The 53,882-nt window shown below is 73.1% G+C and carries 60 protein-coding genes, 1 tRNA gene and 1 riboswitch (2 of these 62 cut by a window edge); of the genes, 35 read left to right on the forward strand and 26 right to left on the reverse strand.

What is annotated here, in order from left to right:
• The 3 genes in view from FK530_RS05540 to FK530_RS05550 are tightly spaced (at most 35 nt apart) and all read right to left on the reverse strand, a layout consistent with a single transcriptional unit that may run on beyond the window.
• Nucleotides 1-400, reverse strand: partial view of a YqeB family protein gene (locus FK530_RS05540; protein WP_146485979.1) — the 5' portion only. It extends 284 nt beyond the left edge of the window; only the first 400 of its 684 coding nucleotides appear in the window; its start codon is at nucleotides 398-400; its stop codon lies beyond the left edge, outside the window.
• On the reverse strand, nucleotides 397-978 hold the full coding sequence (locus tag FK530_RS05545; RefSeq protein WP_146485981.1) for a TetR/AcrR family transcriptional regulator: 582 nt from the start codon (nucleotides 976-978) through the stop codon (nucleotides 397-399). The genes FK530_RS05540 and FK530_RS05545 overlap by 4 nt, the downstream gene beginning before the upstream one ends.
• Before the next feature lie 35 nt (nucleotides 979-1,013).
• Nucleotides 1,014-1,433 carry a DUF6069 family protein gene (locus tag FK530_RS05550; RefSeq protein WP_146485983.1) on the reverse strand — a complete coding sequence of 140 codons (420 nt, stop codon included), beginning with the start codon at nucleotides 1,431-1,433 and terminating at the stop codon, nucleotides 1,014-1,016.
• A gap of 285 nt (nucleotides 1,434-1,718) precedes the next feature.
• Here FK530_RS05550 and FK530_RS05555 point away from each other — a divergent pair, with 285 nt between their 5' ends.
• On the forward strand, nucleotides 1,719-2,006 hold the full coding sequence (locus tag FK530_RS05555; protein ID WP_410468458.1) for a YciI family protein: 288 nt from the start codon (nucleotides 1,719-1,721) through the stop codon (nucleotides 2,004-2,006).
• Nucleotides 2,003-3,214, forward strand: a complete 1,212-nt coding sequence (locus FK530_RS05560; protein ID WP_146485986.1) for an RNA polymerase sigma factor — start codon at nucleotides 2,003-2,005, stop codon at nucleotides 3,212-3,214. The genes FK530_RS05555 and FK530_RS05560 overlap by 4 nt, the downstream gene beginning before the upstream one ends.
• Before the next feature lies 1 nt (nucleotide 3,215).
• Here the strand turns inward: FK530_RS05560 and FK530_RS05565 are convergent, their stop codons facing one another.
• Nucleotides 3,216-5,393 (reverse strand): helicase-associated domain-containing protein, encoded by a 2,178-nt coding sequence (locus tag FK530_RS05565; RefSeq protein WP_166443254.1) that lies wholly within the window; start codon nucleotides 5,391-5,393, stop codon nucleotides 3,216-3,218.
• A gap of 39 nt (nucleotides 5,394-5,432) precedes the next feature.
• Here FK530_RS05565 and FK530_RS05570 point away from each other — a divergent pair, with 39 nt between their 5' ends.
• From FK530_RS05570 to FK530_RS05585, 4 genes are read left to right on the forward strand one after another with little or no spacing between them, the layout of a single operon-like run.
• Nucleotides 5,433-5,627, forward strand: a complete 195-nt coding sequence (locus FK530_RS05570; RefSeq protein WP_166443255.1) for a hypothetical protein — start codon at nucleotides 5,433-5,435, stop codon at nucleotides 5,625-5,627.
• 47 nt (nucleotides 5,628-5,674) lie between these two features.
• On the forward strand, nucleotides 5,675-6,154 hold the full coding sequence (moaC, locus tag FK530_RS05575; RefSeq protein ID WP_146485990.1) for a cyclic pyranopterin monophosphate synthase MoaC: 480 nt from the start codon (nucleotides 5,675-5,677) through the stop codon (nucleotides 6,152-6,154).
• Nucleotides 6,147-6,647: a MogA/MoaB family molybdenum cofactor biosynthesis protein gene (locus tag FK530_RS05580; protein WP_146485991.1), complete on the forward strand. Its 501-nt coding sequence runs from the start codon at nucleotides 6,147-6,149 to the stop codon at nucleotides 6,645-6,647. The genes moaC and FK530_RS05580 overlap by 8 nt, the downstream gene beginning before the upstream one ends.
• Nucleotides 6,640-7,065 (forward strand): molybdenum cofactor biosynthesis protein MoaE, encoded by a 426-nt coding sequence (locus FK530_RS05585; protein ID WP_146485993.1) that lies wholly within the window; start codon nucleotides 6,640-6,642, stop codon nucleotides 7,063-7,065. The genes FK530_RS05580 and FK530_RS05585 overlap by 8 nt, the downstream gene beginning before the upstream one ends.
• A 163-nt stretch (nucleotides 7,066-7,228) precedes the next feature.
• On the opposite strand, the gene FK530_RS05590 is transcribed toward FK530_RS05585, so the two are convergent.
• The 5 genes from FK530_RS05590 to FK530_RS05610 all read right to left on the reverse strand — a co-directional run bounded on the left by FK530_RS05590 (nucleotide 7,229) and on the right by FK530_RS05610 (nucleotide 10,744).
• The gene (locus FK530_RS05590; protein WP_146485995.1) at nucleotides 7,229-8,107 is read right to left on the reverse strand and encodes a hypothetical protein; all 879 of its coding nucleotides are present in this window, start codon (nucleotides 8,105-8,107) and stop codon (nucleotides 7,229-7,231) included.
• Nucleotides 8,108-8,310: 203 nt separating this feature from the next.
• Entirely contained in the window at nucleotides 8,311-8,982 is a 672-nt protein-coding gene (locus FK530_RS05595; protein ID WP_146485997.1) for a transglycosylase family protein, read from the reverse strand.
• Between the two features lie 10 nt (nucleotides 8,983-8,992).
• Nucleotides 8,993-9,154, reverse strand: a riboswitch (cyclic di-AMP (ydaO/yuaA leader).
• Nucleotides 9,155-9,294: 140 nt separating this feature from the next.
• Nucleotides 9,295-9,540, reverse strand: coding sequence for a MoaD/ThiS family protein (locus FK530_RS05600; protein WP_223120778.1), 246 nt, complete (start codon nucleotides 9,538-9,540; stop codon nucleotides 9,295-9,297).
• Entirely contained in the window at nucleotides 9,537-10,526 is a 990-nt protein-coding gene (moaA, locus tag FK530_RS05605) for a GTP 3',8-cyclase MoaA (protein WP_146486000.1), read from the reverse strand. Before moaA ends, FK530_RS05600 begins: the two co-directional genes overlap by 4 nt.
• Nucleotides 10,523-10,744, reverse strand: coding sequence for a hypothetical protein (locus FK530_RS05610; RefSeq protein ID WP_146486002.1), 222 nt, complete (start codon nucleotides 10,742-10,744; stop codon nucleotides 10,523-10,525). The genes moaA and FK530_RS05610 overlap by 4 nt, the downstream gene beginning before the upstream one ends.
• A 79-nt stretch (nucleotides 10,745-10,823) precedes the next feature.
• Between FK530_RS05610 and FK530_RS26855 the strand changes: the two genes are divergently transcribed.
• Nucleotides 10,824-11,249 carry a cold-shock protein gene (locus FK530_RS26855; protein ID WP_146486003.1) on the forward strand — a complete coding sequence of 142 codons (426 nt, stop codon included), beginning with the start codon at nucleotides 10,824-10,826 and terminating at the stop codon, nucleotides 11,247-11,249.
• Nucleotides 11,250-11,264: 15 nt separating this feature from the next.
• Here the strand turns inward: FK530_RS26855 and FK530_RS05620 are convergent, their stop codons facing one another.
• Entirely contained in the window at nucleotides 11,265-11,867 is a 603-nt protein-coding gene (locus tag FK530_RS05620) for a TetR/AcrR family transcriptional regulator (RefSeq protein ID WP_166443256.1), read from the reverse strand.
• A 35-nt stretch (nucleotides 11,868-11,902) separates the two neighbouring features.
• Here FK530_RS05620 and FK530_RS05625 point away from each other — a divergent pair, with 35 nt between their 5' ends.
• On the forward strand, nucleotides 11,903-13,285 hold the full coding sequence (locus FK530_RS05625) for a DHA2 family efflux MFS transporter permease subunit (protein WP_146486005.1): 1,383 nt from the start codon (nucleotides 11,903-11,905) through the stop codon (nucleotides 13,283-13,285).
• 17 nt (nucleotides 13,286-13,302) lie between these two features.
• Here FK530_RS05625 and FK530_RS05630 read toward each other — a convergent pair whose 3' ends face one another.
• Nucleotides 13,303-13,833 carry a DUF2771 family protein gene (locus tag FK530_RS05630; protein ID WP_146486006.1) on the reverse strand — a complete coding sequence of 177 codons (531 nt, stop codon included), beginning with the start codon at nucleotides 13,831-13,833 and terminating at the stop codon, nucleotides 13,303-13,305.
• Between the two features lie 16 nt (nucleotides 13,834-13,849).
• On the reverse strand, nucleotides 13,850-15,556 hold the full coding sequence (locus tag FK530_RS05635; RefSeq protein ID WP_146486008.1) for an MFS transporter: 1,707 nt from the start codon (nucleotides 15,554-15,556) through the stop codon (nucleotides 13,850-13,852).
• 86 nt (nucleotides 15,557-15,642) lie between these two features.
• On the opposite strand from FK530_RS05635, the gene FK530_RS05640 reads away from it, so the two are divergent.
• Genes FK530_RS05640 through FK530_RS05650 form a run of 3 tightly spaced genes read left to right on the forward strand, consistent with a single transcriptional unit; the run spans nucleotide 15,643 to nucleotide 19,500 of the window.
• Nucleotides 15,643-16,371 carry a DUF3027 domain-containing protein gene (locus tag FK530_RS05640; RefSeq protein ID WP_146486010.1) on the forward strand — a complete coding sequence of 243 codons (729 nt, stop codon included), beginning with the start codon at nucleotides 15,643-15,645 and terminating at the stop codon, nucleotides 16,369-16,371.
• A gap of 1 nt (nucleotide 16,372) precedes the next feature.
• Nucleotides 16,373-18,910 carry a sacsin N-terminal ATP-binding-like domain-containing protein gene (locus FK530_RS05645; RefSeq protein ID WP_146486011.1) on the forward strand — a complete coding sequence of 846 codons (2,538 nt, stop codon included), beginning with the start codon at nucleotides 16,373-16,375 and terminating at the stop codon, nucleotides 18,908-18,910.
• The gene (locus tag FK530_RS05650; RefSeq protein WP_146486013.1) at nucleotides 18,904-19,500 is read left to right on the forward strand and encodes a phosphatase PAP2 family protein; all 597 of its coding nucleotides are present in this window, start codon (nucleotides 18,904-18,906) and stop codon (nucleotides 19,498-19,500) included. The genes FK530_RS05645 and FK530_RS05650 overlap by 7 nt, the downstream gene beginning before the upstream one ends.
• Here the strand turns inward: FK530_RS05650 and FK530_RS05655 are convergent.
• Complete coding sequence (locus tag FK530_RS05655; RefSeq protein WP_231706508.1) at nucleotides 19,439-19,708, reverse strand: DUF2530 domain-containing protein; 270 nt, start codon at nucleotides 19,706-19,708, stop codon at nucleotides 19,439-19,441. The two genes, FK530_RS05650 and FK530_RS05655, sit on opposite strands and share 62 nt — an antisense overlap.
• A gap of 40 nt (nucleotides 19,709-19,748) precedes the next feature.
• Between FK530_RS05655 and FK530_RS05660 the strand changes: the two genes are divergently transcribed.
• On the forward strand, nucleotides 19,749-20,204 hold the full coding sequence (locus tag FK530_RS05660; RefSeq protein WP_146486022.1) for a MarR family winged helix-turn-helix transcriptional regulator: 456 nt from the start codon (nucleotides 19,749-19,751) through the stop codon (nucleotides 20,202-20,204).
• 101 nt (nucleotides 20,205-20,305) lie between these two features.
• On the opposite strand, the gene FK530_RS05665 is transcribed toward FK530_RS05660, so the two are convergent.
• The gene (locus FK530_RS05665; RefSeq protein WP_146486024.1) at nucleotides 20,306-21,457 is read right to left on the reverse strand and encodes a GNAT family N-acetyltransferase; all 1,152 of its coding nucleotides are present in this window, start codon (nucleotides 21,455-21,457) and stop codon (nucleotides 20,306-20,308) included.
• 24 nt (nucleotides 21,458-21,481) lie between these two features.
• On the opposite strand from FK530_RS05665, the gene FK530_RS05670 reads away from it, so the two are divergent.
• The 3 genes from FK530_RS05670 to FK530_RS05680 are packed head-to-tail and all read left to right on the forward strand — an operon-like array spanning nucleotide 21,482 to nucleotide 23,889.
• The gene (locus tag FK530_RS05670; RefSeq protein WP_231706509.1) at nucleotides 21,482-22,288 is read left to right on the forward strand and encodes a TrmH family RNA methyltransferase; all 807 of its coding nucleotides are present in this window, start codon (nucleotides 21,482-21,484) and stop codon (nucleotides 22,286-22,288) included.
• Nucleotides 22,285-22,566 (forward strand): DUF2537 domain-containing protein, encoded by a 282-nt coding sequence (locus FK530_RS05675; RefSeq protein WP_146486026.1) that lies wholly within the window; start codon nucleotides 22,285-22,287, stop codon nucleotides 22,564-22,566. The genes FK530_RS05670 and FK530_RS05675 overlap by 4 nt, the downstream gene beginning before the upstream one ends.
• A 36-nt stretch (nucleotides 22,567-22,602) precedes the next feature.
• Complete coding sequence (locus FK530_RS05680; protein ID WP_146486028.1) at nucleotides 22,603-23,889, forward strand: MFS transporter; 1,287 nt, start codon at nucleotides 22,603-22,605, stop codon at nucleotides 23,887-23,889.
• 539 nt (nucleotides 23,890-24,428) lie between these two features.
• Here FK530_RS05680 and FK530_RS05685 read toward each other — a convergent pair.
• From FK530_RS05685 to FK530_RS05700, 4 genes are read right to left on the reverse strand one after another with little or no spacing between them, the layout of a single operon-like run.
• On the reverse strand, nucleotides 24,429-25,181 hold the full coding sequence (locus FK530_RS05685; protein ID WP_146486030.1) for a DUF6928 family protein: 753 nt from the start codon (nucleotides 25,179-25,181) through the stop codon (nucleotides 24,429-24,431).
• A gap of 3 nt (nucleotides 25,182-25,184) precedes the next feature.
• Entirely contained in the window at nucleotides 25,185-25,964 is a 780-nt protein-coding gene (sepH, locus tag FK530_RS05690) for a septation protein SepH (protein WP_146486032.1), read from the reverse strand.
• A 25-nt stretch (nucleotides 25,965-25,989) separates the two neighbouring features.
• A complete protein-coding gene (serC, locus tag FK530_RS05695) occupies nucleotides 25,990-27,114 on the reverse strand; it encodes a phosphoserine transaminase (protein ID WP_146486034.1) in 1,125 nt (374 codons plus the stop codon).
• A 3-nt stretch (nucleotides 27,115-27,117) separates the two neighbouring features.
• Nucleotides 27,118-28,221 (reverse strand): citrate synthase 2, encoded by a 1,104-nt coding sequence (locus FK530_RS05700; protein ID WP_146486036.1) that lies wholly within the window; start codon nucleotides 28,219-28,221, stop codon nucleotides 27,118-27,120.
• Nucleotides 28,222-28,284: 63 nt separating this feature from the next.
• On the opposite strand from FK530_RS05700, the gene pdxH reads away from it, so the two are divergent.
• Nucleotides 28,285-28,905, forward strand: a complete 621-nt coding sequence (pdxH, locus tag FK530_RS05705; protein WP_146486314.1) for a pyridoxamine 5'-phosphate oxidase — start codon at nucleotides 28,285-28,287, stop codon at nucleotides 28,903-28,905.
• Here the strand turns inward: pdxH and FK530_RS05710 are convergent.
• Nucleotides 28,902-30,314: an amidohydrolase gene (locus FK530_RS05710; protein WP_146486038.1), complete on the reverse strand. Its 1,413-nt coding sequence runs from the start codon at nucleotides 30,312-30,314 to the stop codon at nucleotides 28,902-28,904. The genes pdxH and FK530_RS05710 overlap by 4 nt on opposite strands.
• 65 nt (nucleotides 30,315-30,379) lie before the next feature.
• Here FK530_RS05710 and FK530_RS05715 point away from each other — a divergent pair, with 65 nt between their 5' ends.
• The gene (locus FK530_RS05715; RefSeq protein WP_146486040.1) at nucleotides 30,380-31,606 is read left to right on the forward strand and encodes an MFS transporter; all 1,227 of its coding nucleotides are present in this window, start codon (nucleotides 30,380-30,382) and stop codon (nucleotides 31,604-31,606) included.
• Nucleotides 31,607-31,626: 20 nt separating this feature from the next.
• The gene (locus FK530_RS05720; RefSeq protein ID WP_146486042.1) at nucleotides 31,627-32,283 is read left to right on the forward strand and encodes a DsbA family protein; all 657 of its coding nucleotides are present in this window, start codon (nucleotides 31,627-31,629) and stop codon (nucleotides 32,281-32,283) included.
• Between the two features lie 35 nt (nucleotides 32,284-32,318).
• Here the strand turns inward: FK530_RS05720 and FK530_RS05725 are convergent, their stop codons facing one another.
• Nucleotides 32,319-33,233, reverse strand: a complete 915-nt coding sequence (locus FK530_RS05725; RefSeq protein WP_146486044.1) for an SDR family NAD(P)-dependent oxidoreductase — start codon at nucleotides 33,231-33,233, stop codon at nucleotides 32,319-32,321.
• Between the two features lie 111 nt (nucleotides 33,234-33,344).
• On the opposite strand from FK530_RS05725, the gene FK530_RS05730 reads away from it, so the two are divergent.
• The 5 genes from FK530_RS05730 (at nucleotide 33,345) to FK530_RS05750 (ending at nucleotide 38,573) form a co-directional block, all read left to right on the forward strand.
• A complete protein-coding gene (locus tag FK530_RS05730) occupies nucleotides 33,345-34,007 on the forward strand; it encodes a TetR/AcrR family transcriptional regulator (RefSeq protein WP_146486046.1) in 663 nt (220 codons plus the stop codon).
• Between the two features lie 78 nt (nucleotides 34,008-34,085).
• The gene (locus FK530_RS05735; RefSeq protein ID WP_146486048.1) at nucleotides 34,086-34,973 is read left to right on the forward strand and encodes an aldose 1-epimerase family protein; all 888 of its coding nucleotides are present in this window, start codon (nucleotides 34,086-34,088) and stop codon (nucleotides 34,971-34,973) included.
• 87 nt (nucleotides 34,974-35,060) lie between these two features.
• Nucleotides 35,061-36,353 carry a citrate synthase gene (locus FK530_RS05740; protein ID WP_068524148.1) on the forward strand — a complete coding sequence of 431 codons (1,293 nt, stop codon included), beginning with the start codon at nucleotides 35,061-35,063 and terminating at the stop codon, nucleotides 36,351-36,353.
• Nucleotides 36,354-36,404: 51 nt separating this feature from the next.
• Nucleotides 36,405-36,764 (forward strand): FKBP-type peptidyl-prolyl cis-trans isomerase, encoded by a 360-nt coding sequence (locus FK530_RS05745; protein WP_146486049.1) that lies wholly within the window; start codon nucleotides 36,405-36,407, stop codon nucleotides 36,762-36,764.
• Nucleotides 36,765-36,953: 189 nt separating this feature from the next.
• Nucleotides 36,954-38,573: a hypothetical protein gene (locus FK530_RS05750; protein ID WP_146486051.1), complete on the forward strand. Its 1,620-nt coding sequence runs from the start codon at nucleotides 36,954-36,956 to the stop codon at nucleotides 38,571-38,573.
• 8 nt (nucleotides 38,574-38,581) lie between these two features.
• On the opposite strand, the gene FK530_RS05755 is transcribed toward FK530_RS05750, so the two are convergent.
• Entirely contained in the window at nucleotides 38,582-39,382 is an 801-nt protein-coding gene (locus tag FK530_RS05755; protein WP_146486053.1) for a HugZ family pyridoxamine 5'-phosphate oxidase, read from the reverse strand.
• 139 nt (nucleotides 39,383-39,521) lie between these two features.
• Here FK530_RS05755 and FK530_RS05760 point away from each other — a divergent pair, with 139 nt between their 5' ends.
• On the forward strand, nucleotides 39,522-40,718 hold the full coding sequence (locus tag FK530_RS05760; RefSeq protein ID WP_146486315.1) for an Nramp family divalent metal transporter: 1,197 nt from the start codon (nucleotides 39,522-39,524) through the stop codon (nucleotides 40,716-40,718).
• 127 nt (nucleotides 40,719-40,845) lie between these two features.
• The gene (locus FK530_RS05765) at nucleotides 40,846-41,370 is read left to right on the forward strand and encodes a DUF4333 domain-containing protein (protein WP_158645030.1); all 525 of its coding nucleotides are present in this window, start codon (nucleotides 40,846-40,848) and stop codon (nucleotides 41,368-41,370) included.
• On the opposite strand, the gene FK530_RS05770 is transcribed toward FK530_RS05765, so the two are convergent.
• Nucleotides 41,371-42,879, reverse strand: a complete 1,509-nt coding sequence (locus FK530_RS05770) for a carboxyl transferase domain-containing protein (RefSeq protein WP_146486057.1) — start codon at nucleotides 42,877-42,879, stop codon at nucleotides 41,371-41,373. It abuts the gene before it with no gap.
• A gap of 66 nt (nucleotides 42,880-42,945) precedes the next feature.
• On the opposite strand from FK530_RS05770, the gene FK530_RS05775 reads away from it, so the two are divergent.
• A complete protein-coding gene (locus FK530_RS05775; RefSeq protein WP_269434147.1) occupies nucleotides 42,946-43,755 on the forward strand; it encodes an aldo/keto reductase in 810 nt (269 codons plus the stop codon).
• Nucleotides 43,756-44,012: 257 nt separating this feature from the next.
• On the opposite strand, the gene FK530_RS05780 is transcribed toward FK530_RS05775, so the two are convergent.
• A complete protein-coding gene (locus FK530_RS05780) occupies nucleotides 44,013-45,104 on the reverse strand; it encodes an NAD(P)-binding domain-containing protein (RefSeq protein ID WP_146486061.1) in 1,092 nt (363 codons plus the stop codon).
• A 23-nt stretch (nucleotides 45,105-45,127) separates the two neighbouring features.
• On the opposite strand from FK530_RS05780, the gene FK530_RS05785 reads away from it, so the two are divergent.
• The 4 genes from FK530_RS05785 to FK530_RS26860 are packed head-to-tail and all read left to right on the forward strand — an operon-like array spanning nucleotide 45,128 to nucleotide 48,801.
• A complete protein-coding gene (locus FK530_RS05785) occupies nucleotides 45,128-45,862 on the forward strand; it encodes an enoyl-CoA hydratase (protein ID WP_146486063.1) in 735 nt (244 codons plus the stop codon).
• Nucleotides 45,863-45,869: 7 nt separating this feature from the next.
• Nucleotides 45,870-46,964, forward strand: coding sequence for an MBL fold metallo-hydrolase (locus tag FK530_RS05790; RefSeq protein WP_231706528.1), 1,095 nt, complete (start codon nucleotides 45,870-45,872; stop codon nucleotides 46,962-46,964).
• Between the two features lie 10 nt (nucleotides 46,965-46,974).
• Complete coding sequence (locus tag FK530_RS05795) at nucleotides 46,975-47,190, forward strand: antitoxin (RefSeq protein ID WP_146486065.1); 216 nt, start codon at nucleotides 46,975-46,977, stop codon at nucleotides 47,188-47,190.
• A 30-nt stretch (nucleotides 47,191-47,220) separates the two neighbouring features.
• Nucleotides 47,221-48,801 (forward strand): VWA domain-containing protein, encoded by a 1,581-nt coding sequence (locus FK530_RS26860; protein WP_146486067.1) that lies wholly within the window; start codon nucleotides 47,221-47,223, stop codon nucleotides 48,799-48,801.
• A gap of 15 nt (nucleotides 48,802-48,816) precedes the next feature.
• Here FK530_RS26860 and FK530_RS05805 read toward each other — a convergent pair.
• Nucleotides 48,817-48,890, reverse strand: a tRNA-Arg gene (locus FK530_RS05805).
• A gap of 82 nt (nucleotides 48,891-48,972) precedes the next feature.
• Here FK530_RS05805 and FK530_RS05810 point away from each other — a divergent pair.
• Both FK530_RS05810 and FK530_RS05815 read left to right on the forward strand, forming a co-directional pair.
• Nucleotides 48,973-50,115 carry a metallophosphoesterase gene (locus FK530_RS05810; protein WP_146486068.1) on the forward strand — a complete coding sequence of 381 codons (1,143 nt, stop codon included), beginning with the start codon at nucleotides 48,973-48,975 and terminating at the stop codon, nucleotides 50,113-50,115.
• Nucleotides 50,116-50,133: 18 nt separating this feature from the next.
• The gene (locus tag FK530_RS05815; RefSeq protein ID WP_231706510.1) at nucleotides 50,134-50,568 is read left to right on the forward strand and encodes a DUF2510 domain-containing protein; all 435 of its coding nucleotides are present in this window, start codon (nucleotides 50,134-50,136) and stop codon (nucleotides 50,566-50,568) included.
• On the opposite strand, the gene rnhA is transcribed toward FK530_RS05815, so the two are convergent.
• Nucleotides 50,565-51,008, reverse strand: a complete 444-nt coding sequence (rnhA, locus tag FK530_RS05820) for a ribonuclease HI (protein ID WP_146486069.1) — start codon at nucleotides 51,006-51,008, stop codon at nucleotides 50,565-50,567. The genes FK530_RS05815 and rnhA overlap by 4 nt on opposite strands.
• A gap of 87 nt (nucleotides 51,009-51,095) precedes the next feature.
• On the opposite strand from rnhA, the gene FK530_RS05825 reads away from it, so the two are divergent.
• Nucleotides 51,096-51,695, forward strand: a complete 600-nt coding sequence (locus tag FK530_RS05825; RefSeq protein ID WP_146486070.1) for a pyridoxamine 5'-phosphate oxidase family protein — start codon at nucleotides 51,096-51,098, stop codon at nucleotides 51,693-51,695.
• Nucleotides 51,696-51,704: 9 nt separating this feature from the next.
• Here the strand turns inward: FK530_RS05825 and FK530_RS05830 are convergent, their stop codons facing one another.
• Entirely contained in the window at nucleotides 51,705-52,739 is a 1,035-nt protein-coding gene (locus FK530_RS05830) for a hypothetical protein (protein ID WP_146486071.1), read from the reverse strand.
• 153 nt (nucleotides 52,740-52,892) lie between these two features.
• Between FK530_RS05830 and FK530_RS05835 the strand changes: the two genes are divergently transcribed.
• Together FK530_RS05835 and cobF are read left to right on the forward strand one after the other, a co-directional pair.
• The gene (locus FK530_RS05835; protein WP_146486072.1) at nucleotides 52,893-53,516 is read left to right on the forward strand and encodes a TetR/AcrR family transcriptional regulator; all 624 of its coding nucleotides are present in this window, start codon (nucleotides 52,893-52,895) and stop codon (nucleotides 53,514-53,516) included.
• Nucleotides 53,513-53,882, forward strand: the 5' end (the start) of a protein-coding gene (gene cobF / locus FK530_RS05840; protein ID WP_146486073.1) for a precorrin-6A synthase (deacetylating). Its footprint extends 389 nt past the window's final position; only the first 370 of its 759 coding nucleotides appear in the window; the start codon lies at nucleotides 53,513-53,515; the stop codon falls past the right edge of the window. The genes FK530_RS05835 and cobF overlap by 4 nt, the downstream gene beginning before the upstream one ends.

Raw genomic sequence — 53,882 nt, forward strand, 5'->3', positions numbered from 1 at the left:
CGTCGGTGCCGGCGGCGGCGAGGAGGCGGCCCCGTCGGTCCAGGAACGTCAGCTCGCCGCCCCGACCGAGGAAGGCCTCGCCGATCTCGTCGCGCGCCATCCACCGGCGGTGCCCGCCCGCGGCGAGCTCCACGTGATCGTCGGCGACCGTCAGGGCCGCGACCTCGTGCTGCCACGCCGCGACCAGGATGATGCCGCCGATCAGGCCGGCCACGGTGAGCACCCCGGCGGCGACGCCGACCGGCAGCTGCGCGGCGATGCGCAAGGGGCCGGGCGAGCTGTCGAGGGTGCGCTCGAGCCACGCGACGAGGCCGCGCACGAGGAGGCCGAGGACGGCCCCGAGTGCGGTGGTGGTGGTGACCGTCGCGAGCTGCAGGCCGCGACGCAGTCCGATGGTCACTTCTCCTCCGGACGCAGGTAGGCGAGGGCGGCGCGGCGCACGTCGGGCCGGACGTCGCCGTCCGCGAGGTGCGCGCCGTCGGTGAGGGAGACGAGGAAGGCCGCGGCGTGGGCGGGGTCGAGGGCGGGGTCGAAGTCGCCGTCGGACTGGCCTCGGTCGATGATCTCGGCGAGCGCGGAACGGACCAGCCCGTCGGCGGTGGCGACGATTTCGGCGAGCGCCGGGTCGGCGGGCACCCGGCGGATGAGCTCGGCGGCGATGCCGGGCGCGACCGGGTCGACCGCGGACTCGGCGAGCGCGTCCACCACGAGCGCGACGGCCGCGCGGGGATCGGGCTCGGCGAGCGCCCGCCGGCGTAGCTCGGTGTTGCGCTCGACGTCGGCGTCGAACAGGGCGCGGAAGAGGCCGGCCTTGTCGGTGAAGTAGTAGAAGACGGTGCCGGAGCTCACGCCGGCGCGGGCGGCGATGTCCGCGGCGCGGGCGCGCTCGAAACCGGCGGAGGAGAACTCCGCGGCCGCCGCGGCGAGGATCGCGGCGCGGCGGCGGGCGGTGAGGTCGGGGTCGACGGTGCGGGCCATGCCCCGAGCGTATCTATAACTGATCGATCAGTCAATTAATTACCGGTCAGGCGACGGGCAAGGACGGGCACGACGATCGCCGCCGCGACGACGTGCGTGAGGATCAGGACGGCGGCGGAGGCGCCGTCGAACCCGAAGGTCAGGTCGGGCACGAAGGACAGGACCAGGAGCGCCGCGCACGTGCGGACGAAGGTGGACCGCGGGCGGCGGGCACGGCGCGCCATCGCCGCCGCGATCCCCACTGCGATCAGCGAGAAGGTCATCGTGAGCTGGGCGAAGCCGAGCAGGGGGATTCCGGCACCGTCGGGACCCGCGAAGGGGACCCCCGCGGCGGAGGCGACCGCGGCGACGGCCGTGGTGGCGACCGACGCCGCGACGGCGGCGGCGAGCCCGTGCTTCCACACGGCCGGGCGGTCGGTGCGGGCGGGGGCGGTGGTCGTGGCGGTGGCGGTCATGGCGAGCTCCTCATCGGCGGTGACGCGCTCGGGGCGAGCGGGTCCTACCCACTCCACGAACGGCCGCCGCCGGTTTCGACATCGGCGCCGCAGGAGTTTCCGCGGGGCGCTGCGAAAGATCTCCCGGAGTGGTGTCGTATCCGTGTCGCCACGTTCGTAGTGAGGGTGAAGGGCGGCCACCCCGGCCCCCTCGATCGAGAGGAAACGACCATGACGCACTACCTGCTCTCCGTGCACGGCCCCGTCGAGCGCGACGAGTTCGGCGACTACGGCACCAAGGAAGCGATGGAGGCGGCGTTCGAGGCCACCGGCGTCTTCAACGACCGGCTCAAGGCCGAGGGCTACTGGGTCTTCGCCGGCGGGCTCGCCGAGGGGACCACCGCCACCGTCGTCGACGGGCGCGGCGACAAGCCGATCATCACCGACGGCCCGTACCTGGAGTCCAAGGAGCTGATCGGCGGCTTCTGGGTGATCGACGCCCCCGACCTGGACGTGGCGCTGAAGCTCGCGGCCGACGGCTCGAAGGCGTGCGGCGGCGCCGTCGAGGTCCGCGCCTTCGACGGGCTGGCGTGACCGACCCCCGAGCCGCGCTCGACCGGGTCTTCCGCGAGGAGTACGGCCGGGTCGTCGCCTCGCTCGTCCGCCGCTTCGGCGACATCACGATCGCCGAGGACGCGGCGGGCGAGGCGATCCTCGCCGCCGCCGAGAAGTGGCCCGCATCCGGCATCCCGCCGAACCCCGGCGCCTGGCTCACCACCACTGCGGCTCATCGCGCGATCGACCGGATCCGGCGCGAGAACCAGCGCGACGCCAAGCACAGGGCGGCCGAGATGATCCACGACGACTCCGATCCCGAGCCCACCGGCGCCGTCGAGGACGACCGGCTGCGGCTGATCTTCACCTGCTGCCACCCGGCGCTCGCGCCCGAGGCGCGGGTCGCGCTCACGCTGCGCCTGCTGGGTGGGCTGACGGTGCCCGAGATCGCCCGCGCCTTCCTCGTCGCCGAGACCACGATGGGGCAGCGCATCACCCGCGCCAAGAAGAAGATCGCCGCCGCGCGCATCCCGTACCGGGTGCCCGATGCCGCGGACCTGCCCGACCGCGTCGACGCGGTGCTGACGGTGCTCTTCCTCGTCTTCAACGAGGGCTACCTGGCCAGCGGCGACGGTGCGCCGATCCGCTCGGAGCTGACGGGGGAGGCGATCCGGCTGACGCGCCTCGTCCGCGCGCTACTGCCCGACGATCCCGAGATCACCGGCCTGCTCGCCCTGATGCTGCTCACCGACGCCCGTAGCGCGGCGCGGGTGCGGGGCGGCCAGCTGGTGCCGCTCGACGAGCAGGACCGCGCCGGCTGGGATCGCGCGGCGATCGCCGAGGGGCACCGTCTGGTCCGGGAGTGCCTCGCGGTGAACCGGCCCGGCCGGTACCAGATCCTGGCCGCGATCGGCGCCGTGCACACCGACGCGCCGAGCGCCGAGACCGTCGACTACGCGCAGGTGGTGGCGCTCTACGACCAGCTACTGATGATCGACGAGTCCCCGATCGTGCGACTCAACCGGGCGATCGCCGTCGCCGAGCTCGACGGGCCCGCGGTGGCACTGGCGCTGATCGACCCGCTGCCGCTGGACGGCTACCACCCCTGGCACGCCGTCCGGGCGCACCTGCTCCGGCGCCTCGGCCGCACCGACGAGGCGAAGACCGAGTACGACGCCGCCCTCGCCGCGACGGACAACTCCGCCGAGCGCGCCTACCTCACCCGCAAGCGCGGCGAGCTGGTCTGAACTATTCCACCGGCTCCGCGGTGGTCACGCGGTGCAGGGCGAACCGACGGGTGGCGTCACCGTCGAGGGCGGCGAGCTGCCCGTGCCGCACCGACTCGGGCACCACGACGTGCCGCGTGAAGACCCCGTTCGCGTCCACGTAGCCCAACCGGACGGGGCGGCCCTCGCCGGCGGCGGACTGCAGCAGCGCCATCAGCTCCGGGCCGGACGCGCGCGGTCCCTCGTCCGACGGGGCGTCCTGCCGGCGGATCTGCACGGCCGCGTCGGCGAGCTGCTCGAGCGTCGGCTGCGCCGCCGGAGGACGGGAACGCGGCGACGGCAGCCGGATCGCGGCCGGGCGCAGGTCGACGACGACGCCTCGCGAGTCCTCGGCGGCGGCGGTGAAGCCCGCGGCGTTCAGCCCCGCCACCAGGTCGGACAGCGGAACCTGGGCGATGAGCACCGTCGGGGCGACGACCCGCAGCGCGAGCGACTCGGCGGCGGGGGAGGCGAGGACCGCGGCGACGAGGGCCGGATCGTCGGAGCGGAGGAAGGATCCGGCGACGCCGGCGCGCAGCGCCCCGTGCCGGCGCGCGACGTCGTCGACCAGGTAGGTCAGGCCCTGCGGCACCGGCGTCACCGAATGTGCGACGAAGAAGGCGTGCACCTCCGCGGACGTGCGGCCGGCGTCCAGCGCGCGGCGCACCGAGGCATCGGTCACGCGGTAGACGGCGGCGCCGCCCGCGGACTCGAGGTCGGCCACCAGGCCGACCGCCGCCGCGAAGTCGTGCGTCGTGGGGCCGGGGATGGTCAGCGTGAGGTCGGCCTGGAGGAGGAATTCCTCGACGGGCTTCGGCAGCGCGGCGGCCATCGCCTGCGCGGGATCGGTGGTGAGGGCGGCGCGTCCCGCCGAGGTCAGTGCGCCACCCGCGACGAGGCCGACGACCTGCGCCTGTTCCACGACGTCGGTGATCGCGTCCAGCGTGAGCCGCCGGTACCAGGACGGATGCGCGAACCGGGCCGCCGCGTGCAGTTCCGGCAACGCCGGGGCCGCACCCGGAGGCGCGAGGGCGAGGGCCTCCAGGACGGCCGCCCGGTCCTGCGGGGCGACGGTGCTGCGCGCCGCGCGATGCAGCGGGCCGACGATGCCCTCCTCACCCCGGGTGCCGATCAGCGCGGGCCGGCGCCGCAGCTCCAGCCAGGTGCGCGCCAGCAGCGCCCAGCGGTCGGCGGGCGCGGACCGCTGCCACTCGTCGACGGCCACCGTCGGCGCGAAGACGGAGTCCTCCTCGCCCTCGAGCTCGCCCTCCGCGAGCAGGCCCGCCGCGGCGAGCAGCTCGAGCAGCAGCGCGGCGCGCTCCTCGGTCAGCGCTGCCGCCTTGGCGACGCGGCGCAGCTCGCGGACGCCGATACCGCCCGCCTTGACCCGCTGCGCCGGGACGGCGCCGAGCACGTCGAGCACGTCGTCGGCGTGGCGCAGCAGCTCCAGCGCCGCGACCGCACCGGCCCCGTCGGCGCCGGGCACGGGCGGACCGTCGAGCACGGGTGGCTTGAGAGAACCGCCGAGCGGGAGCTCGCCGCGCAGGCGGGCGCGCACCTCCCAGGGCAGCTCGACGGTCTGGTGGTCGACGCGTGCGAGCAGGCCGGAGGCGAGCATGCGCTGCACCGGATGATCCGGGGAGGTGCCGGGACCCGCGGCGGCCGTGCGGCCCAGCGGCGAGCCCTCCGCGAGGCGGTCCAGCAGGGCGTGTTCGTCGGGACCGGCGGCGGCGAGCGCGGCGTCGATCGCGTCGAGATCGGGCGGGGCGGTCAGCTGATTCGCGCGCCACGGCAGGGCCTCGCGGGCCGCGGCGGGGGCGTGCAGGACGTCGTCGCCCCAGACGAGCGCGAGGGAGCGGAGCTTCTCGGCGGACGCGAGTACCTGCTTCTTCAACGCGCGACCGCGGAGGCGCCGGGCGAGGGCGTCGGGCTCCAGTGGCTCGGCGAGGAGCAACTCGAGGACGGCCAGGTCGGGCAGGGTGAGGCGCTCGGCGACGCGGCCCAGCGACGACGGGCTGTTGAGACGGCTGACAAGGACGCCGAAGCCGGCGGGGACGGGGGTCGCGACATCGCGCCGGGCGTCGAGCAGAGCCGCGATCTCGGCGTCGCTGCGGCTGCGCAGCCACGCCGCGGGCCCCGTCGACGACGTATTACTGCTCACCGATACAGCGTAGACACCGGGGCATGTCAGAATAGCGGCGTGTCTGAGACCTCGAATGCGAAGAAGCCCGGCTACGTCGACAACGGCTGGCCGCAGGGCGCGGACGGCCACGCCGACCACGCGGTGAACGAGCTCGCGGCCCCGGTGGTCGGTGCGCTGTCGCCGTTCGGCGAGCTGGAGTTCCCGCAGGAGCACATCCCGTACGTGCATCCGTCGACCCGGGTCAACCGCTGACTCCGAGTCCGACACCCCGCGACCACGACGCGGCCACCCGGGGCGACGTGCAGGAGAACGGTCTCTCGCACGTCGACGCGACGGGTGCGGCCCGCATGGTCGACGTGTCCGACAAGGCCGTCACCGCGCGCACCGCGGTCGCGGCCGGGACCTTCCGTACCACCGAGACCGTCGTCGCGGCCATCGCCGACGGCACGGTCCCGAAGGGCGATGTGCTCGCCACCGCCCGCATCGCGGGCATCATGGCGGTCAAGCGCACGGCCGACCTGATCCCGCTGTGCCACCCGCTGCCGATCTCCGGCGTCACCGTCGACCTGGAACCGGCGGGCGCGGAGATCGCCGTCACCGCCACGGTGCGCTGCACCGGCAGGACGGGCGTCGAGATGGAGGCGCTCACCGCCGTCACCGTGGCCGGGCTGACCCTGCACGACATGGTCAAGGCCCTCGACCCCGCCGCCGTCATGACGGACGTCCGCGTGCTGACCAAGGACGGCGGCAAGACCGGCCATTGGGAGAGAGATGACTGAACCGCTCCGCCCGTCCCGCGACCGCTGCGCCACCGTCGTCGTGGCCTCCACCCGCGCCTCGCTCGGTGAGCGCGAGGACACCACCGGCCCCGCCATCGCCGCCTGGCTCGGCGAGCGGGGCTTCGAGGTCTACGGGCCCGTCGTGGTGCCCGACGGCGAGGAGGTGGGCGCCGCCATCCGCTCCGCCGTCCGCCGCGGTGACGCCGTCGTGCTCACCACCGGCGGCACGGGCCTCACCCCGTCGGACCGCACCCCGGAGGAGACCCGCGGGGCGCTCACCTTCGAGATCCCCGGCCTGGCGAACGCCATCCGCGCCGCCGGGCTCCCGGACATCCCGACGACCGTGCTCAGCCGCGGCCTCGCGGGCGTCGCCGGTACGTCGCTGGTCGTGAACCTGCCGGGCTCGTCGGGCGGGGTCCGCGACGGTCTGGCCGTGCTGGACGGGGTGCTGGAACACGCCCTGGATCAGATCCGCGGCGGCGACCATGGCTGACGTCGTCCTCGCGCGCGTCACCGAGGATCCGATCGACCTCGCGTCGCACGAGGCCGCGGTGGCACGCCCCGAGGCGGGCGCCGTGGTGGGCTTCGTCGGAGCCGTGCGCGATCACGACGGCGGCCGCGGAGTGACCCACCTGGAGTACTCCGCGCACCCCACGGCCGGCCGCGTCATCGCGGAGGTCGTGCGGGCCGAGGCGGACGCCGCTGTGGGCGTCCGGGCGGTCGCGGTCTCGCACCGTGTGGGCCCGCTGGCGATCGGCGACGCGGCGCTCGTCGTGGCGGTCTCCGCCGACCATCGCGCGGCGGCCTTCACGACCTGCGCGCGCATCGTCGACGCGGTGAAGGAAGCGCTCCCGGTCTGGAAGCACCAGCTGTTCCTGGACGGAACAGACGAGTGGGTCGGCAGCGCGTAGCCGCCGACCCACTCGAAGCCGGTTCTCCTGCTCGGTGACCGGATCCGCGCACGCGGTGCCCTTCGTGGGGGCACCGACGCGCGCGGAGTGAACGAGGGACACCGGGGGTGTCCGGGCGCGACGGCACGTCGAGCGGGCCGTCGGGCGAGAGAGGGATCGCGGGCTACCGAACGACCCCGGGGATGACGGGGATCAGGGGCCGGACCGCGCCGGGGACGCCGACGCCGGGCACACCGACCGACGCGGTCAGGCCTTGCGCGCCGATACCGCCCGTGCCGACCCCGGCGGCGCCACCGACGCCGCGGGCACCCACGCCCGTGCCGATGCCGTTCGTGCCGGCGCCCGCCGCGCTGCCGACGCCGCGCGCTCCCGCACCGTTCGTGGTGACGCCCGCCGTGCTGCCGATGCCGTTCGCGGTGGAGATGGGGAGGCCCGTGCCGCCGACGCCGGCCGGGATGGCTGCGGCTCCGATGCCGGCGGGGATGGCCGCGCCGCCGATGCCGGCGGGAACGGCAGCGGTGCCGACGCCGGCGGGGATGCCGCTGATACCGGCCGGGACGCCGCCGATGCGGCCGGACGGGGAGCCCGCGGTGCCGGCCGGAACGCCGCCGATGCCCGCGGGGATGGCCGCGCCGATGCCGGCGGGAACGCCGCTCACGCCGGCCGGAGCGCCGCCGGTCCGGCCGGACGGGGAGCCCGTGACGCCGGTGCCCGCGGGCGCGGCCGCGCCGCCGATGCCGGCGGGAACGCCGCTGACGCCGGCCGGGACGCCGCCGATGCGGCCGCCGGGGGCGCCGGTGCCGATCCCGCCCAGGCCGGGCACGACCACCGGGACGACGCCGGGCACGACCGCGGTGGGCCGAGCGCCGCCGGGCGTGGCGGTCGCGGGCTTCGCGGGGGCGCCGGGGGTGGGGCCGGGCGTGGCGCAGGGGCAGCCGGGCGCCGCCGACGCGGGAGCGACGACGACGAGGCCCGCGGCGGCGATCAGGGCGCTGACCGCGGCGATTCTGCCGGCGGTGCGCGAGGTGCGGTGAGCGTTCATCGGTGCTCTCTTTCCTGCTGAGCTGTGCGTGCGCGAGTAACGTCCCCGAACTTAGCAGACTGTGTGCAGCTGCAAAACGTTACCGTCCCGTGACCGGGCGGGTGTCGCGCATTCCGTCCCGCTGTCCGACCCGGGAACAGCGAAAAGGGGCCGTCGGCGTGATGCCGACGACCCCTCTCGGGACGTGCGTGGTGCGGTCGGGCTCAGTAGCCCTTGGCCGCGGCCTGCTGCAGCATGGCGAGCACGGCGGGATCGACCTGCTGGCCGCCGCCCTGGGCCTGCGAGATGACCTGGTTGATGTACTGCGAGTTGACCGACTGGCCGGCCTGCGCGGCGGGCTTGGCGGGCTTCGCCGCCGGCTTCGCGGCGGGCTTGGCGACCGGCTTGGCAGCGGGCTTCGCCACCGGCTGGGCGACGGGCTTCGCGGCCGGCTTGGCAGCGGGCTTGCTCACGGGCTTCGTGACCGGCTTGGTCGCACCGGTGTCGGTGGGGGAGACGGTGCGCGGGGTCGGGGAGCCGAGGCCGACGCCGCAGGACGGCCACGCGCCCTTGCCCTGGCCTGCGAGGACCTTCTCGGCGATCGCGATCTGCTGCGCGCGGCTGGCCTGGTTCGCGGTGGGGGCGTACTGCGTGCCACCGTACGACGCCCAGGTCGACGGGCTGAACTGCAGGCCGCCGTGGTAGCCGTTGCCCGTGTTGATGGCCCAGTTGCCGCCGGACTCGCACGCGGCGACCTGGTCCCACTGGGAGTCGGGGGCGGCGTTCGCGGCGGGGGCGGCGAGCGCGAGGCCCGCGCCGCCCAGCATCGCGCCGGCAGCGGCGACCTTCGCGGCGCTCAGGCTGGTGGTGGACTGCTTGCGGTGACGACCGGTCATCGTGTGAAGTCTTTCCTCTCTACGCGCGTGCGAAGTTAGCTGTCGGGTTCGAGCGAGAGGCTGCTCGGCCGGTTGCCCGGCTTGACCCCTAGGGCGTACGCCCTGCGGCCTCGCGGCCGCGGATGGTTCCTCCGCCTTCGTCCAGGTGTAGATCGTGGTGCGCTTCCCGGATCGAACGCTGGACGAAGCTCTGCGCTGCGTACGATCGGGTGGCTGCTGCTGCGGCCCTCAGCGACGGTAACAGAACCCGCCCCGTGGCCCAACCGTTACCGGACCGTGATTTTGCGGAGTGTGACTGACATCACGCGAGCGTCACCCGCCGGCGAAGGGTGGCAGCACGTCGAGCATCGCGCCCGTCGCGGGGGCGTCGACGTCGCGCACCGCCACCTCGTCGAGCAGGAAGCTGCAGCGCGTGAGCACCCGGTCGAGCCCGGGGTGGCGCGCCGCGAGCAGCGCGGCGACGTCGGCGACCGTGGCGTCCTCGGGCACGGGCACGGTCTCCTCGGAGACCCCCGCGGCCGCGCGGGCGGCGGCGAAGTACCGGATCAGCACCGTCAGCCCCCGATCGCGCTCATAGGGCGCGCCGGCTGCAGGAAGGTCGGGTCGTCGATGCCGTGGCCGGCCTGCTTGCCGAGCATGGCGGTGAGCCACGCGTCGGCGATCTCCGCGTCGCTCGCGCCGCCGCGCAACAGAGGCTTGAGATCGGTTTCGTCGGCCGCGAACAGGCACGTGCGGATCTGGCCGTCGGCGGTGAGGCGCACGCGGTCGCAGTCGCCGCAGAAGGGGCGCGTGACCGACGCGATCACGCCCACCGTCGCCGGGCCCCCGTCGACCAGGAAGCGCTCCGCGGGGGCGCTGCCGCGCGGCTCGCCGTCGGGCGTGATGGTGAACTCGCGACGCAGCTCGGCCAGGATCTGCTCGGCGGTGATCATGGTCCCGCGGTCCCAGGTGTGGTCCGCGTCGAGCGGCATGTGCTCGATGATCCGCAGCTCGTACCCGGCCTCGAGGCACAGCCGCAGCAGCGGGCGCGCGTCGTCGAGCCGCCCCGGCCCCAGGACGGCGTTCACCTTCACCGGGGTCAGCCCGGCGTCGGCGGCGGCCCGCAGGCCGGCCAGCGCGTCGTCGAGGCGGTCGCGCCGGGTGACCTTCGCGTACTCCTGCCGGTCGACGGTGTCGAGCGAGACGTTCACGCGATCCAGGCCGGCGCCCGCGAGCTTCGCCGCGTGCCGCGCCAGCGACAGTCCGTTGGTGGTCAGCGAGATCTCAGGGCGCGGCTCCAGGGCGGCGGCGTGCGCGACGATCCGGTCGAGGTCGGCGCGCAGCAGCGGTTCGCCGCCGGTGAATCGGATCTCCGTGATTCCGAGGTCGCGCACCCCGATGGCGATGAGCCGGTCGATCTCGGGCCCCGTCAGCACGTGCTCGTTCGCCAGCCACGGCAGCCCCTCGGCGGGCATGCAGTAGGTGCACCGCAGGTTGCACCGGTCGGTGAGGGAGACTCGCAGGTCGCGTGCGACGCGCCCGTAGCGGTCGACGAGCGGCCTCATGGCCGTGGCTCGCCGTCTCCGGCCCGACCGCCGAGGATCACCGCGACCACGCCCACGAGGAAGCCGACGGGCGCGAGCGGAGTCAGCGCGTACACCCAGGTGGGGGCCGTGGTGCCGTCGGTGAGGAGCGGCGTGAGGAACAGGGCGGCGATCGCGATCAGCCCGATCGCGAACAGTGCGATCGAGGTGGAGACGGCGACGGAAACGAACTTGCCCATTCCTCTAGACTAGTCCCAGTGCGTCTCGCCGTTCGCGGGGCGCGTTTTGTTGTTCTTAGTGCAGAGCGGGTGACGAGAAGTGCCTACCGGCAAGGTCAAGTGGTACGACACGGACAAGGGCTTCGGCTTCCTCTCCCAGGAGGGCGGCGAGGACGTCTACGTCCGGTCGTCGGCGCTGCCCGACGGTACCGACGGGTTGCGGCAGGGTCAGCGGGTCGAGTTCAGCATGGCCGCCGGGCGTCGCGGTCCGCAGGCGCTGACGGTGACCGTGCTCGAGCCGGCCCCGAGCGTCGCCCGCGGTGCCGCCGCCGGCGCGCAGCGCGGCCGCCGGCCGGCCGCGAACCGTCGGCCCGCCGAGGACCTGAACGTGCTGATCGAGGACATGATCCAGCTGCTCGACGTGGGTGTGCAGCCCGAACTGCGCAAGGGGCGCTACCCGGATCGCAAGGCCTCCGAGCAGATCGCCAAGGTGCTCCGCGAGATCGCCCGCGAGCTGGACTCGTAGGCGCTCCGCCTCCGGTCAGCGCTCGCGCGCGACCAGGAGGGGCAGGAAGCAGTCGTCGACGATCTCGGCGATGTCCTCGGGCGGCACGGGCTGCAGGGTCATCGCCATCTGGTGGCGCACCAGGTCCGCCGGGAGCCGCACGATGCGGTCGGTGACCCGTGCGGGGTCGATCTCGCCGCGGTCGACGGCCCGGGCGACGGCCTCGTGCATCGATCCCGCTCGCGGCCCGACCATGAGCTCGCGCACGTCCGCGGGGGAGTCGCCGGATTCGGCGAAGAACCCGCCGAGCCGCGTCTGCAGCAGGATCATCAGCTCGACGCGGTGCTCCGACATGGCGGTGAGCAGCGCGATCGCGTCGCCGCGCAGGGAGCCCGTCGCGGGCTGCTCCGCCACGGGCGAGCCGCCCCGGTGTGCGAACGCGGCCCGCAGCAGTTCCACTCGCCCGGGCCAGCGGCGGTACAGCACCGACCGGGACGTTCCGGCGCGTGCGGCCACCGCCTCGAGTGTGAAGTCGCCGTAGCCCGCGTCGGCGAGCTGGTCCCACGCCGCTTCCAGGATCGCCTCCTCGAGCGCCGCGCCGCGGCGGCGGGTGCGCGGGGCATCGGAAATTGAGTCCACTTGCGTATCTTATCAACGTGCCGCACATTAGATACATGACTGTATCTAATGTGCGGGAGCGGGCGCGCCCGATGCGCGCTCTCATCGCGACCCTCGTCCTCGGCGCGTTCGCGCCGATCCTCGACACCACGATGCTGACCATCGCAGTGCACACGCTGGTCGTCGACCTGCACACCGACGTCGCGACCATCCAGTGGGTGAGCACGGCGTACCTGCTCGCGCTCGTCGTGACGATCCCGCTCTGCGGCTGGCTCGACGCGCGCCTCGGCGGTCGGCGTCTGTGGTTGGCGGCGCTGATCGTCTTCGCTGCCGGGTCCGCATTGTGCGCACTGAGCTGGAGCCCGGCCAGCCTCATCGCCTTCCGCACCGTGCAGGGCGCCGCGGCCGGCGTGCTGATGACGAACATGCAGACCATCGCGGTGCGCGCGGCCGGGGCCGGCTCCATCGCGCGGGTGACCGCCGCGCTGGGTGTGCCGATCGCCCTCGGCCCACTGATCGGCCCCGTCCTGGGCGGCGCCCTCCTGCACTGGGCGGATTGGCGATGGATGTTCGCGATCAACGTGCCGCTGTGCGCCCTCGCCGCCGCCGCGGCGATCCGGGTCCTGCCCGACGACGCGCCGGCGCGGGGCAGCGCTGCGCCGCCGCTGGACCGCACGGGTCTCGCGCTGCTCGTGCCCGGGATCGTGCTCGCCTTCTACGGCCTCGCGGAGCTGGCCGAGGACGGTGGGCCGGTCCTCGTTCTGCTCGTCGCGGCGGGCGCGGCCCTCATCGCGGCGTTCGGGGTCCGCGCGCTGCGCATCGGCGATCGTGCCCTCGTGCGCGTGCGGCTCCTGCGCATCCCGACGGTCGCGGCGTCCACGCTCGCGGGCCTGGTCGCGGGCGGCGCGCTCATGGGGACGATGTTCCTCCTGCCGCTCTACTGGCAGACGGTCCGCGGGGACGGCGCGCTCGCCACCGCGCTGCTCCTCGCGCCGCAGGCCGTAGGGGCGTTCGCGCCGCGGTTCTTCGTCGGCGGCCTGGTGGACCGTTTCGGTCCGCGGCTCGTGGCCGGGACCGCGTTCGCGCTGATGGCGGTCGCGACGGTGCCCTTCGCCTTCGTCACGGCCGGCACCAATGCCGTCGTCCTCGCGCTCGTCCTGTTCGTGCGCGGCCTCGGGCTCGGTGCGGTGCTCGTGCCGATCGTCTCGTCGGCGTACACGGGACTGTCCCGCGATCAGCTCCCGCACGCGTCGATGTTCACCCGGGGTGCGCAACAGCTCGGCGGCGCGATCTGCGTCGCGGTGGTCGCGCTCGTCCTGCAGGCCGGGCTCGCGCACGCGCCCGCGGAGATCGCGCTGCACCCGGCTTTCGGGGTGATGGCCGCCGTCACGGCCCTCGGCGCCCTGTCCGCGCTCCGGCTACCGGGACGGACCGGGTGACCGCTATTCGGCCCTGGTCATGGCTTCTGGACCAGCGCGAAGTCCTTGGGCGTCGTGTCGATTCCCCAGACCGCCTGGGCGATGAGATTGCCCGAAGCGTCCTGGTACTGCGACGGCACGTTGATCTCGACGGCGGCGACCCACAGGTCCTCGGTCGACTTGAGAACCAGCGTCGCGGACGCGGGATCGACGTGGGTGATCGTGTCGAGCTTCGCCTGTCCGCGCTTCGCGTCGTAGCGCTGGACGGTGAGGAACCAGGGGCGCTCGGTGATGTAGTCGGGCAGCGAGATGACGATCGCCTCGCCCGCCTCGACGGGAAGCTTGACCGGGCGCTGCGCGGTGTCGCACTGCGCTGCCTGGACGTTGGTGCAGAACTGCATCGGCGCGACGTTCAGCATCGTCTTCCCGACGGTGGCCTGCAGCGCCGGCCGGGGCTTCGGCTCGTCACGGTTCTTCAGGGCGGCGACGAGGGTGAACGCGAACAGGACGGCCACGGCGACGACGACGGCCGCTCCGGCGAGGAGCAGCTTCGGGCTGGGCTTGATCATCGAAGGACCCCGTTCATCATGAGTGCGCGTTCATCGTGGGTGGGACGTGTTCCGGGCGCTTGCCGCCGAAGTTCGGGATGAGCGAGCCGCCGCGGTAGGTGAGGACGGTCTGCACGGTGCCGACGACCATGATCGCGGCGACGGTCGCGAAGCCGATCCACAGGGTGGGCGGCAGCAGCACGCCGAGGGCGGCACCGCCGACCCAGCCGAGCTGCAGCGCGGTCTCCGACCGGCCGAACGCCGAGGCGCGGGACTCGTCGGGGAGGTCGTCCTGGATCGAGGCGTCGAGCGAGACCTTGCCCAGCGCGGAGACCCCCGACGCGATGAAGGTCACGGCCGCGACGACGACCAGGTTGCCGAAGACGGCCGCGATGATCGCGCCGACGGTGGCCGCGACCGTCGCCTGCACGACGATCCGGGCGGGCCGCGGCAGCTGCAGGCGCGCGCCGATGCCGTTGCCGATGAAGTTGCCGATGCCCGCGGCGGCGCCGACCGCGCCGATCATCATGAGGGACTCGGTGGCGGAGCCGCCCGTCGCCTGCTGCGCCTTGCTGTAGAACGCCACGTACAGCGTGAGGAAGCCGGTGAGCACGCGGATCGTGGTGTTGCCCCACAGCCCGGTCACCACGCTGCGGCCGAGCGGCACCCGCAGGTTCTTGAACGCCGCCCCGAATCCCGTCCGTCCCCCGGCGCCCGACACGGACGCCGCGTACTCCGCGTTCCGGGCCATCGCACCGGTGTAGGAGAGCGTCGTCGGGACCTCGCCCGCGGTGCTCTCCACCCGCTTCGGGATACGCATGCACAGCACCGCGCCGAGCACCGCGAACACCATGAGGGCGTACATGCCGCCCGGGATGTGCAGCATCCGGCTGAGCCCGAACTCGGCGCCCGAGGCGATCGCGCCGCCCAGGCCGGACCCCACGACCAGGCCGAACAGGGTGAGCCGGGAGTTCACCCGCGCCAGGTCGATCGACGGTGGCAACACCCGCGGCACCACCGCGGATTTGAGCACCGAGAAGGATTTGCTCATCACCATCATGGCGAGCGCGCAGGGATAGAGCACCCACGGATCGAAGTTCACCGTGTTCGCTATCGGGTCGTACTCGCAGTTCGTGATGAGCAGCACCGCGAGCACGACCCGGATCCCGAAGGACGCCGCCAGCGCCACCCGGCGCCCGTGCTGGATGCGATCCAGCAGCGGCCCCATGAACGGGGCGATGATCGCGAAGGGCGCGATGTTCACCAGCAGGTACAGCGCGACCTTCGACTTCGACTCGGCCTGCGCCGCGGCGAAGAACAGGGTGTTCGCCAGCGCGACCATCATCGCGGCGTCGACCGCGTTGTTGAGGATCACCGGGTAGGTGAGCGCGGTGAGGCCGGACTTGTCGGCACCGTCGGCCGTCGTGGCCTGCCGCCACTTCGCGATCCCCGCCTCGGTGATCTCGCGACTGCGCATCGCCGCCACCCGGGTGACGGTGATCTTGCGCGGCATCCGCCGCTGCTCCTCCTCGGCCGCGCGCCGGTCGGCGGCGGACGGGGTGTCCTCGAGCGGGGGCAGATGGTGGTTCGTCGTGTACTGCGGCCGCGCGGCACCGTCCCCGCCGCCGGTCGCCCCCTGCCGCACGGACTGCCCGCTGTGGGCGTGCGGCGTCGGCCCCGGACGGCGCCGGGGCTCGTCGGGGGGATACTGCTGCTGCCCCGGATGACCGCTCACGCCGACCATTGTTCCGCATCCGCGGCGATGCCGTCTGCGGGGGCGTGTGCCGCCCGCCTGCACCTGCGCGCCCGCCATCCGGCACAATCGGACGGGTGAGTTCCGCATTGCAGTCAGGCGCCGCGGTCGACCTCGCGCGCGCCGTACTCGAGGCCGACGAGGGCGCCCGCGTGGGTGCGCACGTCGCCACGGTCGTCGAGGACGAGTTCGCGGTGGCCCATTACTTCGAGGCCGACCTGCCCGCCTACCGCGGCTGGCAGTGGTGCGCCGTGATCGCCGCCACCCCCGGTGGTGACCTCACCGTCTCCGAGACCGCCCTGCTGCCCGGCCCCGGCTCGCTCACCGCGCCCGAATGGGTGCCGTGGGAGGAGCGGATCCGCGCGGGCGACCTGGCCCCGGGCGACGTGCTGCCGCCCCGCGAGAACGATGCGCGCATCGAGCCCGGTCACACCCTCTCGGGGGACCCCGCGGTGGACGAGGTGGCCGGCGAGATCGGTGTGAACCTCGAGCGCGTGATGTCGCGGATCGGACGCCTCGACGCCGCCGAGCGCTGGCTGGCCGGCGACTTCGGTCCCGAATCGGAGATGGCCCGCGCCACCCGCTACCACTGCGGCGACTGCGCCTTCTTCCTGCCGCTGGCCGGCGCGCTGGGCGCCGCGTTCGGCGCGTGCGGCAACGAGTACTCCGCCGACGGCCGCGTCGTGCACGCGCACTACGGCTGCGGCGCGCACTCCTCGGTGACGGCACCGTCGGGCCAGGGGAGCCCCGCGTACGAGCCCTACGACGACGGCGCCGTCGAGAAGGTCCCCGCCGAGCAGGCCTGACATGGCCGCCGATCCGTTCGGTACGGCCGCGCTGCGCCGCGCGACCCTCGCCGCCTGGCGCGATTCGCCCACGCGCGCCGCGGAGGACCTCGCCGCGGAGCGGGACCTGGTCACCGTCGGCTATCGCGATCGGGTCGCGGTCGAGCTGGCGCAGAACGCCGCCGACGCCGCCACCACCGCGGGGATCCCCGGGGAGCTGGCCGTGTGGACCGATGCCGACGGCGTGCACGTCGCCAACACCGGCGCCCCGCTGTCGAAGGCGGGGGTCGCCTCCCTCGCCGCGCTGCGCGTCTCGCCCAAGGCCGGTGTCTCCGGGGGCGCCACTCCTACCATCGGACGGTTCGGGGTCGGCTTCGCCGCGGTCCTGACCGTGACCGATCACGTCGAGATCCGTTCGGCCGAGGGCGGGATCGCCTTCTCCGCCGAGCGCTCCCGGGCGGACGCCGGGCTCGCCGACGTCGCCGCGATGCGGCTGCCCTATCCGGTGGCGACGCCGCCGCGGGAGGGCTTCGCCACGGAGGTCGTACTGGTCGGTGCCGACGCCGGGTTGCTCGCCGAGTTCGCGGCGCAGGCCGAGGACCTCCTGCTCGACCTCCCCGCGCTGGCGGCCATCACCGTGGGCGAGGAGCGGTTCGCCACGCCCGATCTCGTGACCGGTCACGGCCCGCACGCGCGCTGGGTCATCGGCGCGGATCCTCGCTTCTTGCACGCGCCGACCCGCACCGACGAGCCGCTGACCCTGCCGGTGCGGGTGATCGCGGACCTGCCGACCACGCCTGATCGTCGTCGTCTGCATCCCGACGCCGACGTCGCCCTCGCCGCCCGCGGTTACGCCGCCTTCGTGGCCGCCCAACCGGATCCGCTGCCGCTGCTGCCGCCGCGCCGCCCGCCCTCCGGCCCCGTCGACGCGCTGCTGCGCGAGGCCGTCGAGGACGAGTTGCGCGGGCACGCCTGGGTCCCCGGTCCCGACGGTGCGCGGCTGCGCCCGGACCGGGCCGCGGTCCTGCCCGGCCTCACCCCCGAACTGAACACCCTGCTGCGCGAACAACTCCCGCTGGTCCCGCCCGCCCTGTCGTCGGCGCCGGACGCGGCACGACTGGTCGCCCTCGGCGCCCGCGAGCTGACCGCGGCGGACCTCGCCGACGCGGCGCCCCGGGACCGCGAGCCCGCCTGGTACGGCGAGCTGTACGCCGCGCTCGACGCCGCGCGGCTCCCCGCCGAGGAACTGGGCGCGCTGCCGGTACCGCTCGCCGACGGCCGCGTCGTGACCGGCGCGCGCGGCGCGGCGCTGGTCGCGGGCGACGCCGCGCCGCTGGCGCTGGTCACCTGGGCGCGGATCGTGCACCCCGCGGCGCAGCACCCGCTGCTCGAGCGAGCGGGCGCGCGCCGGCTCGCCGCCGCCGACCTGCTCGGCGATCCCGCCCTGCGGGAGGAGGTGGGCCGCATCGACTGGGAGGCCGGGCCCACCGACGAGGACATCGAGCTCACCGAGGCCGTACTGGGCCTGCTCGGCGACGGCGGCACCGTCGGGCCGACCTTCCTGGGCCTGCTCCCCGTCCCGGGCGACGACGGTGCCCTGTACCCCGCGGACGAGCTGCTGGCGGCCGCAGCGCCCCTCCGGGAGGCGCTGGGGGAGGACCACCCGTACGGCACCGTCGCCCTCGACTTCGAGGCCCGGCACCCCGCGGCGGCGCTGCGCGCGATCGGGGTGGGCTGGTCCTTCGGCGTACTCCGCGAGCCGCTCCCGACCGGGCCCGACCCGACGCTCGACGGCGCCGACGAGTGGTGGGCGCAGCTGCCCGCCGAACCCGACGAGCTGATCGCCGTCCGCGACCTGGACCTGGTCGAGCACTGGGACCCCGCGTACGCGCTGCTCGCGGAACTGCCGGGCGTGCTGGACGATCCGGACGGCTACACCGCGTGGTGGCTGCACCACCGGACCGGACTCGGGCGGCTGCGGTCCCCGGACGACACGACCTTCGCCGGCCTGCTCGACCCGTGCACGCACCCCGCGGCGCCCCGCCTGCGGGCGGCGCTGCTGCACGCCGTCCGCACCGACGCCGACGCGCAGGTGCTGGCCGACGCTCTCGCCGACCCCGCGCGCACGCCCGCGCCCGACGTGGTGATCGCGGCGCACCGGGCGATCGCGGGGCGACGCCTCCCCGAGCTCCCGGCCCGGGTCCGCGGCATCGACGGGGAGGTCCTCGACGCCGAGGACGCCGCCGTGCTCGACGTTCCGCACGCCCGGTTCACCGCGGCGTCGCTCGTCTTCGGCGGGCTGGACGTCGCGGCTGCACTGGCCGACACCCTGGACCTGCCGCTCGCGGGCGCCGAGCCCGTCGGGGTCCCGGCCGGCGGCGCGCGGTTCGCCCGCGGCGCGCACCCCGGCGTCACCCTCGCCCAGTCGCTCGGGGAACTGCCCGCCGCGGCGGAGGTGCACGTGCACGACGACCTCGTCGTGACGGCGGGCCGGGCCGAGCGCCGCGTCCCGTACGTGGTCGTCGACGGTGTCCTGCACGTACAGTCGGGACGGTGGTGACCGACGGAGACATGTGGCCCAACCCCGTCGATCAGGGTGCGCTCGACTGGATGCTCTCGATCCGCGGGGAGGCGCTGACCACCGCGGTCCGCGCGGTCACGACGGTGGGCAACACCGCGTCGATGTGGGCGATCGGCATCGCCGGGTTCCTCTATCTGCTGCTGCGCCGCAAGGACCGGGTGTGGGCGCTGTACTGCGGACTCACCCAATTGTTCGGGCTCGTGCTGATGGTCGTGCTCAAGGACCTCTTCGGGCGGGAGCGGCCACCGATCCCGCCGCGGCTCGTCGAGATCGCTTCGGAGAGCTTTCCATCGGGGCACGCGCTGAACTCGATGGTGGTGTTCGGGACCTTCGCCGTGGCCGCCCACGCGCTCTCGGGCCGACGCTGGCCCTTCGCCGCGGCGCTCGCGGCGACCGTCGCGATCGGACTGAGCCGGGTGTACCTGGCCGCGCACTGGCTGCTCGACGTCGTCGCCGGCTGGGCGATCGGCGCGCTCGTGATCGCCGCGGGCCTTCTTGTGTTGCGTCTCACACGAGGCCGCGCTGGGCTCCCCGATCCCCGCGCCGGGCCGCCCGCCGCTGCAGGGTGAGGACGGCCGCCCCGAAGGCGCCGACGCCGACCCCGCAGGCGCAGACGATCCACGCCTCGCCGAAGGTCGAGCGCGCGAGGAGGGTGATCACGAGGGCGATCGCGAACGCAACGGTTCCGGCGATCACGACGGGCCGGGGTTCCGTCGCCGCGCGGGGGAGATCGGGTGCCGTGACCGCATTTCCAAGGTCGTTCCCTTGCAGATTCACAGTTACTCCCGGGGTTCATGCGCGGAATTGCTCTCGCCAGATGTACTCTAGCGCCGTGACTGACAATGACGATCGGCTGGCGGGAGATCTTGCTCTCGCCACCGTGCGGTTCGCCCGCCACCTCCGCGGCCGGCGTCGCGATTCGCTCGTCTCCTTGACGCAGCTCTCCGCGCTCAACGCGCTCGCGAACGACGGGCCGCTCACGCCCGGCCAGCTCGCGGCACGGGAGCGCGTGCAGCCACCGTCGATGACCAGGGTCATCGCCTCCCTCGCCGACCTGGGACTGGTCCGGCGCGCCCCGCACCCCACCGACGGCCGCCAGGTGATCGTGAGCCTCTCCGACGAGGGCGAACAGGTCATCACGGGCGAGGCCGCGGCCCGCGAGGCGTGGCTGCGCGGCAAGCTCGACGAGCTCGCGCCCGAAGAGCGCGCGACGCTCAACGACGCCGTGCGCATTCTCAACGGCCTCATCGCCGCGGAAGAGAAGCAGAGCTGAATCCCCGGCGGAATCCCGATCAATAACCGAACGGCCCTATCGGATCGATTCCGATAGGGCCGTTCCTTTCTCGTATTGCTACGTCGGTTGTCGCCGTTCTTTCAGAACGAAGTCCCGAGTTCGGGTTGACGATCCGTGCGAAAAACCGACAGTGCGCCGATATCGCCCGTGATCCGACCGGCGCGCGCCATCGTGTCCGGTGACACGGCACCGAGGTAGAGCCCCGCCAGTGTCGGCCCGGACAGCGAGACCGACGGTTCCTCCTCCGTGGTGCGGCACTGCGCGACGCCGCCGGAGACGGTGAGCCGGTGGGCCCGCCCGTCGACGCCGAGGACGAGATCGGCGTCCGACGCGTAGGTGCGCGCCTCCAGCGCCGCCGGCAGGTCGATGAACTTCAGCCACAGCCGGTCCTTACGGTCGGTGACCTTCACCGACCGCGGGTCGACGAGCATCTCGCGCAACGGGTGATCGGACGGCAGGTCGGCGATCACCTCGTCGAAGATGTCCAGGCCGAGCACCGTCTGCCACAGGTCGGCCGCCGCGTCGTCGGTCAGCGCCTTGACGTCGTCGAGCTGTGCGCGGTCCTTCTCGTCCACGCGGTAGGTGACGTAGCCGTCGGGGTGCAGCAGGTAGCGGCGGGCCGATCCGCCCCAGCGCGCCCACTCGGGGTCGGCGTGGAACAGCTCCCAGAACTGCTCCGCCGAGGCCGATCCCGGTGTGGCGGCGTGCCATCGGCGATAGAGCTCCTCGACGGCCCCCTTCGCCGCGGCGCCCTCGACGGCGCGCGTACGCAGCGGCCCCGGGCGCGGATCGCGGAGGCGCGCGGTGCGCCGGGCGATCGTCACCTCGTCGATCGACGTCGCGACGCCGTAGCCGAAGCGCTCGTAGATGGTCCCCTCGCTCGCGGTGAGGATGGACACCGCGGCGCCCTCCGCGCGGTAGCGGGCGTGCAGTTCGTCGAGCATGCCGCGCAGCACGCCGAGCCGACGGTGGCTGGGCGCCACGGAGACCCAGGTGACGCCCGGCGCGGCGAGCTGCGTGCCGCCCGGCACCGTCAGGGTGAGGGCGAAGGAGCCCGCCACGCCGACGAGGGCGCCGTCCGTGGTGTCGCGGGCGACGACGAACCGATCCAGGTCCAGGGTGCGCCGGATCAGGGGCTGCGCTTCGGCGTCGAAGGGGGAGCCGAAGGCGCGCACGTCCTGCGCGAACATCTCCGGCCAGTCGGACTCGGTGGCGGTACGGATCTCGATCACGTAGTTCGATATTAGGCTGGTGGGGTGCAGGCGCAACCGATTTATCCGATTCGCGACGCGGATGATCCGCGCCTGCGCGACTTCCGCGACCTGTCCGCCGCCGACAAGCGACCGGACCTCGCGCGCGGTGTCGTGCTGGCCGAGGGAGTACCGGTCGTGGAGCGGATGCTGGCCTCGCGGTTCGTGCCGCACGCGATCATGGGCGTCGAGTCGAAAATCGCACGCCTGGACGGCCTCGCCCCCGAGGTGCCGCGCTACCTGGTGACCGCGGAGCTCATGGCTCGGGTGGTCGGCTTCCACCTCAACCGCGGGGTGCTCGCGGCCGCGCGCCGGCCCGCGCCGCTGGAGGCGGGGTCGCTGCTCGACGGCGCGCGCACCGTCGTCGTGCTCGAGGGCGTCAACGACCACGAGAACCTCGGCTCGATCTTCCGCAACGGCGCGGGCCTGAGCGCCGACGCCGTGCTGTTCGGCCCGCGCTGCTCGGACCCGCTGTACCGCCGTGCGGTGCGGGTGTCGATGGGGCACGTGCTGCTGGTGCCCTTCGCGCATCTGCCCGCGTCCGGGTGGCCCGCCCCGGGGCTGGGCGTGCTGGCGGAGCACGGCTTCCGGACGGTCGCGCTGACCCCGTCGGGGGAGTCGACGGTGGCGGAGGCCGTCGCGGGTGGGCCGGAGCGGGTGGCGTACCTGGTGGGTGCCGAGGGGCCGGGACTGGCACCGGAGACGATGGCCGCGGCCGACGTGCGGGCGCGGATCCCGATGTCGCGCGGGACCGATTCCCTCAACGTCGCGACCGCCGCGGCGCTCGCGCTCTACGAGCGCGCCCGCACGTGAGCGCGCCCCGGTACACGCCGTGGATCACCGGTACCGCGGTCGCGGTGGTCGTGGCGATGCTCGGCGGGGGCGTGCTGTCCGGCCTGTTCGTGGCGGTGATGGCGGTGCACCGGTGGCTCGGTCTGTTCCTCCTCGCGCTGGGTACCGCGGGGGCGGTACCGGTGCTCACCGCGTACCGTCGGCGCCCGGTTGCCCGGTGGTTCTGCGCGGGCGTCGCCGGGGCGGTCGTGTTCGCCTGGCTCGCGGCCGTCGTCGCGCTGTCGAGCGGGCTCGTCTGAGACCCCGCCGGAAAACTTAGGACTACTATCGGACGGGTGCCGAGCGTCTTCGTTTCCCTGCGAACGAGGAACTACCGGCTCTGGGCCGGCGGCCAGGCGGTCAGCCTGGTGGGCACGTGGATGCAGCGGGTGGCCGAGGACTGGCTGGTGCTCGACCTCGCGCACGGCCGCGGCTGGGTGCTCGGCGTGGTGATGGCCCTCCAGTTCGGCCCCACGCTCTTCCTCTCCGCCTGGGCGGGCCTGCTGGCGGACCGCTACGACAAGCGTCGCGTGCTCATGATCACGCAGACCGGGGCGGCCCTGTGCGCCGCGGCGCTGGCCGTGCTGACGCTCACCGGTGTGGTGGCGCTGTGGCACGTCTTCGTGCTCGCCTTCGTCTTCGGCTGCGTGACGGCCGTCGCCGGGCCCTTCCGGCAGGCCTTCACGATCGAGATGGTCGGGCCGGAGCTGCTGCCCAACGCGATCGGCCTGAACTCGATGGTGTTCAACGCCGCTCGCATCGTGGGGCCCGCGATCGCGGGCCTGCTCATCGCCGGATTGGGGACCGGCTGGGTGTTCGCGGTGAACGCGGTCTTCACCGGCGCGATCGTCGCGGCGCTGCTCGCGATGCGGCCGGGCGAGCTGTTCCCCGCGCCGCCCGTGCCGCGGGCGAAGGGTCAGCTGCGGGCCGGATTCGCCTACGTCCGGCGACGGCGCGAACTGCTGCTGGTGATCGTCGCGGTGTTCTTCGTCTCCACCTTCGGCATCAACTTCCCGCTGGCGCTCTCACTGCTCGCGCGGCAGGGCTTCGGCCTCGGCGCCGACGCCTACGGGCTGTTGTCGACGATGCTGGCCGTCGGCACGCTGACCGGTGCGCTGCTGGCCGCTCGCCGGACCGGGATGGCGTCGCTGCGTACCGCCCTGATCGGTGGCTGCGCCTTCGGCGTGGTGCAACTGCTCGCCGGGCTGGTGCCGTGGTTCTGGCTCGTGGCCGTGCTGCTGGTGTTCGTCGGGCTGCTGCAGATGTCCTTCACCACGTCGGCGATGAGCATCATGCAGCTGTCCGTGGACCCCGAGTTCCGCGGTCGCGTGATGGGCATCTACATGCTGGCCTTCCTCGGCGGCACGCCACTCGGCGCGCCACTGCTCGGCGCGATCGCCGACGTCACTACCCCCTCCGCGCCCCTGCTCGTGGGCGGCGTGGTCTCCGCCCTCACCTGCGGCCTCTGCGGCCTGTACGCGCTTCGACGGTCCGCCGCCGTCGCGGCGGTGCGTTCCGGTGACGGTGCGGTCGCGTCCGCCGGTGCCGCGGGTGGAGAAGCGGCGCCGCGCGGGGAGCAGTAGTCGCCCGGAACAGCGATGCGTCGCGCGCATAACGCCAGGTCGACGGTCGCAGCTGCAGGGTCAGTGCACCGAGCGGCGCGGCGCATGCAGCGAGGCCGGGTACCCACAGGATTCGGTATTCTCTGTAGTGAACCTTCGGAGGTGGTAGTGCAGACTTCGATGTCGGCGATGCGTCTACCGGACCATGACTGATTCAGATTCAGAGCTGTTCTGGGCTGAGCTCTCTGCGGCGGACCATCGAGTTGTCCCACACGATTTCAACAGCCTCGTAGGCCCGCTGCGTCGCGGTTCCCGTCCTTCGGCGACTGCACGCAGACGCTTCGAGGTACGTGTTCTCCGTCGTCCCCGCGCTGGCGCAGCTCGAAGTGGATCCTGCGGCCGCCGACCGGTTCGACCGTGAGGCGCAGGGAGAACCCGACCCTGACAAACGCCGCGCACTCCGGTCGGCGGCGGGATCGATTCGGCAGCGCATCGGCGATCAGCCGCAGTAGCGGTCGGCGCGGCAGATCGCGGATCCAGCTGGCGCGGAGAAGCAGAGGTCAGAAACCGAAGAAGCTGCGGACCTTGCCGCGGTCCTCGTAGCCGGGATCCTGCTGCTCGACCGGGGGCTGCGGCGCACCGTCGGGGCCGGCGGTCTGCGCCTGCGGCGGAGCCTGCTCGGGGACGCCGGAGGCGGGTACGAAATCGATGACCTGGATCCGGGCGGGATCGAGATCCGTCGGCGCGAGCGGGTGCGTGAACCGGAAACCCAGGGCCTCGCGATTCGCCTGCTCCGCGAACTCCATCGGATGGAAGGGCAGGGCCCGCGGGTCGGGGGTGACGCCCTCGGCGTAGGTGAGCGGGTGCTCGCCGGCCCAGAACGGGCCCTCGAACAGCTCGGGCAGGCCCTCGTCCTCGAGGATGTCGACGGGGTGCGCCGCGAACGACCGCTTGGGGGCACCGTCGATGCGCACGGCGAACCCGCCGACGGCGCGTTCCGGATCGGCGTTGAGCAGGAAGGCGCGGTGCGCCGGAACCAGGTTCCACCAGAACTCGTCGAGCTCGCTCGGCCGGTCCACGCGCAGGCCGGCGTGGGTCACCACGGTGAGCCCGCCCCAGGCGGCGACGTAGACGTGCCCGGGCAGCGGATCGGCGGCGCGCGCGAGGGACTCGGGCCGGCCCAGCACGGGCTCGCCCAGCACCTGCTCGGCGATCGCGCGGGACGCGGCCTCGTCGGGACGGCCGACGATCGCCAGGATGCCCTTCGGCTCGGCTACGTCGATGAACCAGAGCGTCGCGGCTGTAGCACCCACGCCCTATCCGTTCTTCCCACCGCGGACGCCGAGCAGCACGTCCTCCCAGGACGGCATCTCCGGGTGGCGGCGACCGTGCTGGCCGACCGCCGCGGCGGGTGCCTGGGCGGGGCGACGCTCCTCGACGCTGCCCTCCACGACGGGACCCTGGACGCCGGGGACGGCGCGCAACGGCTCGTCGGCCGAGCGCTCGATGCTCCGCAGGCCCTGCCGGGCATCGGGATCCAGCAGTCCGCGGGCCGTCTCGTCGACGGGGCTCGCGGTGCCGCCGTGCGCTCCCGGCGCGAACTTGAAGTGCGCCTGGTTCCGGGACTTGCCCACGCTCCAGCTGATCGACACGACCCAGCGGTTGTCGGCACCCTTGAAGGCGTCCCACTCGGTGGTGTCGGCGTGGCCGCGCTCGGCCAGCGCGGAACGGATCACCTCGGCGAGGGTGGCGTGCATCGGCCCGTCGCCGCGCACGGGATGCGCGAGCTGCGCCATCTCCGCCGCGCGGGAACGTTCCAGCAGCACCGGGCCCGCGAAACGCTTGATCCGGTGGTTCGGCGCGCCCGTGAACTCCGCGATCTCCTCGATCGTGGCGCCGGCCCGGATGCGGGCCTGGATCTCCCGAGGGGAGAGGTCGGCGCCCAGCTCGATCTCCGTCTGGGTACCGCTTCCGAGTTCACCGCTCACGGCTGCCTTCAAGGTGTCGTCGATCGGCAGGCGGAAACGTCCCGCGGGGCCCTCGCAGACCACAGACGTCCCGTCGTCGTCCAGTCCCACAACCCGCAGCTCCTGCATGGTGCAAGGGTAGTTGTTCGATTCGCTACGCGTCGGCCGACACGCGCTCGACCACGAAATCGATGCACTTGGTCAAAGCGGTGACGTCCTCGGGATCGATCGCGGGGAACATGCCGATGCGGAGCTGGTTGCGGCCCAGCTTGCGGTACGGCTCGGTGTCGACGATGCCGTTCGCGCGCAGGGTCTTGGCCACGGCGGCGGCGTCGATCTTGTCGTCGAAGTCGATGGTGCCGACGACCTGGCTGCGCAGCGCGGGATCGGCGACGAAGGGCGTCGCGAAGGCGCTGGCCTCGGCCCACTGGTACAGGCGGTCGCTGGAATCCTTGGTGCGCGCGACGGCCCAGTCCAGGCCGCCGTTGCCGTTGATCCACTCGATCTGGTTCGCGAACAGCAGCAGCGTCGCCAGCGCGGGGGTGTTGTAGGTCTGGTTCTTGCTCGAGTTGTCCACCGCGATGGGCAGCGAGAGGAACTCGGGGGTGTAGCGGCCCGAGGCCTTGATCTCCTCGACGCGCGCCAGGGCGGCGGGGCTCATCAGCGCGACCCAGAGGCCACCGTCGGCGGCGAAGCACTTCTGCGGCGCGAAGTAGTAGACGTCGGTGTCGGCGATGTCGACGGGCAGGCCGCCGGCACCCGACGTGGCGTCGATCGCGATCAGCGCGTTCTCGCTGCCCGCGAGACGGCTGACCGGCACGGCGACGCCCGTCGAGGTCTCGTTGTGCGCCCAGCCGATGAGGTCGGCGGTGGGATCGGCCACGAGCTCGGGAGCCGAGCCCGGGTCGCTCGAGACGACGATCGGGTCACCGATGAACGGGTTGCCCTTGGCGACCGAGGCGAACTTGTTGGAGAACTCGCCGTAGGTGAAGTGCTGGCTGCGTTCGCGGATGAGGCCGAAGGCGGCGGCGTCCCAGAAGGCGGTGGTGCCGCCGTTGCCGAGCACCACCTCGTAGCCCTCGGAGAGGCGGAACAGATCCTTGAGGCCCTCGCGCACGCGGCCGACCACGTTCTTCACGGGGGCCTGGCGGTGGCTGGTGCCGAACACCGAGGCGCCGGTATCGACGAGCGACTGCAGCTGCTCGGGGCGGACCTTGGACGGGCCGCAGCCGAAGCGGCCGTCGACGGGCTTGAGCGCGGCGGGGATCTCGATCGTCATGCCCTAAATCCTAATGGTGTCCCACCCGGGCACGTCCTCCGGCTGCCGCGGGCCGTGCCCGATGTACTGGGCGGACGGGCGGATCAGCTTGTCGGCGCGCTTCTGCTCGAGGATGTGCGCGCACCAGCCGGCGGTCCGGGCGCAGGTGAACATGGCCGGCATCATGCGCGGCGGGACCCCCGCGTAGTCGAGGATCACCGCTGCCCAGAACTCGACGTTCGTGGAGATCGCCCGGTCCGGCCGGCGCTCGGCGAAGAGGGCATTGGCCTCCTGCTCCAGGGCGGCCGCGGCCTCGTACCGCGGCGCGTGCAGATCGCGCGCGACCGAACGGAGGACGTCGGCGCGCGGGTCCTCGGCGCGGTAGATGCGGTGGCCGAAGCCCATGATCCGCTCGCCCCGGTCGAGCCGGGAGGTCACCACGCCGCGCGGGTCGTCGGTGCGGACCACCTCGTCGAGCATCGGCAGCACGCGCGACGGTGCGCCGCCGTGCAGCGGGCCCGAGAGCGCGCCGACCGCGCCCGAGAGCGCCGTCGAGACGTCGGCCCCGGTCGAGGCGATGACCCGTGCCGTGAGCGTCGACGTGTTGAGCCCGTGCTCCGCGGCCGCGACCCAGTAGGCGTCGATGGCGCGGACGTGGTCGGGGTCGGGCTCGCCGTGCCAGCGGGTCATGAACCGGTGCGTGATGGTCGGCGACTGGTCGATGACCCGCTGCGGCACCGCCGGGCGCTCCAGGCCGCGGGCGGACTGGGCGACGAAGCTCAGCGTCATCACGGAGGCGCGCGCCAGGTTCTCGCGCGCGGTCGCGTCGTCGATGTCGAGCAGCGGCTCGAAGCCCCACAGCGGGCCCAGCATCGCGAGTCCGGCCTGCGCGTCCACGCGCACGTCGCCGCTGTGGATGGGGAGGGGGAAGGGCTCCGCCGCGGGCAGGGGGTTGCCGAACTCGCCGTCCACGAGCAGGCCCCAGACCTCGCCGTAGGTGACCCGGTCGCGGACCAGGTCGGCCACGTCGACGCCGCGGTAGCGCAGCACCCCGCCCTGCTTGTCCGGCTCCGCGATCTCGGTGGAGAACGCGACGATGCCTTCGAGTCCGCCCGGAATCTCAGTCATGCTGTGCAGCCTAATGTCGCGCGGGCGGTGCGCGGGTAGCCTGCGGGAGTGGACCTGACGGCGATGCGCGAGAAGTACGACGGCGACTCCTTCGACCTGCAGCCCGAGGACCTGGCGGGCGGCTGGGTGCCGGTGTTCCAGGCCTGGTTCGACGAGGCCGTCGCCGCCGGTGCGCCCGAGCCCAATGCGATGGTGCTCGCCACCGTCGACGAGACCGGGCTGCCGGCCACCCGCACGGTGCTGTGCAAGGGCCTCGACGAGCGGGGCGTGGTCTTCTACACCAACTACGGTTCCGACAAGGCGCGCGCCGTCGAGGCGAACCCGGTTGCGGCCGTGACCTTCCCGTGGATCGCGATCCACCGGCAGGTGCACGTGCGGGGCGCGGTCACGAAGGTCACGCCGGGGGAGACCGCCGCCTACTGGGCGCTGCGGCCGCGCGGCTCGCAGCTCGGGGCGTGGGCGTCGGATCAGTCCCGGCCGGTCGCGTCCCGGGCCGAGATGGCGGAGCGCTTCGCCGAGGTCGAGGCGCGGTTCGAGGGGCAGGACGTGCCCGTGCCGCCCGAGTGGGGTGGCTATCGGATCGCGCCGCAGGTCGTCGAGTTCTGGCAGGGCCGGGAGAACCGGGTGCACAACCGGGTCCGGCTCGTCGCGCCCGAGTACGCACCGGTGCGGCTGCAGCCCTAGAGCGTGCAGTGGGTGATGCCGCCGGCCACGAGCGTGAGGTCGACGGGCATCGTGCGCAGCGCGTGCGGCGCGGGTTCGGCGCCCAGGGCCACCAGGTCGGCGGGCTCGCCGACGGCGAGCCGGGTCCGGGCCGAGAGCCGCAGCGCCGTCTCCACGTCGACGGCCTCCCACGGCTGCCACGGCGGGTCCCCGTCGCGGCTGCGGGTGACGGCGGCGGAGATCGCCGACCACGGGTCGAGCGGAGTGACCGGGGCGTCGGAACCGAAGACCACGTCGATGCCCGCCGCGACCAGCGAGCCGACGCGGAAGGCGTCCGCCGCGCGGTCGGCCCAGTAGCGGTCGACGAGGTCGCGGTCGTCGAGCATGTGCTCGGGTTGGATCGACGCCCCGATCCCGAGCGTCGCCATCCGCGCCAGGTCGGCCCCGGTGAGCAGCTGTGCGTGCTCGATGCGGCCGCGGATCCCGGTGCGGGCGAAGGCGTCCAGCGCCAGCGCGTTGGCCGCGTCGCCGATCGCGTGGATCGCCGGCGTCAGGCCGAGCGCCGCGCCGCGGCGGAGCAGCTCCTCCAGCCGCTCCGGCGGGACCTCCAGCACGCCGCGGTCCGTCGTCCCGGGGTACGGGCGGTGGCAGTAGGCGGTGCGCGTGCCGAGGGAGCCGTCGGTGATCACCTTCAGCGGGCCCACCCGGGCAAGCCCGCGGATCAGGGCGCCGGTGCCGGCGCCGCGCGCCTCGGCGGCCTCGAGGTGCTGCGGGTAGACGCCCGCATCGATCCGCACCGGCGGCACCGGGCGCCGCTCCCAGGCGCCGACGGCGTCGTCGAAGTCGAGGTCGACGACGCCCACGACGCCCCGTCGCCCCAGATCGGCGAGGGCCGCGCCCACCCAGGCGTCCGCCCGGTCGGCCACCAGGGATTCGACCCGGGTCGCGGCGGCGAAGCTCGCCGCCTCGCGGAGCATCCCGGTCGCGTCCAGCTCGATGCCCAGGAGCCGGCCGAGCGCCGCGTTCGACCACGTGCTGTGCAGGTCGGAGGACACCACCATGACGGGCACGTCCGGCGCGACCTCGTCGAGCAGCAGGCGCGACGGCGCGCCGCCCCACAGCCCGTCGCGCATGCCGACGGCGACCACGGGCAGCCCCGGGTCCGCGGCGGGGAGCGCGGCGCGGATCAGCGCGGCCGCCTGGCCGGGACCCGTCGCGGCCCGCACGTCGATGCGCCGGGTGGAGACGGCCCAGGTGCGCACGTGCACGTGCTCGTCCCACAGGCCCGGGATGAGGCGCCGGCCGTCGAGATCGAGGACGTCGCCGGCGGGTGGCGTCGTACCGGTCGGGGAGAGGGCGACGATCCGGTCGCCCGCGACGTCGACGTCGACGAGGGAGCCGTCGCCGAGCCGTGCGCGTGCGAGCCTCATCGGCGCCACGGTAGCGGTGTGCGCCGGATCGCGGGTGATGGTGAGGAAGTCGTAGGATCTTTCAGGTGCCGAGACTCCTGGCCGACACCCGGCCGCTCCAGAACCCCGACTACCGGCGCCTCTGGTGGACGGGCGTCGTCACCGTCATCGGGGCGCAGCTCACGGCCGTCGCCGTGCCGGCGCAGATCTACGCCATCACCGGATCGTCGGCGTACGTCGGGCTGACCGGCGTCTTCGGCCTGGTCCCGCTGGTGATCTTCGGCCTGTGGGGCGGGGCGATCGCCGACGCGCTCGACCGCCGCCTGGTGATCATCGGCACCACCATGGGCCTCGCGGGAACGGCGCTGCTGCTCGCGGTGCTGCCGAACAACGTGTGGCTGATCCTCTGCGCCTTCGCCCTGCAGCAGGCCTTCTTCGGCGTGAATCAGCCGACCCGCTCGGCGATCTACGCGCGACTCGTGCCGCCCGGGCAACTGCCCGCGGCGAATTCGCTCAACATGACCGTGATGCAGTTCGGCGCGATCGCCGGGCCGATGCTCGGCGCGCCGCTGATCCCGATCATCGGCGTCCACTGGCTCTACACGCTCGACGCCGCCTCGCTCATGCTCACCCTCTGGGCCGTGTGGAAGCTGCCGTCGATCAAGCCGGAGGACAAGGGGCAGTCGCTGGGCCTGCGCTCGGTGATCGACGGCTTCCGCTACCTCGCGGGCCACAAGGTGCTGCTCATGAGCTTCGTGGTGGACATCATCGCGATGGTCTTCGGCATGCCGCGCGCCCTGTTCCCGCAGATCGCCCACGAGAACTTCGGCGATCCGATGGAGGGCGGCTGGGTGTTCGGTGCGCTCTTCGCCGCGATGTCGGTGGGCGCGGTGCTCGGCGGCGTGCTCTCGGGCTGGACGTCGCGCGTCTCACGGCAGGGCCTCGCCGTGATCGTGATGATCGTGCTGTGGGGCGCGGCGATGGCGGGCTTCGGCCTGGCCGCGCACGTCAGCTGGCTGTGGGCGGCGCTGGTGCTGCTCGCGCTGGGCGGCGCGGCCGACATGTTCTCCGCGGCCTTCCGCACGACGATGCTGCAGGAGGCCGCGACCGATGACGTCCGCGGCCGGCTGCAGGGCGTCTTCACGGTGGTCGTCGCGGGCGGCCCCCGGATCGGCGACGCCGCGCACGGCGCCGCTGCCGCCACCGCCGGCGCGGCCATGGCGGCAGCGGGCGGCGGCGTGCTGGTGATCGTCTTCACCGTTCTCGCGGCGTTCGCGGTGCCCGCCTTCGTCCGCTACCGCGTCGTCCGCTGACCGCCCGTATCCTTCGCGGTATGGGAATGCAACGGGTGTGCGCGCTGGTCGTCGCCGTGCTGGTCGGGGTGCTCGCCCTGTCCGGCTGCGCGCGGACCGTCGCGGGCACGGCGGTCGCGGATCCCGCTGCCGGCGTGAGCGCGGCGTCGGAGGACGGTGCGGTCGTGGTCGGGGAGGGCGGCCGGAGGATCACCATGTTCCTCGAGCCGATGTGTCCCGCCTGCCGGATGCTCGAGCGGCAGTACGGCGACCAGATCCGGGAGGCAGTCCTCGCCGGTCGCCTCACCGTCGCGTACCGGATGCTCACCTTCCTCGACACCGAGTCGGCGAGCGGTGACTACTCCACGCGGGCGACGGTCGCGTTCCACGCGGCCTCGGTCGGCACGTCGGACGCGGTGACGCTCGAGTTCCTGCGCGCGCTGTACGACGAGCAGCCCCGCGGTGCGACCGATCTGGACAACGACGGGCTCGCCTCCCTCGCCGCCGCGGCCGGTGTCCCCGAGTCCGTCGCGGAGAGGATCAGGACCGGCAGTACCGGGGTGGACGGCAAGGCCGTCGGTGCCGCCAATGGTGCGTTGCTCACCGAGGTCGGCGGTACCGGCACGCCGACGGTTCTCGCCGACGGCCGGCGGGTCGACCTCAACGACGCGGCGTGGCTGCAGAAGATCGTCGGCTGACCCGGACTGTTCCCGCGCGAACGGACATCGTGCGACTACACCGGGAAGGGCACCCCGGTGAGCTCCTCGGACACCGCCCACAGTCGACGCTGCAGGTCCAGGTCGTAGGACTGCGCGCTGGACGCCACGACCTTCGGGGCGCCGCGGCGCTCGCCGAGGCCGTCGGGCCCGTAGTACTGGCCGCCGAGGGCGCCGGGATCGGTCGCCGCCCGCAGCTGCGGCAGGGCGCCGTGCGCGGCGTCGTGCGAGAACAGGGGCGCGACGACCTGGGCCTTCTGCAGCACCGCCGGGAGGTTGCGGACCAGCTCGGTATCGGCGATGCCGGGGTGCGCGGCGATCGCGACCGTGCCCCGCTCGGCGGCGCGGGCCTCGAGCCGGCGCTGCAGCTCGTAGTGGAACAGCAGGTTCGCGAGCTTGCTCTGCCCGTACGCCGCGACCCGGTCGTAGGAGCGCTCCCACTGCAGGTCGTCGAAGTGGATGCTCGCGCGGATCCGGTGCGCGAGGCTGGCGACGGTGACCACGCGCGAGCCGGGCACGTCGAACAGCAGGTCGAGCACCTGCGCGGTCCACGCGAAGTGGCCCAGGTGGTTGGTGCCGAACTGGAGCTCGAAGCCGTCGGCGGTGGTCTGCTTCGGCGGGTACATGACGCCGGCGTTGTTGATCAGCAGATCGATCCTCGGGGTGGACTCCCGCAGCTCCGCGGCGGCGTCGCGCACCGCGGCGAGAGATCCGAGGTCGAGGCGCTGCACGCGCACCGTCGCGCCCGGGGCGGCGGCGGTGATGCGGCGGACGGCCTCGGCGCCCTTGTCGGTGTTGCGGACCGCGAGCACGACCTCGGCGCCCTTCTGCGCCAGCACGCGCGCGGTCTCGAAGCCGAGCCCGGTATTGGCGCCGGTGACGACGGCGACCCGTCCGGCCTGGGTGGGGACGTCGTTCTCGGTCCAGCTCATGCGCACTCCTCGGGTGTCCGCGACGGTTAAGAGACCGTCGGTCTGTTGTGATTCCACGCTAAGAGACCGTCGTTCTGCTGTCAAGAGACCGGCGGTCTGTAAAATCGATCCGTGGGATTCCAGCGGGCGCGCAGCGCGGAACAGCGGCAGGAGCGGCGCGAGGCGATCATGGCCGCGGCCTCGGGCATGCTCTGCGAGATGCCCGTCGCCGCCCTGACGCTCAGTGAGCTCAGCCGCCGCGTGGGCCTCGCCAAGTCGAACGTCCTGCGCTACTTCGAATCCCGCGAGGAGGTGCTCCTCGAGGTGTTGATGCGCTCCGCCGCGGGCTGCATCCGCGATCTCGACGAGGCCTGGCGGGCGGCGGATCTCGATGCCGCGCCGCTCGCCGAGCGGATCGAGGGCTTCGCCGAGGTGTACGCCCGCGTCGCCGCCGCGCGGCCGGACCTCCTCGACCTGCTCGCCGCGCAGGCGGCCGTGCTCGAGCGCAACGTCTCGACCGAGGCGATCGTCCGGTTCAAGCGGGCCGCTCTCGCCGGGATCGAGACCATGGCCGGGGTGCTCGCGCGCGCGGTCCCCGAACTGGGCGACTCCGCCTCCGCGGTCTGTTCGACGATCCTCACCCTGTCCGGCGCCCTCTACGTCCAGTCCGAGCAGTCGCGGATCTGCGAGTCCGCCTACCTGGTCGCGCCCGAGCTCGAGGTCTTCCGGACGGAACTGGTCCCCGCACTGCAGTCGGCGGTCGCCACCGTCCTCGCAGGGACGCTCGCCCGCTGAGGTTGCGCGGGGTTGCAGGGGCCACCGGTCGACGGGACGCCGCTCGCGGGACGGTCGACCGCCCGTACTATTGCGGCCATGTCGGTGCAACCGGGCTTCACGATCGCGGCCGGCGGGTACGTCGCGGAGATCGCACGGACGGGCGCGGGCCTGCGCGGGCTCCGCCGTGACGGAGTCGCCCTCACCGAGGAATGGCCGCTCGGCGAGAAGCCGCCCCTCTCCGCGGGCCTCGTTCTCGCCCCGTGGCCCGGCCGGACCGAGGACGGCCTCTACACCTGGGACGGTGAGGTGTACCGCCTCGCGGTCACGAGCGAGGTGACCGGCACCGCCGACCACGGCCTCGTGCGCCGGGTCGACTGGGACGACGTGGAGATCGCCGCCGACGCGGTGACCCTCGTCCATCCGGTGGGGCGTCATCCGGGCTGGCCCTTCGACCTGCATCTGCGGATCCGGTACGGCGTGACCGCCGACGGCCTGACCTGCTCCTTCGAGGCCCGCAACGACGGCGACCGGGACCTGCCGCTCGCCGTCGGCTTCCACACCTACCTGCGCATCGGCGACGATCCCGTCGACGCCTGCACCCTCGAACTCGGCGCCGGGCGGTGGCAGCCCCTCGACGGGCGCCTGCTGCCCGACGGTCCGCCGCGCACCGTCGACGGGACGGCCTACGACTACCGCGCCCCGCGCGCCCTCGACGGTGTGCAGATCGACACTCCCTTCACCGACGTGGCCCGGACCACCGTGTTGCGCGGCCCGTCGGGGGAGGCGGAGCTCTGGACGGCCCCGTCGTTGCCCTGGGCGCAGGTGTTCATCGCCGACCCGGTCAACGGCAAGGGCTACCCCGGCCGCGGCCGGGCCCTGGCGGTGGAGCCGATGTCCGCCCCGGGCAACGCCCTCCATACCGGAACCGACGTGATCCGGCTCGTCCCGGGCGCCGTGTGGGCCACCGAATGGGGCATCCGGTGACGGCCCGATTTCCGCGGGGAACCGCGATACCGCTAGGTTCTAGCCAGGTAGCTTTTATCCGCCGACTACAGCGAGGGGATACGAACATTGTCCACTGATGACAACACCGCGAACGCTACGGTCGCCTACCCCGGCGGCCAGATCGAGCTGCCGATCGTCAAGGCGACCGAGGGTGCAGACGGCATCGCGCTCGGTAAGTTCCTCGCGCAGTCCGGCTACAGCACGTTCGACAACGGCTTCGTCAACACGGCCTCATGCAAGTCCGCGATCACGTACATCGACGGCAACGCGGGGATCCTGCGTTACCGCGGCTACCCGATCGAGCAGCTCGCGGAGAAGTCGACGTTCATCGAGGTCAGCTACCTGCTGATCCACGGCGAACTGCCGACCCCGGAGCAGCTGGCGGAGTTCACCGCCAAGATCCAGCGGCACACGCTGCTGCACGAGGACCTCAAGCTGTTCTTCAACGGCTTCCCCCGCAACGCGCACCCGATGCCCGTCGTCTCCTCGGCGGTCAACGCCCTCTCGGCGTACTACCCGGACTCGCTGGACCACAACGACCCGGCGCAGGTCGAGCTGTCGACCATCCGCCTGCTCGCCAAGTTCCCGACGATCTGCGCGTACGCCTACAAGAAGTCGGTCGGCCAGCCCTTCCTCTACCCGGACAACTCCCTGAGCCTGGTGGAGAACTTCCTCCGCATGACCTTCGGTTTCCCGGCCGAGCCCTACGAGGTGGACCCGGAGATCGTCAAGGCGCTCGACATGCTGCTCATCCTGCACGCCGACCACGAGCAGAACTGCTCCACGTCGACCGTGCGACTGGTGGGCTCGTCGAACGCGAACCTGTTCACGTCGATCTCGGGCGGCATCAACGCCCTGTGGGGCCCGCTGCACGGCGGCGCCAACCAGGCCGTCCTCGAGATGCTCGACGACATCAAGGCCTCCGGTGGCGACACCACGGCCTTCATGAACAAGGTCAAGAACAAGGAAGACGGCGTGAAGCTCATGGGCTTCGGGCACCGCGTCTACAAGAACTACGACCCGCGTGCGGCGATCGTGAAGCAGACCGCGGACCGCATCTTCGAGCTGCTCGGCGTGTCCGACGAGCTGCTCGACATCGCCAAGGGCCTGGAGGACGTCGCTCTGCACGACGACTACTTCATCGAGCGCAAGCTCTACCCGAACGTGGACTTCTACACCGGCCTGATCTACCGCGCGATGGGCTTCCCGACGCGCATGTTCACCGTGCTGTTCGCGCTCGGCCGGCTGCCCGGCTGGATCGCCCACTGGCGTGAGATGCACGAGGACCCGACCACCAAGATCGGCCGTCCTCAGCAGATCTACACGGGCTCGACCGCCCGTGACTACCCCGGCGCGTAGATGCCGCCCATTCGGCGCGACAATCTGCACCGCCTGATCAAAGGAGTCGGAATGACCAAGCCCGAGATCGAGTTCATCGAGGGCCCCGCGCCCACCGAGCTCGTCATCAAGGACATCGTGGTGGGCGACGGTGCCGAGGCCCAGCCCGGCAGCATCGTGGACGTGCACTACGTGGGCGTCGAGTTCGACAGCGGCGAGGAGTTCGACTCCTCGTGGAGCCGCGGCGAGTCCATCAACTTCCCGCTGCGCAGCCTCATCGCCGGCTGGCAGGAGGGCATCCCCGGCATGAAGGTCGGCGGCCGTCGTCAGCTGATCTGCCCGCCCGCCCTGGCCTACGGTCCCGCCGGCGGCGGCCACCGCCTGTCCGGCAAGACCCTGGTGTTCGTGATCGATCTGCTCGGCGTGAAGTAGTTCGAGCCTGCTCAGGGCCCCGTACCGTCGTTCGACGGTGCGGGGCCCTCGCGTTTCCGGGGACAGTGCACCGTCTCGGTCTCGAATCGGTCCCGATCGCGCGGTTCCGGGTTGGCGCGCGCCGCGCGGGAGTAGAAGAATAGGTGCATATCGCCGCGATCCACGCCGGCGAGCGGGGTCGGAGGACAGATGAAGAGGGTCAGGATCTCAGCCGCCGCGGTCGCGGTGCTGTCGGTGGCGGGACTGGTGGCGGGGTGCGGCAAGGATGCGTCGAGCGAGGACTCGCCCGTCGCGTTCAGCCCGGTCACCGGCGACCAGTACACCTCGAATCCCGGCGCCTTCCAGACCGACGGCGTGGTGCCCCCGCCCAGGGATGTGACGATGGTCGGCGATCCGGTCGCCGCCCAGGCCGTGGCCAATGCGGGCCTGCCGCAGGGCACGATCACCTCCACCAGCAACAACACCACGGTCTACTACCCGCCCGCGCCGGCGATCCCCGGGCTGGCCGTCCCGCCGCAGCCGGCCCCGCCGGCGCCGATGTCGCGCCCGGCCAACACCCGCCCGTGGCAGTACACGCAGCCGCAGATCGACGTCTACCGGGCGGTGTGCGAGACGGGCCGCTGGGGCTCGTGGATCGCGGGCGTCGAGATGCAGACGCAGACCTGCTGGTCCCTGTACGGCCGCCAGCTGGGCGTGCGTCCCTGGACGCCGGACCAGCCCCGCCCGTGGCTCCGCCCGGGGTACCCGCGGCCCTGGTTCGACCCCGGTTTCCGTGCCGACGTCCCCGTGATCTGGGTGTACCCGCGCAACTGGACCCGGCCGCGGCCGCAGCCGATCATCTCGGTGTCCATCACGATCAACATCGGCACCAATCCGTACCGCCGGGTGAACCCGCGCTACACCGATCCGTTCTACCCCGTCTGGGCCGTGACGCCGGGCCGCGTCGTCGACGCCCGCGACCAGGGTCGCATCGTCGCACCGGTGTACACGGTGACGTCGACGACCACGACCACCACGACGACGACCGTCACCGCACCCGTCGCGCCCGGCGTCGTGCTCCAGCCCCTGCCGACGTCGGCGAAGGTGACGCCGGTCCTCGCGCTGCCCGGCCAGGCGATGCCCGGCAACGTGAACACCGACCCCGCGGTGACGGTGCCTGTCGCCGCGGCCCTGCAGGGCGCCACCGTGCAGGCCGGCAGTCGCTCGTCCGTCGAGGAGGCGATCGGCACCTCCGTCTCTGTCGCCGTCGCGACCCCGACCACGACCGCCCGCACCGAGACGGCCACGGGAACCTCCACCGCGGGCTCCGCGGCCACCGGTGGTTCCGCCGCCACGTCGGCCGCGGTCGCGCCGTCGGTCGGAACCGTCCCGTCGGGTGCTCCGCAGCCCTCCGCGGTGCCGTCCGCGGGCGCGCCGGCGGCCACCGCTCCGACGTCCGGGGCGCCGACGCCGCCGGCCGTCGCACCGACGCAGACCGTGGCCCCCGCGCCGACCGCCACGGTCGCGCCGCCGACGACCGCGGCACCCGCGCCGCAGACCACCGTCGCGCCGCCGCAGACCACCGTCGCGCCCGCGCCCACGACCGTGGCGCCCCCGCGGGTGACGACGACGCAGCCGCCGGTCACGCAGGCGCCGGTGGTCACGCAGCCGCCGACCACGCAGGCACCGGTGGTCGTCCCGCCGAAGATCACGACCACCGTCGCGCCGGCACCGACCACGACCGTCGCGCCGAAGCCGGTGGCACCGGCGCCGAAGCCGACCGTCACGAAGCCGGTCACGACCACGACGGTGCCCGCCGCGGCGAACTGACCCCTCGGCTACCGCGAGGCGGCTAGCCGCGCCAGGTCGACGGTGGCCCGCCGGAGTTCGGCGGGCGCGCCGAGCGGCGCAAGGTAGCCGACTCGGGTGACGGCCCAGCCGCGCGGGGTGTCCACGCGCAGGTCGAGGCCGTACCGGTCGGCGCGCTCGCAGCGCGCCGAGGTCGCGTCGGGGTAGCCGCCGAGCGCGCGGGCCATGCTCAGCAGTGCCTCGGCGTGGTCCTCGTTGAGGTGGCGCACCGCGCCCGCGGCGTGCGGGGTCACGGGATCGGGTTCGGCGGCGGCGTAGTCCGCGCTCGAGGCCGAGTCCATCCGCCCGTAGCCGCCCACCCAGCGCACCCGCTCGATCTCGAGCAGCCACACGGTGAAGTCGCTGTAGTCGATGTAGTACCTCGCGGCCGGGACGGCGGCGAGGTGCGCCTCGCGGGCGGCCGCCAGTTCCTCCCCCTCGGGGCGGCGCGCGGTGCCCGCCAGGGTGATCCGCGCGTTCGCGAGCGGATCCGACGGGGCATCGGGCGCGACGATCGACAGGCTCGCGCGGGGATCGCGCTGCAGGTTGCGCCCGTGCTCGGCCATGTGCGAGACGCACAGCACCGGATCGCCGTCGAGCAGGCCGTAGGTGACGAGCGACGCCCAGGGACCGCCGTCGGCGGAGAGGCTCCCGAGCGTCGCGGCGTTCGTGGCCGCGGCCACCGTGCGGGCCTCCTCGGCGGCGGAGGGGCGCCGCGGCTCGGCGACATCCGTCAGGGGCGGGGCGATGGTCGGGGCGTCGCCGGGATCGCCGTGGTCGCGAGTCGTCATGGGTGCAGCCTAGGGCCGCACCGGTTCCCGGCGCCTTCGCCACAAGGTTTCGGTTGACCGAAATCTCTTCTTCGCATAGCCTCGCAGCGTGCTGACCGATACCGTCGTTCCGAGGAAGCGGCCCCCGCTGCGCGCGTTGATGCTGTTGGGGCCGGCGTTCGTCGCCGCGATCGCCTACGTCGATCCGGGCAACGTCGCCGCCAACGTCACCGCGGGCGCGAAGTACGGCTACCTGCTGGTCTGGGTCCTGGTGCTGGCGAACGTCATGGCCGTGATGATCCAGTACCAGTCCGCGAAGCTCGGCGTGGTCACCGGTCGCTCGCTGCCGCAGGTGCTCGGCGACCGGCTGCCGCGGCGCGCGCGCCTCGCCTTCTGGGGGCAGGCCGAACTGGTCGCGGCCGCCACCGACATCGCCGAGGTGATCGGCGGCGCGCTGGCGCTCAACCTCCTCTTCGGGGTGCCGCTGGTCTGGGGCGGGCTCATCGTCGGCGTGATCTCGACGCTGCTGCTCACCCTCGCCGACGGACGTCGGCAGTACCGCTTCGAGCTGGTGATCATCACGATGCTCGCGGTCATCGTGGTCGGCTTCGTGGCGGGCCTCGTCACCGCGCCGCCCGACGGTGCCGCCCTCCTCGGCGGGCTCCTCCCGCGCCTGCAGGGGACGGAGACGGTGCTCCTCGCGGCGTCGATGCTCGGCGCGACCGTCATGCCGCACGCCATCTACCTGCACTCCGCGCTCGTCGTCGACCGGCACGGTGCGCCGCCGGCGCAGGGGCGCGCGGAGCGGGCGCGGCGCCTGCTCAAGGTCACCCGGATCGACGTGGTCCTCGCCCTCGTCATCGCCGGCGCCGTGAACATCGCGCTGCTCGTGCTCGCCGCGTCGAGCCTGTACGGCGTGGAGGGCACCGACTCGATCGAGGGCGCGCACGCCGCGGTCCGCGACGCGCTGGGGCCGATCGTCGCGGCGCTGTTCGCGGTCGGACTCCTCGCTTCGGGGCTCGCTTCCACCTCGGTCGGCAGCTACGCGGGCGGCACCATCATGGCGGGGCTGCTGCACCAGCGGATCCCCGTGCTGGTCCGCCGCCTGGTGACGATGATCCCGGCGATCGGCGTTCTCGCGATCGGCGTGCCGCCCACGCAGGCGCTGATCATCTCGCAGGTGGTGCTGAGCTTCGGCATCCCGTTCGCGCTACTGCCGCTGCGGCGGTACACCTCCGACCGGGCGCTGATGGGGGAGTTCGTCGACCGGGCGCCCCTGCGCTGGGCATCGGCGCTGGCGGGCGCGCTGATCGTCGTGCTCAACGTGGCCCTCATCGTCCTCACCGTCACCGGCTGAGGCCGCCGGCCGCCCTGTCGTGGTGCGACACGGCTCACTCTCGTATTGAGATCGCAACCGGTCCGTGATTCAATAAACACAATTCACGTGTGGTGAAGACGGAGTTTAGTCACGGAAACGAGTGATGATGGGTCTGCGTGCAGCGGCGGTGGTCGTCGGCGGAGCCGGCGTCGCGGTGGCCGCGTGCTGGACGATGTTCGCGCCCGCGGAGATCGAGCAGTCGCAGGTCGAGACCGGCACCCTCGCGAAGGTGGCTGCGGCGCCGTCGGACGCGCTGCACTGCGACGGCGGACTCAAGGCCCAGGTCGGCGCGGCGCAGTCCTGCGTCCTCACCCGCGGGGGCGAGCGGTTCGCCGTCGCGCTCAAGGTCACGGACGTCGACGGGGACCGGGTCAACTGGGACTCCACCATCGACGGCGCGCCGCTCTCGGGGCGGCGGGTGGCCGTCTCGGAGCTCGAGCAGCGCACGCGCGAGGTCCTCTCCCGCCAGCGCCCCGTCGATGCGGTGACCTGCGCCGGCGCGCTCCCCGGCACCGTCGGCGCCCGGCAGAGCTGCGCGATGACCGCGAGCGGGCACCGGCACGACGTCACCGTGACCGTGACGACGGTCGATTCCGCCCGCGTGCAGTGGGGTGTCAGCGTCCGCGACTGATCACCGGCCGCCGAGGAACCGGTAGCGGTCCAGCCGGCGACTGATCCGGATCGGATCGGGGATGAGGGAGAGCTCCGCGAGGGCGTCGCTCACCGCGAGGCCCACGCGCCGGGAGAAGTCCGTCGGCTCGTCCGCCGCGTTCGGCCGCTCCGGGATCACCCGGTCGACGATGCCGTCGGCCAGCAGGTCGGCCGCGCGGATCCGCTGCCGCTCCGCCATCTCCGCGGCATGATCCGCATCCCGGTACATCACCGCGCTGGCGCCCTCGGGCGGCAGCGGCGCGAGCCAGGCGTGCTGCGCGCACAGCACCCGGTCGGCGGGCAGCATCGCGAGCGCACCGCCGCCCGTGCCCTGGCCGAGCAGGACCGACACCGTCGGGACCTTGAGCGTGACCAGGTCGGACAGGCTGCGGGCGACCTCGCCGGCCAGCCCGCCCTCCTCCGCCTCGGGGGACAGCGCGGCGCCCCAGGTGTCGATGACCAGTACCAGGGGCAGGTTCAGCTCCGCGGCCAGCCGCATGCCGCGCCGCGCCGCGCGCAGCGCCGCGGGACCGAGCAGGGGGAGCGCGGCGCCCTCGGCGCGGGTCGTGTCCTGACCGACGACGACGCAGGGATAGCCCTGCACACGAGCCAGGGAGAGCAGCAGCGTGTGGTCGGTCTCGCCCTCTCCGGTGCCCGAGAGCGGCAGCCTGTCCGTGGCCGAATGCCGCAGGAAGGCGCGCACGCCGGGACGGTCGGGCTCGCGGCTGATCCGCACCGAGTCCCACGCGGGGGTGCCGTCGTCGGCGGCGTCGAGTTCCTCGCGCACCCCGAGGTGCGGCGCCAGCGGATCGGCGTCCTGCGCCCCGGCGAGCACGCGCAGCGTCCGATGCGCCAGGAGCCGCACGAAGCGCAGCGGCACGACCCCGTCGATGAGGCCGCGCTCGAAGAGGTGCTCGGCGGTCTGCACGCCGTCGGGGAAGGGCTCGCCGTGCAGGGCCTCGTAGACCCGCGGGCCGAGGAAGCCGATCCGCGCGCCGGGCTCGGCGATGGTGACGTGGCCCAGGGAGCCCCAGGACGCGAAGACCCCGCCCATCGTGGGATCGCGCAGGTACACCAGGTAGGGCAGGCCGGACTGCTTGTGCAGGGTGACGGCCGCCGAGATCTTCACCATCTGCAGGAAGGCGACGGTGCCCTCCTGCATCCGCGTCCCGCCCGACGTGGGCGTCGCCAGCAACGGCAGCCGCAGCGCGGTCGCCCGCTCGACGGCGGTGACGATCCGCTCCGCCGCGGCGACGCCGATCGACCCGCCGAGGAAGGCGAAGTCGCACGCGATGAGCGCGACGCGCTGGCCGCGGATGCGTCCCTCGCCCGTAATCACCGCCTCGTCGTGATGCGAGCGTTCCCGCGCCCGCTGCAGGGCGGCGGCGTACTCCGCGTCGGGCGCGACGTCCGGCAGCGGGCCGTCCCAGCTGGTGAAGGTGCCGCGGTCGAGGATCGCATCGATGAGGTCCTGCGCCGTGATCGCCATGGAATTCAGGTTACTGGGAACACCGAGCGGTGCGGACGCGTTGTTCGGGCCATGACCGTACCGAATGTGAAGCTCAATAACGGAACCTCGATCCCCCAGCTCGGCTTCGGCGTCTGGCAGGTGCCGGACGACGGTGCGCGCGACGCCGTCGCGGAGGCGCTGCGCGTCGGATACCGGTCCATCGACACGGCCAAGGTCTACGAGAACGAGGCCGGCACCGGTCGCGCGATCGCCGAGAGCGGTCTCGCCCGCGACGAGGTCTTCCTCACCACCAAGCTGTGGAACTCGGACCAGGGCTTCGACGAGACCCTGCGCGCCGTCGAGGGCTCGCTCGAGCGGCTCGGCACCGACTACGTGGATCTCTACCTCATCCACTGGCCCGTGCCCGAGTACGACCGCTTCATCGACACCTTCAAGGCCTTCCAGCGGATCCGCGACGAGGGGCGCGCGAAGGCCATCGGCGTCAGCAACTTCCGGGTCGAGGACCTGCGCCGCGTCATCGACGAGACCGGCGAGACCCCGGCCGTCAACCAGATCGAGCTGCACCCGGGGCTCCCGCAGGACGAGCTGCGCGCCTTCCACGCCGAGCACGGCATCGCCACCGAGGCGTGGTCGCCGCTGGGGCAGGGCGAGTCGCTCAAGGCCCCCGCGGTCACGGAGATCGCGACGGCGCACGGCGTGACGCCCGCGCAGGCGATCCTGCGCTGGCACCTGCAGCTGGGCAACGTCGTGATCCCCAAGTCGGTGACGCCCGCGCGCATCGCCGAGAACTTCGACGTCTTCGGCTTCTCGCTGTCGGATGACGAGGTCGCCCGCATCAGCGCGATCGAGGGCGAGCGCATCGGCCCGAACCCCGCGGAGTTCAACCTCCGCTGATCGTCGTCAACCCCGGGTGCCGCGCCGCGGTTCCCGGGGTTCGACGGTGCCTCCCGCCCGACTCTCGGATTCCGTCCGATTCGGACCTGCCTCTCCTGCGACGCCCGCGGATGCCGGCGTCTGATCGGGGAGATGGCGTGCGGCAGGGAGGCGTAGGCGATTCGTGCGGATTCGGCGCCGAGCCTCGCAGAGCCCTTCGAAAGGTGATGCGCGGTGGATCTGTTCACACCGGACACGATCCGAGATCCGCCCGCACATCAGTCCCGGCTTCCCCCAGGCCCCGCCGGACTCGCCAAAACCTCGGCGATCGCCCGCGCCGCCTCCCGCCCTGCGCGATTCGCGCCGATCGTCGATGCGGACGGGCCGTAGCCCAGCAGGTGCAGGCGCGGCTCGCCGGCGACCTCGGTGGCCAGTCGTCCGGTCATGACGATGCCGCCGCCGGGGGAACGCAGGTTCAGCGGCGCCAGGTGGTCCATCGAGTAGCGGAAGCCGGTGCACCACAGGATCACGTCCGCGGCCACCTGCGTGCCGTCGGCCAGCAGCGGACCGTCGGGCGTCAGGGCGCGGAACATCGGCTGCCGGACCAGGATCCCCGCGTCGATGCCGGCGCGCATCGCGGGCGTCAGCGGCAGGCCCGTCACCGAGACGACCGACCCGGGCGGCAGTCCCGCCCGCACCCGCTCCTCGACGCGCGCGACCGCGCGGCGGCCCTTGTCGGGGTCGAAGGGCGTGTCGTCCCACTGCACCTCGCGGCGGGTGAACCACATCGTGCGAGCGACCGCCGAGATCTCGAGCAGCAGTTGCACGGCCGTGATGCCCGCGCCGACCACGGCCACCGTCTTCCCGGCGAAGGGCTCCGCGGTCCGGTAGTCGTGCGCGTGCAGCTGCGTGCCGCGGAACGACGCGGCGCCGCGCACCGTCGGCCAGAACGGGCTGTCCCACGTGCCGGTGCTGTTGATGACCGCGCGGGTGCGGTACTCGAAGGGGCCCTCCGCGCCGTGCCCGGCGACCAGGAAGCCGCCGTCGGTCCGCGAGACCGAGGCGACGTGGGCGGGCCGGTGCACGTCGATGCCGAACCGCTTCTCGTACTCGCCGAAGTACTGCGCGACGCCGGTGGAGGCCGGAATGTCATCGCATTCGGTCCCGAGCGCGTCCTGCAGACCCCAGCCCGGCAGGTCGTGCACGCGGTTCGCCGCACGGAGCGTCAGGGAGGGCCAGCGCTGCCGCCACGCGCCGCCCGGGCCTGAATTGTGATCGAGCACAATCGAATTGTCGATCCCGAATCTGGGAAGGAAATAAGCGGCCGACAACCCGGCCTGGCCAGCACCGACCACGACGACATCCTTCACCCCCGTAGCGTAGATTGCGGGCCATGATTGGTTACACGCTGGAGGAGAAGGTCGCCGTCATCGAGTTCCAGCGCCCCGAAGCGCGGAACGCCCTCAACCCCGAGATCATGGACGGCCTCGAGGCGGCGTTCGATCGCGCGGAGGCCGACGGGGTCTTCGTCATCGTGCTCACCGGCCAGGGCACCGTCTTCTCCGCGGGGGCGGATCTGCGGTCCGGGGCCGTGCTCGACAAGACCTTCATGGAGCGGGTCATCCGGTTCTACCGCCGGGTGGAGTCGATGAAGCAGATCGTGGTCGCGGCGCTCAACGGCCCGGCCGTCGGAGCGGGCGTGCAGATGGCGATGGTCGCCGATCTCCGCGTGCTGGATCCCAGCGCGACGATCGCGATCCCCGCCGCCAAGCTGGGTGTCACCATCGACAAGTGGACGCTGCGACGCCTGGAGGATCTCGTCGGGGGCGGTCACGCCCGCGGCGTGCTCATGGCCGCGCAGAAGATCGGCGCCGAGAAGCTCGCCGAGCTGGGCTTCGCCAACGCCATCGGCGACCGTGAGGCGGCGCTCGAGTTCGCGCGCGGTATCGCCGGGCTGGCACCGCTGTCGCTGCAGAACTACAAGGCGCTCTTCAAGTCCGACGTCGCGGTCGAGCCGCTCACCGAGGCCGAGGAGGCCCGCCTGCACGCGGTCTGGGACTCCGAGGACCTCAAGGAGGCCATCATGGCCCGGATCGAGAAGCGCGAGCCGCGCTTCCAGGGCCGCTGACGTGCGCCTGAGGACCGCCGCGACCTTCGTCGCGGGCGCCGCAGCGGGCGTGACCGGCGCCTCGATCGCGCGCGCCGCGCGGGGCCTGCGCCGCTCCATGGGCGCGCGGGTCGACACCGTCTACACCAATTCCGACCCCGACAGCCCGCACGAGCGGTTCGACGCGGGCAAGATCGCGCGCGGGGTCATCGGACGGGCCCGGCACGGCCAGGGGCGGCCGGCGAACCCGATCCCACTGGTCGCGGTGCCCGCCCCGGAGCGGGCGTCCGACCTCGCCGTCACCTGGTACGGGCACTCGTCGGCGCTCATCGAGGTCGACGGTTTCCGCGTCCTCGCCGACCCGGTCTGGGGCGAGCGGGTCTCCCCGTCGCCGACCATCGGCCCGGCCCGTCTGCACCCGGTCCCGGTCGCGCTCAGCGCGCTCCCCGAGATCGACGCGGTGATCATCAGCCACGACCACTACGACCACCTCGACCTGCCCACGATCGAGGAGCTCACCCGCTCCCGCGACGTCGTCTTCTGCGTCCCGATCGGCGTCGGTGGGCACCTGCGCGCGTGGGGCGTGCCCGACGAGCGCATCGTCGAGCTGGACTGGGACCAGGCCCACGTGCTGCAGCGCGACGGGCGCAGCCTCAAGGTGGTGTGCACCGAGGCCCGGCACTTCTCCGGCCGCGGCCTCACCCGCAACTCCACGCAGTGGGCGTCCTGGTCGCTCGTGGGCCCGGACCACGCCGTCTTCTTCGGCGGCGACACCGGCTTCACCGAGCGGTTCAAGCTGGTCGGCGACCACTTCGGCCCGTTCGACCTCACGCTGCTGCCGATCGGCGCCTACGATCCGCTATGGCCTGACGTGCACACCAATCCGGAGGAGGCCGTCGCGATCCACGCGATGATCGCCAAGCCCGGCGCCCCGCTCGTGCCGGTGCACTGGGCCACCTTCAACCTCGCCTTTCACGATTGGTCCGAGCCCGTCGAGCGGCTCCTCGCCGCCGCTGAGGAAGCCGGGGTCACCACGATCATCCCCATGCCGGGCGGTCGGGTCGATGGTGCCCCGGGCGGGATCATCGCTGGTACAGCCGACTGGTGGTCGACGGTCCGCTAGCCTGGCACGCATGGATTTCAAGAACCTCGTCAACAAGGCCAAGGAAGCGCTGGGCAAGAACCCGGCAGTCATCGACAAGGCCGGCGACTTCATCGACGGCAAGACCGGCGGCAAGTACGCCTCGCACGTGGACAAGGCGCAGGACGCCGCGAAGAAGTTCGCCGGCGGCCAGCAGGGCCAGCAGGGGCCCCAGGACCAGCAGGGTCCGCAGGGTCAGCAGCAGTAACACACCTTCAGAAAGGGCGACACTGCTCTCATGGGTCGTCATTACGCGCCGGGTGACTCGGCGCCGGAGAAGCCGCGCGGGCGCAACCTCGCGCGGCTTCTGCTCGGGGCCGCGCTGGTCGCGGTCCTCGTGGCCGGGATCGTCGCCATCGTCGGCGGGAAGTTCGCGGGCTGCGGGGACCGGCACACCGTCACCGTGATGGCCGATCCCGCGCTCGCGCCGGCCGTGCGCGCGCAGGCGTCGCTCGCCTCCGACCCGTGCACGACGTTCGCGGTCAGCGAGGCGCCCGACCGCGAGTCCGCCGGACGGCTGCAGAGCGGCGCGGCCGATCTGTGGATCGCGCCGTCGCGGCTGCGCGCCGACGCCGTCTCCGCTCAGCTCAGCCGGGAACTGCCGACCACCGTCGTGGCCGCGTCCCCGATCGTCTTGGCGGGCACCGCGGTCCCGCAACCCGCGAGCTGGTCCGAGGCGATGACCCAGGCCACCATCCGCGCCGTGCCCGCGGACTCCCCGTACGCCGCGGCCCCCGTCTCCGCGGCCGTCGCCGAATCCACCCGCCCCGGTGGTGGCGACGATCAGGCGCTCAACGCGGTGCTCGCCCAGTACGCCCAGGCCGCCAAGCGCGTGGCCGGCGCCCCCGTCGCCGCCGCGGCTGCGGAGGGCGGCGTCGTGGTCGTGCCCGAGTTCGCCTACCTCGCGGAGAAGAAGGGCCGGGGCGACCTCGCGGCCGTCGTGCCGAAGACCGGCGCCCCGCGCGACGAACTGCTCCTCGCCGTCGCCGCCACCGGCGACCGGAAGGCCGCGGCCTCCGACGCCGGCGCGCGCCTCGCCAAGGCCTTCACCTCCGCCGACGGGGTCGCGGCCCTCGCACGCGAAGGCCTGCGCGGCACCGCCTTGGCGGAGGCACCGTCGGGCGGCGTGGGCGCGGTGACGGTCCTGCCGGACCCCGACCGCACGCGGCTCGCGCGCGCCGAGCAGGCGTACAGCACCCTCGCCGTGCCATTGAAGGCGCTCGTCGTGGTCGACACCTCCGGCTCGATGGACGAGAAGGTCGGCGACACCACCCGCATCGGGATGCTCGCCTCCGGCTTCACCAAGGTGGTCACGCAGATCCCCGACGCGAACGCCGTCGGCCTGTGGACGTTCTCGCTCGCCGCGAACGGCGGCAAGGACTGGACCGAGGTGGTGCCCACCGCGCGGCTGTCCGACAAGCGCGGCGACAAGACGCAGCGGCAGGCGCTGCTCGAGGGTGTGAACTCGCTGCCCGGCCGCGTCCGCGGCGGCACCGGGCTCTACGACACGACGCTCGCCGCGTACCGGCAGGCGGTCAAGGACTTCGACCCCGCCTACTCGAACTCGCTGATCCTGCTCACCGACGGCGGCAACGAGAAGAACGGCGGCACCACCCTCGACGAGCTCGTCGCGGAGCTGAAGAAGCTGGTGGACCCGGCGCGGCCGGTGAACATCCACACCGTCGGCATCAGCAAGGACGCCGATCTGCCGGCGCTGCGGAGGATCGCCGACGCCACCGGCGGCACCGCCCAGTCCGCCGACTCGGAGCAGCAGATGCTCGCCGATTTCGTCAACGCGGTCGCCAAGCGTGCGAAGTGACGCGCGCCGATCCGGTGCCCCCGACAGGAATCGAACCTGCGACCTGATCTTTAGGAGAGATCCGCTCTATCCGACTGAGCTACGGGGGCGTGCGGCACGAGTGTAGCCACGGGGAGCCCGCCGGGTACATTCGGATGTCCGAGTTTGCATCATCATGAGGGGGAGACGCGCGTGCCCACCGGCGTCATCGTGGTTCTCATCGTCACCCTGGCGTCGCTCGCCCTGCTCCAGCGGCGGGTCGTGCGTCACTGGCGCGCGCGCCCGGCCCGGATCGCCGGCACCCTCGCCGTGGTGGTCGCCGCGCTCCTCACGCTGGCCACGCCCGTCGGCCTGCTCGCGGGCAACGGCCGGATCGATCCCGACCGCGTCCGCTGGATCAGCGCCGTCGGCCTCACCTGGCTCGCGACGGTCTTCTACCTGCTGCTCACCCTGCTGGTGCTGGGGCTGCTGTGGGTGCTGAGCCGGCTGGTCCGCCTCGTCCGTCCCGGGTTCGACGGTGCGCCGCTCCGTCGCGCCGTCGCGCTGGTCGGCGTGGTGGGGGCCGTCGGGGCCACGCTGTACGGGCTGGTCGAGGCCGCGACGCCGCGGGTCACGCACACGCCGGTGAGGCTCGCGTCGATGCCGGCGGCGTTCGGCACTCTCCGGGTCGCGCTGATCACCGACATCCACGCCGGTCCGGTGCGCACGCGGTCCTTCGTGCAGGGCGTCGTCGACCGCGCCAACGCCGAGAACCCCGACGTCGTGATCCTCGGCGGCGACCTCATCGACGGCACCGTCGCGCAGATCGGCGAGGACCTGGCACCGCTGCGCGGGCTGCGCGCGCCGTTCGGCGTGCTGGCCGTGACCGGTAACCACGAGTACTACGCCGGCGACGCCGTGAACTGGGTGCAGCGGTGGCGCGACGTGGGCGTGCGGCCGCTGGTCAACGAGGCGGTGCGCCTGGAGCGGGGCGGCGCCGCGGTCACCGTGGTCGGCGTCAACGACCGCAAGGGCACCGCGCCGCTGGCCGTAGACTACGACGCGGCCTTCGCCGGTGTGGACCCGGCGGGGTTCGCGCTGGCCGTCGCCCACGAGCCGCTCCAGGGGCGCGAGTTCGCCGCGCGCGGAGCCGATCTGCAGGTGGCGGGGCACACGCACGGTGGCCAGCTCTGGCCCTTCCGGTACTTCGTGAAGCTCCAGCAGCCGGCACTGCAGGGACTCGAATCGGTCGACGGCATGCCCGTCTACACCAGCCGCGGCGCCGGTGCCTGGGGGCCGCCGGTGCGCGTCGCAGCGCCGCCCGAGATCGCGATTCTGGAGTTGAGCGCGGCCTGACCAGCGCATGATCGGTGCATGGTCGGTCGGATGAAGGTGCGCGCGAGTACCGACGTCGGCCCGCTGCGCGTGAGCGTGGCCCCGGCGGCGCGGCGGCGCACGCCCGTTCGGAGTGCGTCCCGCCGCGTGCCCGTGCTGAAGCTGCCCACTGCCGTTCCCGCGCGACTGCCCCTGCCACGCAGGGCGGAGCTGCCGCCGCCCGTCGCGCCCGCGGGCTGGTACCCCGATCCGGCCGGCTCCACGCGGATGCGCTGGTGGGACGGCGCGAAGTGGACCCGACGGTTCGCCGCGCCCCAGGCCGTCGCGACCCGCGTCACCGCCCGGGTCGCCGATGCGCCGCCGAAACTGCGGCCGGCCCGCCGCGGTCGCGTTCCGAAACTCGGGTTCTTCGACGGTCCGAAGCCGAATCCGCCGTCGGTGCCCCGCAGAACCCGACGTTCGGAACGGGGCTAGGAGTCGCGCGCCTCCTGGGCGCCGCGGGAGGCGAGCTGATCGGCGAGCTCGTTGCCCTCGTTGCCCGCGTGGCCCTTGACCCAGCGCCAGTCGATCTCGTAGAGAGCGGCGGCCTTCTCCAGGCGCTGCCACAGTTCGGCGTTCTTCACGGGCTGCTTGGCGGAGGTCTTCCAGCCGTTGCGCTTCCAGCCGGCGATCCACTTGGTGATGCCGTTCTTGACGTACGAGCTGTCGGTGTACAGCACCACGGGCATCGGCCGCGTGATCGCCTCGAGCGCCGAGATCGCGCCCATGAGCTCCATGCGGTTGTTCGTGGTGTCCTTCTCGGCGCCGTACAGCTCCTTCTGGTGCTCGCCGAAGCGCAGTACCGCGCCCCAGCCCCCGGGCCCGGGGTTCCCCAGGCACGCGCCGTCGGTGTAGATCACGATCTCGTCCGCCACCCGGCCATCGTAGTCGGGGCGCACGCGGTCACTCGTCCCCACATTCCCGGGGACGGACGACCGCGCACCGCGGCGTATGTTCGGGACGTGCCGAACAATCACTACCATCACCTGGTCTTCGGCGACGAGGCTCTGGAACGGCAGCGCCGCAACGGAAGCTACGTGGCCTACGGCCGGCAGCTCGAGCGCGGCGACGACGGGCCGCAGCCCCTCACGGACCGCGAGCTGCTCATGATCTCGCGCGCCGATCAGTTCTGTCTCGCCACCATCACCCCGCACGGCTGGCCCTACCTGCAGTACCGCAGCGGCCCGGCGGGATTCGTGCAGCACGACCCGGAGACGGGGCGGCTCGGCTTCATCGACCTGCCGGGCAACAACCAGTTCGTCACGCTCGGCAACCTGGCGGAGGACGACCGCCTCGCGATGTTCTTCGTCGACTACCCACGCCGCGTGCGGCTCAAGGTCTTCGGTCGCGGGACGGTGCGCGAGAGCGAGCAGCGGCGCGTGATCGAGGTGGCCGTCGAGGCCTACGACTGGAACTGCCAGCGCAGCATCATCCCGCGCTTCGACCGCGACTACATCAAGCAGCTCGGCGCGGCCTATCAGAAGGTCGCCGCGGAGCGCGAGGCGGAGTTGCAGGCCGAGATCGACCGGCTGCGCGCCCGCGTCGCCGAGCTGGAGGGGTGATCGGGCGGCTCAGGGCTGCGTGGGGCTGTCGAACCGCGGGTCGCGGCGGGGGAGCGCGTCGGTCTCGGGCTTGGGCGAGACCCGCACGGGGCGGGGCGGCCGCTTCACGACCTGGGTGTGCTGCTCCGACGGCGTGGGCGGGCCCGGCTTCGGCGGTACCGCGCCGGGCCAGTTCCGGTCCCACTCGGGCTGCGGTCGGCGCTGCGCGACCGGCGCCACGGCGGTGCGGGCCTGCGCGTCGGGGACCGGGTCGGGCAGTGGAGGCGGGGCCTGCGGCGGTGCGACGGGGCGGGCCCAGCCCGGGTCGGCCTGCGGGAACCGCTGGTTCGACGGTGCCGGCGCCGCGTGCTGTGGAGCCGGCGGTGCTGCGGGCGCGGGCGCTCCGGGACGCGGCGCTCCGGGGATCGGGCCGCGGGGCACCTGTGCGGCGGGCCCGTAGGGCGATGCCGGGAGTTGCGGTGCCTGCGCCGGCTGCCCGACGGTGGCGGGGGCGGACCGTCGGGCACGATCCAGGAGGACCGCGCCGAGGAGCAGGGGCAGCGCCGCGATCCACACGACCGGCGGCCCGACGGAGGCGGCGGTGTCGACCTGCAGGGTGAAGCCGCCGACGGACACCGGCTGCGAACCGACGGGGACGAGCTGCGCGTAGAGGCCCAGGGCGGCGCCCAGGACGCCGCAGGCGAGCGCCCCCCAGGCGCCGACGGCGCGCCAGGTGGCAGGGCCGAAGGCCGCCGCGGACGCGGCGACCACGGCCGCGACGGCGATCGCGATCGCGGCCCACCCGCCCCACGCGACGTCGTTCGGCACGGAGGAGGAGACGTCGAGGTTGTCGTACGCGGGCATGGTGACGGTGCCGATCCCGTTGATCCGTGCCTCGATCTCGGAGGGCAGGCCGCCCAGCCGGGCGACGTCGGGCAGCGGCGCGGTCACTCGGTACCAGGTGACGAAGACCGCGGCGACGAGGCCGACGGCGCCCGCGACGGCGAGGACGAGCCCGGCGATCCGGGACGCACCGGATGCGGGCGCGGGCGGTGAATCGGGCATTGTGGACCTCCTACGACGTGATGCCCGCAACGCTAGGCGCCGACGGTTGGCGGTCGCTTAAAGTCCGGCTGAAGCCGACGCTACCGACGGGTACACTGAGCCGATGACACAGCGACGCCAATTCTGTCCCACAGGGACGGCGGGGACGGCCGGATGACCGTGGCGCTGCAACCGACGGACGATCCCAAGGGGCGCGCGCGGACCCGTCGGCGGCTGATCCGGGCGGCGTACCTGGTGTTCGCGCAGCACGGCTACGGCTCGACGAACGTCACCATGGTGTGCGAGGCGGCCGGCTTCACCCGCGGTGCCTTCTACTCCAACTTCACCAGTCTCGAAGAGCTGTTCATCGAGGTCTGGCGGTTCCACGTGCAGTGGATCATGGACGTGATGGCGAAGGTCGTGGACACCTACGTGGTGCAGGGCGCCGATTACGGCAAGCTCATCGAGATGGCCGTCCGCGCGATCCCGGTGAACGAGCGCTGGCAGCGCGTGAACGGCGACTTCGTGGCGCTGTGCACCCGCACCCCCGAGCTGAACCAGACGGTCCGTGATGCGCAGCAGATGCTCCTCGCGAACATGATCCCCACGGTCATGCACGTCCTCGAGGCCGCCGGTCGCCGGGTCACGGCGCCCGAGGCACTGGGCTACGCCCTGCTGGCCGTGCACGAGGGCACCGCGTCGTACTGCGTGATCGACCCGACGAACGAGACCCTCAAGCAGAACCGCATCGACCTGCTCACCGCCACGCTGAACATGTACAGCGAGCCGATCGCGTGACCCGCACGGCGCTGGTCATCGGCATCGGCGCCGGCGACCCGGGGCACATCACCGTGGGCGCGATCGAGGCGATGCGCGCGGCCGACGCCCTCTTCGTCCTGGACAAGCCGAACGCGGGCACGCTCACCGGGATCCGGCAGGAGATCGTCGACCGGTACGCGCCCGGCGTCCCCGTCGTGCTGGTGCCCGACCCGCCGCGGGACCGATCCGCCGAGCGCGGCGCCTCCCGGCCCGACGGTGCCTACACCGCCCACGTCTCGGACTGGCACGACGCCCGCGCCGCCGCGCTGGCCACCGCGATCGTCGAGCACGTCCTCGAGGGCGGGAGCGCCGGCTTCCTGGTGTGGGGCGACCCGTCGCTCTACG

The sequence above is a fragment of the Tsukamurella conjunctivitidis genome (assembly GCF_007858475.1).
GTDB classification, from domain to species: Bacteria; Actinomycetota; Actinomycetes; order Mycobacteriales; family Mycobacteriaceae; genus Tsukamurella; species Tsukamurella conjunctivitidis.

What these genes read in the sequence shown, in the direction of transcription:
- FK530_RS05545 (WP_146485981.1), bottom strand. Translation starts at nt 978, where the DNA reads ATGGCCCGCACCGTCGACCCCGACCTCACCGCCCGCCGCCGCGCCGCG.
- FK530_RS05550 (WP_146485983.1), bottom strand. Translation starts at nt 1,433, where the DNA reads ATGACCGCCACCGCCACGACCACCGCCCCCGCCCGCACCGACCGCCCG.
- FK530_RS05555 (WP_410468458.1), top strand. Translation starts at nt 1,719, where the DNA reads ATGGAGGCGGCGTTCGAGGCCACCGGCGTCTTCAACGACCGGCTCAAG.
- FK530_RS05580 (WP_146485991.1), top strand. Translation starts at nt 6,147, where the DNA reads ATGACTGAACCGCTCCGCCCGTCCCGCGACCGCTGCGCCACCGTCGTC.
- FK530_RS05585 (WP_146485993.1), top strand. Translation starts at nt 6,640, where the DNA reads ATGGCTGACGTCGTCCTCGCGCGCGTCACCGAGGATCCGATCGACCTC.
- FK530_RS05590 (WP_146485995.1), bottom strand. Translation starts at nt 8,107, where the DNA reads ATGAACGCTCACCGCACCTCGCGCACCGCCGGCAGAATCGCCGCGGTC.
- FK530_RS05595 (WP_146485997.1), bottom strand. Translation starts at nt 8,982, where the DNA reads ATGACCGGTCGTCACCGCAAGCAGTCCACCACCAGCCTGAGCGCCGCG.
- moaA (WP_146486000.1), bottom strand. Translation starts at nt 10,526, where the DNA reads ATGAGGCCGCTCGTCGACCGCTACGGGCGCGTCGCACGCGACCTGCGA.
- FK530_RS05610 (WP_146486002.1), bottom strand. Translation starts at nt 10,744, where the DNA reads ATGGGCAAGTTCGTTTCCGTCGCCGTCTCCACCTCGATCGCACTGTTC.
- FK530_RS05625 (WP_146486005.1), top strand. Translation starts at nt 11,903, where the DNA reads ATGACTGTATCTAATGTGCGGGAGCGGGCGCGCCCGATGCGCGCTCTC.
- FK530_RS05630 (WP_146486006.1), bottom strand. Translation starts at nt 13,833, where the DNA reads ATGATCAAGCCCAGCCCGAAGCTGCTCCTCGCCGGAGCGGCCGTCGTC.
- FK530_RS05635 (WP_146486008.1), bottom strand. Translation starts at nt 15,556, where the DNA reads ATGGTCGGCGTGAGCGGTCATCCGGGGCAGCAGCAGTATCCCCCCGAC.
- FK530_RS05645 (WP_146486011.1), top strand. Translation starts at nt 16,373, where the DNA reads ATGGCCGCCGATCCGTTCGGTACGGCCGCGCTGCGCCGCGCGACCCTC.
- FK530_RS05660 (WP_146486022.1), top strand. Translation starts at nt 19,749, where the DNA reads ATGTACTCTAGCGCCGTGACTGACAATGACGATCGGCTGGCGGGAGAT.
- sepH (WP_146486032.1), bottom strand. Translation starts at nt 25,964, where the DNA reads ATGCAGGAGCTGCGGGTTGTGGGACTGGACGACGACGGGACGTCTGTG.
- serC (WP_146486034.1), bottom strand. Translation starts at nt 27,114, where the DNA reads ATGACGATCGAGATCCCCGCCGCGCTCAAGCCCGTCGACGGCCGCTTC.
- FK530_RS05700 (WP_146486036.1), bottom strand. Translation starts at nt 28,221, where the DNA reads ATGACTGAGATTCCGGGCGGACTCGAAGGCATCGTCGCGTTCTCCACC.
- pdxH (WP_146486314.1), top strand. Translation starts at nt 28,285, where the DNA reads ATGCGCGAGAAGTACGACGGCGACTCCTTCGACCTGCAGCCCGAGGAC.
- FK530_RS05710 (WP_146486038.1), bottom strand. Translation starts at nt 30,314, where the DNA reads ATGAGGCTCGCACGCGCACGGCTCGGCGACGGCTCCCTCGTCGACGTC.
- FK530_RS05720 (WP_146486042.1), top strand. Translation starts at nt 31,627, where the DNA reads ATGGGAATGCAACGGGTGTGCGCGCTGGTCGTCGCCGTGCTGGTCGGG.
- FK530_RS05725 (WP_146486044.1), bottom strand. Translation starts at nt 33,233, where the DNA reads ATGAGCTGGACCGAGAACGACGTCCCCACCCAGGCCGGACGGGTCGCC.
- FK530_RS05735 (WP_146486048.1), top strand. Translation starts at nt 34,086, where the DNA reads ATGTCGGTGCAACCGGGCTTCACGATCGCGGCCGGCGGGTACGTCGCG.
- FK530_RS05745 (WP_146486049.1), top strand. Translation starts at nt 36,405, where the DNA reads ATGACCAAGCCCGAGATCGAGTTCATCGAGGGCCCCGCGCCCACCGAG.
- FK530_RS05750 (WP_146486051.1), top strand. Translation starts at nt 36,954, where the DNA reads ATGAAGAGGGTCAGGATCTCAGCCGCCGCGGTCGCGGTGCTGTCGGTG.
- FK530_RS05755 (WP_146486053.1), bottom strand. Translation starts at nt 39,382, where the DNA reads ATGACGACTCGCGACCACGGCGATCCCGGCGACGCCCCGACCATCGCC.
- FK530_RS05760 (WP_146486315.1), top strand. Translation starts at nt 39,522, where the DNA reads ATGCTGTTGGGGCCGGCGTTCGTCGCCGCGATCGCCTACGTCGATCCG.
- FK530_RS05765 (WP_158645030.1), top strand. Translation starts at nt 40,846, where the DNA reads ATGGGTCTGCGTGCAGCGGCGGTGGTCGTCGGCGGAGCCGGCGTCGCG.
- FK530_RS05770 (WP_146486057.1), bottom strand. Translation starts at nt 42,879, where the DNA reads ATGGCGATCACGGCGCAGGACCTCATCGATGCGATCCTCGACCGCGGC.
- FK530_RS05785 (WP_146486063.1), top strand. Translation starts at nt 45,128, where the DNA reads ATGATTGGTTACACGCTGGAGGAGAAGGTCGCCGTCATCGAGTTCCAG.
- FK530_RS05795 (WP_146486065.1), top strand. Translation starts at nt 46,975, where the DNA reads ATGGATTTCAAGAACCTCGTCAACAAGGCCAAGGAAGCGCTGGGCAAG.
- FK530_RS26860 (WP_146486067.1), top strand. Translation starts at nt 47,221, where the DNA reads ATGGGTCGTCATTACGCGCCGGGTGACTCGGCGCCGGAGAAGCCGCGC.
- FK530_RS05815 (WP_231706510.1), top strand. Translation starts at nt 50,134, where the DNA reads ATGGTCGGTCGGATGAAGGTGCGCGCGAGTACCGACGTCGGCCCGCTG.
- FK530_RS05830 (WP_146486071.1), bottom strand. Translation starts at nt 52,739, where the DNA reads ATGCCCGATTCACCGCCCGCGCCCGCATCCGGTGCGTCCCGGATCGCC.
- FK530_RS05835 (WP_146486072.1), top strand. Translation starts at nt 52,893, where the DNA reads ATGACCGTGGCGCTGCAACCGACGGACGATCCCAAGGGGCGCGCGCGG.